Origin of the sequence: Pseudomonas donghuensis (assembly GCF_000696345.2) — a bacterium.
GTDB lineage: Bacteria > Pseudomonadota > Gammaproteobacteria > Pseudomonadales > Pseudomonadaceae > Aquipseudomonas > Aquipseudomonas donghuensis.
Genome location: NZ_CP071706.1, coordinates 1 through 54,280, shown reverse-complemented (window position 1 = coordinate 54,280; position 54,280 = coordinate 1). Strand labels below are relative to the sequence as shown.

Here is a 54,280-nt window from a genome sequence, read left to right as displayed (position 1 = left end):
GCTGGCCGGATGACGGTATCGCTCCAGGGACCAAGTGGGAAGACGTACCCGAAGACTGGCTGTGCCCGGACTGCGGCGTCGGCAAAATGGACTTCGAAATGATCGCCATCGGCTGATCCCCTCCAAACAGATTCAAGGAAAGCAGCGCATGACGGCTCCAGTGGTGATTGTCGGTACAGGTCTGGCGGGTTACAACCTGGCCCGCGAATTTCGCAAGCTCGACGGCGAAACGCCGTTGCTGCTGATCACCGCCGACGACGGCCGCTCCTATTCCAAGCCGATGCTCTCCACCGGTTTTGCCAAGAACAAGGATGCCGACGGCCTGAGCATGGCCGAGCCCGGCGCCATGGCCGAGCAACTCAAGGCCGAAGTGCGCACCCACACCCGCATCAGCGGCATCGACCCCGGCCACAAGCGCCTGTGGATCGGCGAGGAGCAGGTGCCCTATCGGGACCTGATCCTGGCCTGGGGCGCCGAAACCGTGCGGGTGCCGGTCGAAGGCGACGCTGCCGACCTGATTTTCCCGATCAACGACCTCGAAGACTACGCCCGTTTCCGTGTCGCGGCAGCCGGCAAGCAACGGGTGCTGATCCTCGGTGCCGGCTTGATTGGTTGTGAATTTGCCAATGACATGAGCCTGGGCGGCTATCAGGTCGCGCTGGTGGCGCCGTGCGAGCAGGTCATGCCGACCTTGCTGCACCCGGCGGCCGCTGCCGCCGTACAGCTTGGCCTGGAGGGGCTGGGCGTGCGTTTCCACCTGGGGCCGGTGCTGACCCGCCTGCAGCGGCTGGAGCAGGGCCTGGAGGCGCACTTGTCAGACGGCAGCGTGATCGCTTGCGACCTGGTGGTTTCGGCGGTCGGCCTGCGACCACGCATCGACCTGGCCTCGGCAGCGGGGCTGCAGGTCAACCGCGGCGTGGTGGTCGACCGTCAGCTGCGCACTTCTCACGACAATATCTTCGCCCTGGGCGACTGCGCCGAAGTCGATGGCCTCAACCTGCTGTACGTAATGCCCTTGATGAGCTGCGCCCGGGCATTGGCGCAAACCCTGGCCGGTAACCCGACAGCGGTTGCCTATGGGCCGATGCCGGTCACAGTGAAAACCCCGGCCTGCCCGCTGGTGGTTTCGCCCCCGCCCCATGGCCGCGAAGGCCAGTGGAGCGTTGAAGGGCTGGGTGCGGACCTCAAGGTGCTCTGTCACGATGCGGACGGCCAGTTGCTGGGCTATGCCTTGACCGGCACTGCGGTCATGGAGAAGCTGGCTCTAAATCGGCAACTTCCGGCGCTGATGGCGTAAATAACCGGCGTTCTGTCGGATTTCCCCTGCCTTTGCCCCAACAATGGCCGCCCAGAGACTGGCGCGGCCCCTGAGGGCATGCCATTCTCACTCCCGTCTGCCGCAGTTTAGAGCCTGCGGTGCCTTGGGCGCTGTTCTTGAAGAGCAGCACGGCATAACAACAAAAAAACCGTCAAAGAGGCTTCACTATGCGTAAACCAGAACTCGCCGCCGCCATCGCGGAAAAGGCCGATCTCACCAAAGAGCAAGCTAACCGCGTGCTCAACGCCGTGCTCGAAGAAATCACTGGCGCCCTGCATCGCAAGGACAGCGTGACGCTGGTCGGCTTCGGTACCTTCCTGCAGCGCCACCGCGGTGCCCGCACTGGTAAAAACCCGCAAACCGGCGAACCGGTCAAGATCAAGGCCAGCAACACCGTTGCTTTCAAACCAGGCAAATCCCTGAAGGACAGCGTCAATCCGTGATGCCTCGCACAGATCGATTGCAGTAAAAAACGGGCACCGCACAAGGTGCCCGTTTTTTATTGCCGCCGCCCTGGCATCTGGCTAGCATACGCGGCCCCCGTCGCAACGATGGGAGTGTCCAGGGAGGGCCGTGATGAAGATCGAAGGATTCGCAGTAACCGCTAGCGCAGGGCAACGCCATGTATGACGGTCTGACCTTGCCCAACTACCTGGCGAGTGTCGCCGACAGCAACCTGTTCGGTAGCCTGGCCTTTGTCTGCCTGATATTGATACTCACCGGCCTGCACCGGCGCTGGCGTGACCAGCTCTGGCATCGCCTGCTGACGTTCATTTGCCTGACCACCGTGGTGGTCATGGAACTGGTGGGCTCCTACTACGCGAACCTGCCACCGGCATGAGCAAAGGCAGATGGTTCGCTCTGGCGTTGCTGGTACTCCTGCTGCTGCCAGGCGTTACCACGCAGTTGTACTGGAACGCGCTGCTGCTATGGATGGAACCTGACAACTTCATCCCCGCCGAGTCCTCAATGCTGACCTTCGAGCCCTACCAGATTTCCCAGGGCTCCTCGTCGTACTGGCTGTACGGTCAGGATAAGCACAACTACTACCACTTCACCTACGAAACCGCGCACCCCTATCGCTATATCGCCCGCGACAACAACTGCCCCGGCTTCGACAGGAACGATGTGCGCAGTTGGTGCCAGGCCTTACAAGGAAATGCCCGATGACCCGCCGCTGGCTGATTGCCCTGGTCGCGCACGCGCTGGCCTGTTTGCTGTTCCTGCTGCTCAACGACATCGGGGTCGATTACTACAAGCAGGTCTACGGCGGCTTCACCGCCCGCGGCGTGGCGTCTGGCGCCATTGTCTGGTTGGTGTTCGACGTGATGGTGATCTTCAGCCTGGTGATTGCCCATGTGCCGCAGCTCAAGCACAAACTCATGCTCAATGCCGCGCTGGTGGCGCTGATCATCTACTGGCTGATGCCGGACCACCCGGTGCGCACGATGTTCTTCAGCCCCCTGGCCGGTGGCCTGACCTTGCTGGCGATACTGATCACCCATTGGCTGGGCCCGCTGCCAGCGGCCAAAGAGGTGCAGTCTTGAATCGTCGGCGCTATTTCGTCCTGGCGGCGGTCGGGGCATTGGTCCTGTGGGTGGGGTACAACATTCAGGTGCTGATCGACCGGCCCAGTGCATACGGAGTGGTCAGTGAGTCTGGCCGCTATCGCATGGAGAACATACCGGTGGGTGGCTGGCTGGTGCCTTTCGATGACCTGGCCTACCTGCGCATCACTGACCGCAGCAACGGCCATCAGGTCTATCGCACCCCCCTGTACTCACAGACCCCCCTGGACATGCGCGACTATGAAGACAGCGGCACCGTCGGCATTGTCTGGATCAGATTCTTCAAGGCCGATCAGCACTTCGAGATCGAAATGCCCAACTGGGAGCCCCATTGGCTCAACTATTTCATCAGCAATACGCCCTACGAGGTGGCCGACGAACAGGCCGATTGCCGCAAGCCGGAACATGCCTTGCGCTTTATCTGGGATGTGCTGAGTTACTGGCTGGGGTTCAGTGATTACTGGTGCACTCAAACCCAACAGCTGATCGACAGAGGAAAATCATGAAAGGCTTGGCGATGGCCTGGTGTCAGCGGCTCTGTTCGCTTCTGCTGCTGGCCGGTGCAACAACCTGCGTGGCCGCGCCGGCGGACATGCCGGATTGTTCCGACAATGACTTCGGCGCCTTCTTCGCCGCATTTGCCAAGAGCGAAGCGCTGCAGCAGTCGCTGGTAGCCGACCCGCTGATCGAGCAACGGATCTACCCCGGGCGCAAGCAACCGCGTGTGTCGATTCGCAAGCTGACCCCCGAACAACGCCCGTCCCTGGCGTTGCTGCAGCCGGCCAAGCGTGCCGAACTGGGCCTGGTGGTCGAGCAGGAGGGCATACGGCAAGTGGTGTTGCACGACACCAAGGGCGAACTGCTCAAGGTCTACACCTTTTCCCGTGGCCAGTGCTGGGTGTTGCAGCGGATCGACGACTGGTCCCTGGAAGGCTTCTTCACCGGGCGCAAGGAGAAGGTCGCCGGCGAGCTGGATGTCGAGCGTGCCAGGCTCTATGAGGACCTGGGCAGGGCAGGGCTCTACGACAACCCTGGGCAACTGATGAACGCCGCCCTCAACAGCCTGCTCAGTGCCGCTGCCAAGGGCAACAACGAAGCGGCGGTGCAGGCGGTCATCCTGATTTTTTCGGGAGAGGCCGAACGGCTGCCGGACGCGACCATCGTGCAACTGCTGGAATCGGCCATGAGCACTGAACGCGACGCCGGCGCCATGCTGGCGCACTTTGTTTGCTACGGCGAAGAGTATGCCGAGAACTTGACCTGCCAAAACCCGGGCAAAGCGCTACAAGCCTTGCAGCAATCGGCGAAACTGGAGTCGCCGAGGGGGCTGGTGGACCTTGGTTACGCCTATGAGAATGGCAAGCTTGGCCAGCAGGACAATGCCCGCGCCATGGCTTGCTACCAGCAAGCTGCGCTTGAGGCGAGCGGTTACCGCGATAGCGCCGTGGACGGCATCAAGCGCCTGAGCGACAAAGGCGTGGTCGAGGATGTGGTGCAGAAATGCCTGTAACTCGCCCCTATCGCCTGGCAATCGCCCTGACTGTGCACGTGTTGGCCATTGTCACTTACCTGTTGCTGCACAATACCGGCATGACGATGTACAGGCAGATGGCCGGTGGGTTGATGTCACGCGGGGTCGCGATTGGCATGGGCATGTACCTGATCTTCTACTTCGTGGTGCTGATGAACCTGGTGATCGCGCTGGTGCCTCGGCTCAAGTGGCGGTTGCTGCTGGCGGCCGCCATTCCTGCTGCGATCCTCTTGTACCTGCTGCCGCAGCATCCGCTGCGCGCGCTGTTTTGCAGCGTGCTGGGGTTTTTCACGGCATTGGCGGCAATCGGCGCGAACCAGCTGGTTTTGCACCTGCTGAGCAAGGTCAGGCGCCAGTGAACAACCCGGTTGCAAGGCAATCAGCGGCTATCATCGGGTAAAGCGCAGAGAACTATGGCGTTTTTGTAGCGAGACTATAAACTGCTTCGCCAGTCACTTTTTAGCCGAGGCGTGCACATGAAGTTTCGCTTTCTCCTTTGGGCCATGGGCTTGCTGATGGCCAAGGCCAGCCGCAACAACCCTGCCTTCCAGCAGCAACTGGCCGACAAGGACCTGGTGTTCCAGCTGCAGACCCTCGATGGCAAGGCGGCGCGCCATTTCATCGTCAAGGACCTGCGCATCAGCAGCAAGTCCGGCAGCCACCCTGCGCCGGCCTTTGCCATCGCCTTCAAGGATGCTGCGTTCGGCTTTGCCACCCTGCAGGCCAAGAACAAGCAGTTGGCTTTCATGCAGGGGATTCAGGACAAGAGCATCCAGATCAAGGGCAACCCGGCGCTGGTGATCTGGTTCCAGGGTCTGATGAAGTACCTGAAACCGAAAAAGAAGGCCTGACCGCCAGGGTCAGGCTCATGCCTCAGTGCTGGCTGAACTGCGAGGCCAGCTCACGCAGCATGGCTTCGGCTTCCAGTACCTTGTTGACGACATCCTCGGCCTTCTCACGGGTCAGGTTCAGGCGCTCGAGCAGCTCATCGGGGATGCTTTCCTGCGGCCCCGAGCCGATCCCGCGCGAACGCAGCAGGCGCACCGCCAGGCATACCAGGTTGGGGAAGGCGGCGTAGTCGCCGGCGTAGGTCGGGTCGTGCTGGAAGCGCAGGGCGGTGGACAGCTCCTCCGGCATGTCCCAGTAGCGCATCAGCCAGGCGCCGATCTGCTCGCGGCTGATGCCCAGCAGGTGCTGCTCGACGTAGCTGTGGCACAGGTGCGGATTGACCTCCAGGTGCCGGCAGATCAGCGAGAAATGCGGCGGGAACACATGTGCCAGCAACAGGTAACCGAAGTTGTGCAGCAGCCCGGCCAGGTAGGTCAGGCCTGATTCCGGGCGCTCGGCCCGGGGCATGGCGCGGGTCAGGCCTTCGATCACCGCAGCGGTGTAGATCGATTGCTGCCAGTAAGGCGTGGTCTGTTGCGGGTGGTCCTTGGGCAGGCTCAGGGTCTTGCCCAGCGCCAGGCCGAGGGCCAGGTTGATCACCAGGTCAAAGCCCAGCACGCGAACGATAGCGTCTTCCACCGAGCGGATCTTGCCCGGTGACGCGTAATAGGGCGATGCCGCCCAGCTGACCACTTGCGCGGCCAGTGCCGGGTCGGTTTCGACCACGCCAGTGATGTCGTCGATGGTGGCGTTGGGGTCGACCCGCAGTTTGATGATCTTCTGTGCGGTTTCCGCCAGCGGCGGGATCTCGATGGTGCTTTCCAGGCGCTGCTGGATACGCCTGGCGGTGAACGCCTGGACGGCCTGGGAGATCTCCTCGCGGTCGTCATGGGGGCGGTCAAGGTTGGGGCGGATGCTGCTCAGCAATTCGCCGAAGTTGCCGGCGCTGGCTTTGCTGAGCATCTTCTTGAAGTCGTCGCGCTCGATTTCCAGTAACAGGCCGGCTTCGCCAGAATGAATCAGCAGGCGCTCGGGCCGTAGCAGGTTCTCTTCGTACAGGCACGGTGAGCTGGTCAGCGCCGGAATCCCCGGGAGCAGCTTCAGGCCGTGCTTTTCCAGCATGTGCCGCAGGCGTTCCAGCGGCACGGCGGCCAGCTTGCGCCCGGTCAGCTCGGTCAGGCGGCTGAGGTCCAGCAACTGGTTCTGCGGGAACAGCACCATCAGCGCGCCGATTTCGTCATCCAGCAGTACGGCCTGCACTTTGGCGGCGGCCGGCAGCTGCGGGTGTTCGCTCACTTCGCGGTAGGCGATGCCGAGCTTGTCGAGCAGCAACCGGATAACAGACGGAGCGTGGGGGGTTGCGGTGTCCAGAGCAACTTCAGTCATGGTCTGTATCCAAAATTTTTTCAATCGCATGAGTATAACCAGCTTGAACCTTGGGCTGGCTGCAATCTGGGACGGCCGTCACACTTGGCCATATTGCTGGCCGTGACGCAGCCAGCGCTCCAGCAACGGGCTCACGTGCGACGGCCAACGCGCCAGCAGGGCCTGGGCGGCATCGCGCACGGCGGGCAGCAGATCGGCATCGCGCATCAGGTCGGCGACCTTGAATTGCAGCAGGCCGGTCTGGCGGGTGCCGAGCATTTCGCCGGGGCCGCGCAGCTCCAGGTCCTTTTCGGCGATGATGAAGCCGTCGTTGGTTTCGCGCATGATCCCCAGGCGTTCGCGGCCGATCTGCGACAGCGGCGGGTGATACAGCAGCACGCAGTGGCTCACCGCGCTGCCGCGGCCAACCCGGCCGCGCAGCTGGTGCAACTGTGCCAGGCCCAGGCGCTCGGGGTTCTCGATGATCATCAGGCTGGCGTTGGGCACGTCGACCCCCACCTCGATCACCGTGGTCGCCACCAGCAGTTGCAGGTTGCCCTGCTTGAACTCGGCCATCACCGCGGCTTTTTCCGCAGGCTTCATGCGCCCGTGAATCAGGCCGACGCGCAATTCGCCCAAGGCGCTGCTGAGCTCCTCGAAGGTGGTCTCGGCGGCCTGGCAGGTGAGCTCTTCGGACTCTTCGATCAGGGTGCATACCCAGTAGGTCTGACGCCCTTCGGCACAGGCCGCACGGACCCGCTCGACCACCTCGAAACGCCGGCTGTCAGCCACCAGCACGGTATTGACCGGGGTGCGGCCTGGCGGCAGCTCGTCGAGGATTGACGTATCCAGGTCGGCATAGGCGCTCATTGCCAGGGTGCGCGGGATCGGCGTGGCGGTCATGATCAACTGGTGTGGGCAAAGTTGGCCGCCCACGCCTTTCTGGCGCAGGGCCAGGCGCTGTTGCACGCCGAAGCGGTGCTGTTCGTCGATGATCGCCAGGGCCAGGTTGTTGAACTTCACCTCTTCCTGGAACAAGGCATGGGTGCCGACCACCATCGGTGCGCCGGCGGCGATCTGCTCCAGGGCGCTGGCGCGCGCCTTGCCCTTGAGCTTGCCGGCCAGCCAGGCGACTTCGATGCCCAGCGGCTCGAGCCAGCGCTTGAAGGTGATGAAGTGTTGTTCGGCGAGGATCTCGGTGGGCGCCATCAGCGCCACCTGGTAACCGGCCTCCAGCGCCTGCAGCGCGGCCAGGGCGGCGACCACGGTCTTGCCCGCGCCAACGTCTCCCTGGACCAGGCGCAGCATTGGCTCCGGCTGGCTGAGGTCGTAGGCAATCTCGTTGCCGACCCGCTGCTGTGCGCCTGTCGGCGCAAAACCGAGGTTGGCCAGGTACTGCTGTGGCAAGCGGCTGGCCTTGGGCAGTACCGGCGCACGCTGGGCACGCAGGCTTTCGCGCAGGCGCTGCTGGGACAGCTGGTGGGTCAGCAGTTCTTCGAATGCCAGGCGGTGCTGGGCCCAGTGCTGGCCTTCGGCAAGCTCGTCGACATCGGCATCGGCGGGTGGGTGATGCAGGTAGCGGATCGCGTCGTCCAGCGGTGCCAGTCGATAGTCCCGGGCCAGTTCTTCCGGCAGCCAGTCCGGCAGGCTGCGCGGGCCCAGCAGCGCCAGGCTCTGTTGGCACAGCTGGCGCAGGCGCTGCTGGGTCAGGCCTTCGGTGGTCGGGTAGATCGGTGTCAGGGTCTGTTCCACCGGGGCCGGCTCGTCGCCGGTCAGCGCGCGGTACTCCGGGTGGTAGATTTCCAGGCCCGAGGCACCTGGGCGGGCTTCACCATAGCAGCGCAAGTGGGTGCCACGCTTGAGGCCTTCCTTCTGGGCGTTGCTGAAATGGTAAAAGCGCAGGCTGAGCACGCCGCTGCCGTCGCCCAGGCGCACCAGCAGGCTGCGGCGCTTGCCCATGACCACGTCGGTGCCACTGACCACGCCTTCGATCACTGCATCCTGGCCCGGACGCAGGGCGCCGATGGGCACCACGCGAGTACGGTCCTGATAGCGCAGCGGCAGGTGGAACAGCACGTCCTGAAGGTTTTCCAGGCCGACCTTGGCGAGCTTCTCGGCCATGGCCTCGCCGACACCCTTGAGCGCGGTCACCGAGACCTGGGACAACTCCGGCATGGCGCTTTCCTACTGGCTCGCGGCGGGTTTGGCGACCGAGCACAAGCGGATCGAGTCAGCGAGGATCTCGATCGCCTTGGGTCGCGGGAAGCTGGCGCGCCAGGCGATGGCGACGGTACGAAACGGTGCCGGTGGGCTCAGGGGGCGCACTTCGATCACGCCCGGGGCGTAATGATGGCTGTGCACTGCCGACAGCGGCAGGATCGACACACCGAGGCCTGAAGCGACCATGTGACGAATGGTCTCCAGCGAGCTGGATTCGACCGTGGTGTGCTTGGCGCCGTCGCTGCCCTTGGCCAGGGTCGGGCAGGCCTCGAGCACCTGGTCACGGAAGCAGTGGCCTTCACCGAGCAGCAGCAGGCTCTTGTCGTTGAGCAGGCCGGCGTCGATGGTTTCTTTCTGGGTCCACGGATGCTCGCTGGGCATCAGCACGTAGAAAGGTTCGTCGTACAGCGGCAGGGTCAGCACATCGGCTTCGTTGAACGGCAGGGCGATGATCACTGCATCCAGCTCGCCATTGCGCAGCTTGTCGCGCAGTACGTGGGTGAAGTTCTCTTCGATGTACAACGGCATCTGCGGGGCGACCCGGTGCAGTTGCGGGATCAGGTGCGGGAACAGGTAGGGGCCGACGGTGTAGATCGCGCCGACTTTCAGCGGGGCGGTCAGCTGGTTCTTGCCGGCCTGGGCCAGCTCGCGAATGCCCTGGGCCTGCTCAAGCACCTTTTGCGCCTGGGCAACGATGCCTTCGCCGACCGGGGTCAGGCGCACCGCGCTTTTGCTGCGCTCGAAGATCAGTACACCCAGCTCGTCCTCAAGCTTCTTCACGCCGACCGACAGCGTCGGCTGACTGACGTGGCAGCGCTCGGCGGCATGGCCGAAGTGCTGCTCCTGGGCGAGGGTGACGATGTAGCGCAATTCTGTGAGGGTCATAACGTGCGTCCATGAAGTTGCGGCCCCAGCATAGCGGCTGCAATCGATAGACGCACGTTATCAGACTTGCTCGTTTGTGACAGAAACAAAGCGTTAGCGTTTGTCCAGCGAGTAGACGAAAGGCGCGATCACTTCAATGCTGCCGTTGTTGAGCAATTCCTTTGGTGGCGGTGGTACCGGTTGCGCGCGGCGGATCATCTCCAGGGTCGCCCGATCCAGTGCCGCGCTGCCCGAACCACCGGCCAGGGCGTAGGAAAGGATCTTGCCCTCGCCATCGACCACAAAGCGCAGACGGTTGATGCCTTCCATACGCAGGCGCCGGGCGTTTTCCGGGTAGCGCTTGTACTTCGCCAGGTGACGCAGCAGGTCGCTTTGCCAGGTCGGCAAGGCATTGCTGTTGGTGGCGATGCTCGGTGCCGGGGCCGCCGATTTCTGTGCCGGCGCGGTAGTTGGCGGTGTATCGACCACTTCCTCGTCGGCGGGCTTCTCCTGCGGCGGCTCAGGCTTTTTCTCAGGCTTGGGCGGCTGCGGTTTGGCCTTCGGCTTGACCGGCTTGGCGATGGCGATTTTCGGTTTTGGCGCCTCGGCCAGTTTCGGCAGCGGCGGTTCTTCGACCGGCGCTGGCGGCTGTGGCGGTGTGACCACCTTCGGTGGAGGTGGCGGTGCCGGTTCGGGCATCGGTGCCATTTCGATCATCATTGCCGCAGGCGGCAACTCGATCGCTTGGGGCACCGACCAATTGAGCGTCAGCAACACGGCAACGGCATGGATACCCAGCACAATCGCCAGACTACTGCTGTAACGCGCCAGCTTATGCCGCGTCTTGATCATTTCTTGGCTGCCGTCTCAAGGCCGACCAGACCGACTTTCAGGTAACCGGCCGCGCGCAGCGTGTTCATGACTTCCATCAGATCGCCGTAATCCACGCCTTTGTCAGCCTGGAAGAAGATCGTGGTGTCCTTGTCGCCCTTGGTCTTGGCGTCGAGAATCGCCCCGAGCTGGTCAGGCTGGACCTGATCGTCGCCGACGTAGAGTTTCTGGTCAGCCTTGACGCTGAGGAACACCGGTTTCTCGGGCCTCGGCGCAGGTTTGGCGGTCGAGGCTGGCAGGTCGACCTTGATGTCGACGGTTGCCAGTGGCGCTGCCACCATGAAGATGATCAGCAGGACCAACATCACGTCGATGAACGGCGTAACGTTGATTTCGTGGTTTTCGGCGAGGTCGTCGCCACCTTCGTTCAGATGCAGGCCCATGGCTTAGCCCACTTTGACCATGTGAGGTGCAACTGCGCGTTCGCCTGGCTGGTGATCCAGGTCGCGGCTGACCAGCAGCAGGACCTCGGCCGAGGCATCGGACACCTGGGCCTTGTAGCCGGCGATGGAGCGGGCGAAGACGTTGTAGATGACCACGGCAGGAATTGCTGCAACCAGGCCCAGGGCGGTCGCCAGCAATGCTTCGGCGATACCTGGGGCAACCACGGCAAGGTTGGTGGTCTGGGTTTTGGCGATGCCGATGAAGCTGTTCATGATGCCCCAGACGGTACCGAACAGACCGACGAACGGTGCGGTGGAACCGATGGTGGCCAGCACGCCGGTGCCGCTGCTCATGTTGCGGCCGCTGGCGGCGACCAGGCGCTCGAGGCGGAAACTGACGCGCTCCTTGATGCCTTCTTTCTCGCGGGAATTGGCCGAGAGGCGCATTTCATCCAGGGCATCGTGGACCAGGACATGGGCCAGGGTGCCTTCTTTGCTGGCACTGTCGCTGGCTTCCTTGAGGGTGGTCGCGCGTTTGAGTGCAGCGATCTCGCCCCGCAGGCGGCGCTTGGCGCCCAGCAGCTCGAAGCCTTTGGCGATCCAGATGGTCCAGGTGATGATCGAGGCGATAGCCAGGCCGATCATGACGATCTTGACCACGATGTCGGCGTTTTTGTACATGCCCCACGGCGACAGGTCGTGGGCCATGCCCAGGCTGGTGTCTTCAACCAGTGCTTCAACGCTTTCGTCGGCAGGGTTGGCTACCTGGCCATCGATCGGTGCAGCGGCAGGCGCGGCAGCCGGGTCGGTCGCTGCAGCCTGTTCGGCGCCTGGCGCGGCCGGTGCTACAGCAGCGGCTGGAGTGGCGGGAGCGGTAGTTGGCTCATCGGCCAGAGCGACGGGTGCCATCACCAGGCTGAACATCAGCGCGGCAATGGCGCGCCATGCGCGCGACATGGTTGGCGAAGCGGAAGGTTGGATACGTGTCATGCTGGCCTGACCTGATGAAGAAGAAAGAGGTGGTTGTCCTTCCAGGCCTCGAGACAGGCCGAGAACAAAATTGGGTAGCCATTATTGCAAGTAATTCTTGTTAGCAGAAGTAATAAAGTTACTTTTTTTCCACCATAGCTAGCCGCCTATCGATTTATTTGGATAGGCTGGGCCTTTGATTTACGGAGTTTCGGGATGTCTGCGCCCTCAGTTCTGATCGTCGGTTGTGGCGATGTCGGTGGCCGTCTGGCCAAGCAATTGCTGGCTTCTGGCTGGCCGGTGAGCGGCCTGCGCCGCAGTGTTGGCCAATTGCCAGAAGGGGTGGCGGCCATCGCGGCCGACTTGAACGATCCGCGCTGTCCGGCCGCCTGGCCGGTTGACGCGCCGGATTACCTGGTCTACAGCGTCGCGGCGAGCCAGCATGACGAAGCCGGCTATCAAGCTGCTTATGTTGACGGCCTGCGCAACGTGCTGGGCTGGCTGGCCGAGCGCAAGCAAGCGCCGCGGCGTCTGCTGTTTGTCTCGAGCAGCAGCGTGTATGCGCAGAAGGACGGTGAGTGGATTGATGAAAGCGCTGCCGTGGAGCCTGAAGGCTATTCGGGCAAGGTCATGCTCGAAGCCGAGCGCCTGGCTTTGGCCAGCGGTATTCCCGCTACCATCGTGCGCCTCACCGGCATCTACGGGCCGGGCCGCGAATGGTTGCTGAGCCAGGTCCGCCAGGGCTATCGGGTGACGGAAGAGCCACCGCTGTACGGCAACCGCATTCATGCTGAAGATGCGGCCGGGCTGCTGGCTTTTCTGCTCAAGGCCGATCACCGGGGCGAGGCCCTGGACGATTGTTACATCGGCGTCGACGACGCGCCGGCGCCATTGTTTGACGTGGTCGCCTGGCTGCGTGAGTACATGGGCGTTACCCAGTGGTCGGAACAGGAGCGGGTGCGGCGCACCGGCAGCAAGCGTTGCAGCAACGCCCGGGCCCGGGCACTGGGCTGGGCGCCACAGTACCCAAGCTACAAGGAAGGCTATGCCGCCATCCTTGCCGGCAGCCTTTAACCCTTACTGACGCTCAAGCAGCCAGCGACGGGTGCCAGGATGCAGATCCGGCATCTCGTCGGCCTTGGCCTGGTTGACGGCCTGGAAGATTTCCAGTTGTTTGCCGTCACGCTTGAAGATCCACGGATTGCCCTGCTGGTTGCGTTCCAGCCACAGGCTGTCGTACTCGCCGCTCATGGCCGCGCAATCGCCGGCCAGGCACAGGGCGTAGCGATCCAGGCCGGGCAGGCCATCGAGGCTGCCGTTGGCGCGAAAATGTGCCACCGCTCCCTGTCCCGGGCCCTCGACAATCTTCCAGTCGCCACCCAGGTAGGCGCTATAAAGCGCAGTTTCAAAGGTGGTGCCGACGGGGGCGTCGATGGGGGCCGGTGTTTCAGCGCGCTGGAAACTCTGCTGGCCATTGGCGTCGCTGGCGGCTTGCACCAGTTCATCGCCATCCAGGTTCAGGGTTTCGGCGTAGTTGCCGTAGAAATCAACTTCCCACTGGCCGTCCTTGAGCGCCTTGAGCTTGCCATCGCCGGCTTCGAAGCCATTGCTGTAGGCGGCCTGGCCAGCAGCGATATTGACCTTCCACTCAAGGTTCGGGCCATTGGCGAGCAGGGCCTGGCGCAGGTTGGAGCCTTTGGCGGCGGCGTCGATGGCGTTTTGATTGATCCAGGTACCGTTGAGGTCTTCCGGGCTGTGGCTGGCGCAGCCGCTCAACAGGGTGGCGAGCAGCGACAGGGCGAGCGCGTAGCGCATGGCGGGGGTCCTTGTAGGGGCGGGGGATGAAGGCGCGCCGGGCGACGCGCCTTCGCAGGTGTTACTCGATGACCAGGATGGCATCCATTTCAACCTGCGAACCCTTCGGCAGGGCAGCAACGCCGATGGCGGCGCGGGCCGGGTACGGCTGGTCGAAGTACTTGCCCATGATCTCGTTGACCTTGGCGAAGTGGCTCAGGTCGGTGAGGAAGATATTCAGCTTGACGATGTCCTTGAACGAACCGCCAGCAGCTTCAGCAACGGCCTTGAGGTTTTCGAAGACCTGAACGGTCTGGGCTTCGAAGCCTTCGACCAGCTCCATGGTTTTCGGGTCCAGCGGGATCTGCCCGGACATGTACACCGTGTTGCCGGCCTTGATCGCCTGGGAGTAGGTGCCGATGGCGGCCGGGGCCTTGTCACTGGTGATGACGGTCTTGGTCATGATGACTCCTTGCTGTTATTGGGCTACGCACGCATGCGGGTGATTCGGATCACACCGGCCAGGGCGCGCAGTTTCTTGATCACGCGTGCCAGGTGCACGCGGTCGTGCACGCTGACCACCAGTTGGACCACGCTGATGCGACCATCGCGTTCATCCATGCTGATTTTCTCGATATTGCCGTCGGCGGCGTTGACGCTGCTGGCCAGCAGGGCGATCAGGCCGCGCTGGTGCTCAAGCTCCACGCGCAGCTCGACGTTGAATTCGCCAGTGACATCCTTGGCCCAGGACAGCTGGATGCATTTTTCCGGGTTGTGGCGGATTTCGCTGATGTTGCGGCAGTTTTCCAGGTGCACCACCATGCCTTTGCCGGCCGACAGGTGGCCGACAATCGGGTCGCCCGGGATCGGCGTGCAGCATTTGGCGTAGCTCAGCACCAGGCCTTCGGTGCCGCGGATCGCCAGCGGGCCTTCCGGGCTTGGCAATTGCTCGCCCTCGGTGGACAGCAGGCGGCGGGCCACCACGTAGGCCATGCGGTTGCCCAGGCCGATGTCTTCGAGCAGGTCTTCGATCAGCTCCAGGCGGTATTCGCCGAGCATGGCCTGGATGCGTTCCTGGGGGATCTTGTCCAGGGCGCTGTCGAAACCGTTGAGGACCTTGTTCAGCAGGCGTTCGCCCAGGCTGATGGATTCCGAGCGGCGCTGCAGCTTGAGCGCATGGCGGATGTGCGTGCGTGCCTTGCCGGTCACCACGAAATTGAGCCAGGCCGGGTTCGGTCGCGCGCCCGGGGCGCTGACGATCTCGACCGTCGAGCCGCTTTGCAGTGGCTCGGACAGCGGTGCCAGGCGGCGGTTGATGCGGCAGGCGATGCAGCTGTTGCCGACGTCGGTGTGCACCGCGTAGGCGAAGTCGACCGCCGTGGAGCCTTTGGGCAGCTCCATGATCCGGCCCTTGGGCGTGAACACGTAGACCTCGTCCGGGAACAGGTCGATCTTCACGCTCTCGATGAATTCCAGGGAGTTGCCTGCGCGTTGCTGCATTTCCAGCACGCCTTTGACCCACTGGCGCGCCCGGGCGTGGGTGCCCTTGGGCTGTTCGTCGTCACTGGACTTGTACAGCCAGTGAGCGGCGATGCCGTTGTTGGCCATCTCTTCCATTTCGCGGGTGCGGATCTGGATCTCGATGGGCACGCCGTGCATGCCGAACAGCGTGGTATGCAGCGACTGGTAACCGTTGGCCTTGGGGATCGCGATGTAATCCTTGAAGCGCCCCGGTAGCGGCTTGTACAGGTTGTGCACGGCGCCGAGCACGCGGTAGCAGGTGTCGACCTTGTCGACGATGATGCGAAACGCGTAGACGTCCATGATCTCGTTGAAGGCCCGGCGTTTGCCGCGCATCTTCTTGTAGATGCCATAGAGGTGCTTCTGCCGGCCGCTGACTTCGCCCTCGATGCCGTCGACCGCCAGGCAGTGAGCCAGCGATTCTTCGATCTTGTTGACGATTTCCTTGCGGTTGCCGCGGGCGCGCTTGACCGCCTGGTAGATGCGCGCCGAGCGCATCGGGTGCATGGCCTTGAAACCGAGGTCTTCGAACTCTACGCGCACACTGTGCATGCCCAGGCGGTTGGCGATGGGCGCGTAGATTTCCAGGGTCTCTTTGGCGATGCGCCGGCGTTTTTCGCCGGACAGTACCTCGAGGGTACGCATGTTGTGCAGGCGGTCGGCCAGCTTGACCAGGATCACGCGGATATCCCGGGCCATGGCCATGGCCATTTTCTGGAAGTTCTCCGCCTGGGCTTCGGCCTTGGTTTCGAAGTTCATCTGGGTCAGCTTGCTGACGCCGTCGACCAGTTCGGCCACGGTTTCGCCAAATTGCGAGCTGAGCGCTTCCTTGGCGATGCCGGTGTCTTCGATCACGTCATGCAGCATGGCCGCCATCAGGCTCTGATGGTCCATGTGCATGTCGGCAAGGATGCTTGCCACCGCCAGCGGATGCGTGACGTAGGCTTCGCCGCTGCGACGGCGCTGGCCGTCGTGGGCTTGTTCGGCGTAGAAATACGCCCGGCGCACCAGGTTGACCTGGTCGGCGCCGAGGTAGGTCGACAAGCGATCGGCGAGGGCGTCTATGCTCGGCATGGGGTTACCTCCTGCCGAGGGACGGGGACCGGCGCCGTACTACGTCGACCAGGCATGGGCTTAGACCGCCTCGTTGGCCTCTTCCTCACCGAATGCGGCGAAGACCGGCTCTTCGTGACGGATCTCTTCTGCGGCCATGAACTCTGGAGTGCAGATGCCTTCAGCGATTTCGCGCAGGGCGACGACGGTAGGCTTGTCGTTTTCCCATGCCACTTTCGGCTCTTTGCCGCCGGTGGCCAGTTGACGAGCACGACGAGTCGAGAGCATGACCAGCTCAAAACGGTTATCCACGTGTTCTAGGCAGTCTTCAACGGTTACGCGGGCCATGGTCTTCCTCAAGTAGCAAATGCGGTGTTCAGCCCGAATGGGCGAGCGGACTCGATAGTTTAAAAAATCACCAGCCTTTAGGGAAGCGTTGATTTCATTTCCAGTCCTTGATACCTCGACGATACCTAGTTAAAGGCCTCTAACACAACTGTCTTGAATTTTACTGTCGGCCCAGGGCATCCCGCAGGCGTGGGGTCAATTCGTCGAACAGCGTCTGCACCGAACGCAAAGCCCGACAATCCGGACGGGTCAGCAGCCACAGTTCGGTGTCGCAGCCAGGCAGCGGATCGCTCAGTCGCTCCACCCCCGGCAGGGTATGGGCCATGTAGTCGGGCAGGGCGGCAACGCCCAGGCCGGCGCTGACCAGTTGGGCTATCGCCGAGATGCCACTGCAGCGGTACTTGGGCATCACGCCGGGCATGTGCTCGCTGCGCCAGACCACCGTTGGGTGATCCTGCATGGCATCGTCCGGGGCGATCCACGCAACGCTGGTGGGGTTTTCGGCCAGGCGTTGACGAAACTCCTCGCGACCGCAGATCACATAAGACGCCGCGCCCAGGCAGCGTCCTACCAGGTGTTCCGGCGGCGTATTGGTCAGGCGCAGGGCCAGGTCGGCATCACGCCGGCTGAGGTTGGCAAAGGTGTTGGAGGTCGCCAGCTCCAGCGATAGCGCCGGGTAGGCCGGCATGAACTCGGCCAGCGCCGGCAGCAGCAGGCTGTGCAGCACGGCGTCGGTGCAGGTCAGGCGCACCGTGCCGCTGACCACTTGCTCACCGTGCTCCAGCGCCACCCGCGCGGCATCCAGCGCCTGCTCGGCGCGCTCGGCCTGTTCGGCCAGGGCCTGGGCGGTGCCGGTGGGGATGTAACCCTTGCGGCTTTTGACGAACAACGCGGTACCCAGGGCGGCTTCCATGCGCCGAATCGAACGAAAAACAGTCGATACATCGACCTTCAGCAGCTCGGCTGCCTTGGCCAGGGAGCGGCCGCGAACCAGTGCGAGCACCAGAGAAAGGTCGGCATGGCTGATCTGATATTGCATGGATGCACTCTTTACTTGCCTAAATGCCAATGTCTGTTGCGTGGGGGCCATTCTATAGTGAGGCGGCAGTCGCGAATCAAGTCACGATGTTTACAGAAGAATCTGGAACGTCCGTGCGAAGCCGCGGCGCCCAGCTGTTCCCCACGATGGGACCACTTAAAAGAACAAATGAAACCATCGCCGCTCCCGATAGCGCAGTAGTACCTCCTCCATGTCGTTCGATAAAAAATCAAAGGATGCCTAGCCATGACGTCGGTCTCCCCGTGCGCCATCCCTCTCGATGAGATGGGTGAATTTCTCCAGGCCCACCCTGAGGTGCAATTTGTCGATCTGCTGATTGCAGACATGAACGGCGTGGTGCGTGGCAAGCGCATCGAGCGTGCAAGCCTGGTCAAGGTCTACGAAAAAGGCATCAATCTGCCGGCTTCACTGTTTGCCCTGGACATCAACGGCTCGACTGTCGAAAGCACCGGCCTGGGCCTGGACATCGGCGATGCCGACCGCATCTGCTATCCGATCCCCGGCACCCTTGCTTATGAGCCCTGGCAGAAACGCCCGACCGCGCAATTGCTGATGACCATGCACGAGCTGGACGGCACGCCATTCTTTGCCGACCCGCGGGAAGTGCTGCGCAGCGTGGTGGAGAAGTTCGACGCGCTGGGCCTGGACATCTGCGCGGCGTTCGAGCTTGAGTTCTACCTGATCGACCAGGACAACCTCAATGGCCGTCCGCAACCACCGCGCTCGCCGATCTCCGGCAAGCGCCCGCAGTCGACCCAGGTGTACCTGATCGACGATCTTGATGAATACGTCGATTGCCTGCAGGACATGCTCGAAGCCGCCAAGGAGCAGGGCATTCCGGCGGATGCGATCGTCAAGGAAAGCGCCCCGGCACAGTTCGAGGTCAACCTGCACCACGTCGCCGACCCGATGAAGGCCTGCGACTACGCGGTGTTGCTCAAGCGCCTGATCAAGAACATCGCCTACGACCATGAAATGGACTCCACCTTCATGGCCAAGCCCTACCCGGGCCAGGCCGGCAACGGTCTGCATGTGCACATTTCGTTGCTGGACAAGAAAACCGGCAAGAACATTTTCACCAGCGAAGACCCCGAGCAAAGCGAAACCCTGCGCCACGCCATCGGTGGCGTGCTGGAGACCATGCCGGCGTCGATGGCCTTTCTGTGCCCGAATATCAACTCCTACCGGCGTTTCGGTGCCCAGTTCTATGTGCCCAATGCGCCAAGCTGGGGCCTGGACAACCGTACCGTCGCCGTCCGCGTGCCGACCGGCAGCAGCGATGCCGTGCGCATCGAGCACCGTGTCGCCGGCGCTGACGCCAACCCGTACCTGATGATGGCGGCGATTCTCGCCGGTATCCATCACGGCCTGACCAACCAGATCGAGCCGGGAGCGCCTATCGAAGGCAACTCCTACGAGCAGTTGGAGCAGAGCCTGCCGAACAACCTGCGCGATGCGCTGCGTGAGCTCGATGACAGTGAAGTGCTGAACAAATACATCAGCCCGGACTACATCGATATTTTTGTCGCCTGCAAGGAAAGCGAGATGGCTGAGTTCGAAGTGTCGATTTCCGACCTCGAATACAACTGGTACCTGCACACGGTGTGACGCCGGAGAGAACAACAATGACAACAGCACCACGCCAACACTGGGAACAGCTTTTCCAGAGCCTGACCATCGAAGGCCGCGCCTTTATCGACGGCCAGTACTGCGCCAGTGTGTCCGGCGAGACCTTCGAGTGCGCAAGCCCGGTCGACGGCCGCCAACTGGCACAGATCGCCAGCTGTGACAGCGCCGACGCCGAACGTGCGGTGGCCGCTGCCCGGCGCAGTTTCGACAGCGGCATCTGGGCTGAGCAGGCCCCGGCCCAGCGCAAGCGGGTGCTGATCGCCTTTGCTGATTTACTTCTGGCAAATGCCGAAGAACTGGCATTGCTGGAAACCCTGGACATGGGCAAGCCGATTGCCGATTCCCTGAGCATCGACATTCCGGCCGCGGCCAACGCCATCCGCTGGAATGCCGAAGCCATCGACAAGATTTACGACGAAGTTGCTGCGACCCCGTCCGACCAGCTGGGTTTGGTCACCCGCTCGCCGGTCGGCGTGGTCGCGGCCATTGTTCCGTGGAACTTTCCACTGATGATGGCCTGCTGGAAACTCGGCCCGGCCCTGGCCACCGGTAACTCGGTGATCCTCAAGCCGTCCGAAAAGTCGCCGCTGACCGCCATTCGCATCGCCCAATTGGCGATCGAAGCGGGTCTGCCGGCCGGTGTACTCAACGTGCTGCCAGGCTACGGCCATACCGTCGGCAAGGCCCTGGCCCTGCATATGGATGTCGACACCCTGGTGTTCACCGGCTCCACCCGTATCGCCAAGCAACTGATGGTCTACGCCGGTGAGTCGAACATGAAGCGGGTCTGGCTCGAAGCCGGCGGCAAGAGCCCGAACATCGTCTTCGCCGACGCGCCGGACCTGCAGGCGGCCGCCGAAGCCGCGGCCAGCGCTATCGCCTTCAACCAGGGCGAGGTGTGCATTGCCGGTTCGCGCCTGCTGGTCGAGCGCAGCATCAAGGCGCGCTTCCTGCCAATGGTGGTCGAGGCTCTCAAGGCCTGGAAGCCTGGCCATGCGCTGGACCCGGACACCCGTGTCGGTGCCCTGGTGGACACCACCCAGCTGGATACCGTGCTCGGTTACATCGAAGCCGGCAAGGCTGACGGTGCCACCCTGGTCACCGGCGGTGAGCGAGTACTGGAAGACACCTGCGGCGTGTATGTGCAGCCGGCGATCTTCGACGGCGTCACCAATGCCATGCGTATCGCCCGCGAAGAAATCTTCGGCCCGGTGCTGTCGGTGATCACCTTCGACAGCCCTGAAGAAGCCATCGCCATCGCCAACGACTCGCCTTTCGGCCTGGCTGCGGCGGTATGGACCAGCAACATTTCCCGTGCCCACAACACCGCTCGCGCCCTGCGTGCTGGCAGCGTCTGGGTCAACCAGTACGATGGCGGCGACATGACCGCCCCGTTCGGCGGCTTCAAGCAGTCGGGCAATGGCCGGGACAAATCGCTGCACGCTCTCGACAAATACACCGAACTCAAGGCGACCTGGATCAAGCTGTAAGGGAGGGTGAACCCATGCAAACTACCGCCGCAATGTCGCCTTTGATTGGCGTTTCCGCTTGCCGCCAGCAACTGGGCAAGAACTCGTCGCACACCGTTGGCGACAAATATGTCGAGGCCGCAGGCTTTGCCGGGATCCCCCTGATCCTCCCGGCAAGGGCAGAGCCCAGCGACCCGCGCCGTGTGCTAGAGCGGCTCGATGGCATTCTTTTTACCGGTTCGCCTTCAAATGTCGAGCCGCATCATTACAATGGCGCCCCCAGCGTGGAAGGGACCAAGCACGACGTGTTTCGCGATCGGCTGACCCTGCCGCTGCTGCAGGCCGCGATTGCCGACGGCGTGCCGGTGTTCTGCATCTGCCGTGGTTTCCAGGAACTCAACGTGGCCCTCGGCGGTACCTTGCACCAGCGCGTGCAGGAGCTGCCGGGCTACCTGGATCATCGCGAGCCGCAGGATGCCCCGCTGGAAGAACAGTACGGCCCCCGTCACCTGGTCATTGTCCAGCCCGGCGGGCTGTTCGAGCGCCTGGGGATGGAGCACAGCTTCATGGTCAATTCGCTGCACGGCCAGGGTATCGATCGCCTGGCCGACGGCTTGCGAGCCGAAGCATTGGCCCCCGATGGACTGGTCGAAGCGGTGTCCATGGATGACGCCCCAGGCTTTGTGGTCGGTGTGCAATGGCACCCCGAGTACCGCTTTGCCGACAACCCGGTCTCGCTGCGCCTGTTCCAGGCGTTCCGTGAGGCATGCCTGGCCCGTGCCACGGGTGAGCAGATCCGGGAGAAGACCCTATGAGGTCAGCCGGTTGATCCGGGCTTGAAGTACCACGCAACAGGTTTCAGTGAGTGAAAGCGGACATCCCGCGGGGTGTCCTGAAAAACAATACCAATATTGGCGGCAACTACTCATGAGTGAACACAAAGCAGGCCTGTCTCCAGGTGAGGGCGGGCGATCCAAGGGGCTGGCCAAGGGCCGGCTCGGACTGCTGGCCAGCATCGTGCTGGGCATTTCCACCATTGCCCCGGTCTATACCCTGACTGGCGCGCTGGGCCCGACCGTGCGTGAAGTCGGGGCTCATCTGCCGGCGGTATTCATCGTTGGCTTCCTGCCGATGCTGCTGGTGGCCCTGGGTTATCGTGAGCTGAATGCGGCCGAGCCGGACAGCGGTACTTCCTTTACCTGGTCGGCGCGGGCATTCGGCCCGATGATCGGCTGGATCGGCGGCTGGGGGCTGGTCACCGCGACCACCATCGTGCTGTCAAACCTGGCCGGGGTGGCCGTCGACTTCTTCTATTTATTCCTTGGGCAGATCTCCGGCAGCCACGAGGTGGCTGCGCTGAGCGACAACCTGCTGGTCAATGTGGTCACCTGCTGCGTGTTCATCGCCATGGCGGTGTGGATCTGCTGTCGCGGCATCGCCACGACCATGACCGTGCAGTACGGTCTGGTGGCGTTGCAACTGGTGGTGTTGGTGGGCTTTGCCATGGCCGCGTTTGGCGAGTCTTCGGCGACGCCGCCGCTGGCGTTCGATCTAGACTGGTTCAACCCCTTCGGTGTTGAGTCGTTCTCGGCTTTTACCGCCGGCCTGTCGCTGTCGATCTTCATCTTCTGGGGCTGGGACGTGTGCCTGAGCATCAGTGAAGAATCGGTGGGCAGCGGTGATACCCCCGGCCGCGCGGCGACCCTGACCGTGCTGCTGATCCTGGGGTTGTACCTGGTCACGGCGATTGCCACGCTGCAGTTTGCCGGTATCGGTGATATCGGCCTGGGCCTGAACAACCCGCGCATCCAGGAAAACGTCTTCGCCCACCTGGCCGGTCCGGTGATGGGGCCGCTGGCGATCCTGATGTCGATCGCCGTGCTGGCCAGTACTGCCGCCTCACTGCAGTCCACCTTCGTGTCGCCGGCGCGTACATTGCTGGCCATGGGGTATTACGGCGCTGTGCCAGAGCGCTTCGCCAGCGTCTGCCCGCGCTCGAAAACCCCGCGGTACGCCACCATCTGCGCTGGCATGGCAGCAGGGGTGTTCTATGTGACCATGCGGACCCTGAGCGAAAACGTTCTGGCCGACACCATCACCGCCCTGGGCATGATGATCTGCTTCTACTATTCGCTGACCGCCTACGCCTGCGTCTGGTACTTCCGCCACAGCCTGTTCGACAGCCTGCGGCACTTCCTGATGCGTGGCCTGTGCCCATTGCTCGGTGGCGGCATTCTCTCGGTGATCTTTCTGCAGACAGCCATCGACAGCGCCTCGCCGTCGTTCGGCAGCGGTTCACATGTGGGTGGGTTGGGCCTGGTGTTCGTGATCGCGATGATCATCACCGTGCTCGGCCTGGTGCTGATGCTGCTGTCACGCCTGCGTGCGCCGGCGTTTTTCCTGGGCATGACCCTGCATCGTCACGCCACGGTCTCCAGCCGCCGCTAAGCGGCTGGAGTGGCCGGTTGCTCAGGCAAGCAGTTGCTTGAGCAGCTGGCCATGACGCTGCTGCTGGTTGGCCTGCAGCAAGCGATTGGCGCGGAACACCGCCTTGAGGTCTTCCAGTGCTGTGGCGAAGTCATCATTGATGATGACGAAGTCATACTCGTCGTAGTGACTCATCTCGCTCACCGCTTCACGCATCCGTCCTTCGATGATCTCGTCGCTGTCCTGGCCGCGGTTGGTCAGGCGTTGGCGCAGGGCCTCCTGGGTCGGTGGCAGGATGAAGATCGAGCGCGCCCCGGGCATCAGCTTGCGCACCTGCTGGGCGCCTTGCCAGTCGATCTCGAGGATCAGGTCCTGGCCCTGGTCGAGCGCCTGTTGCAGCGCGCTGCGCGAGGTGCCGTAGAAGTTACCGAAGACCTCGGCCTGTTCGAGGAAGTCGCCTTGCTCGATCATCAGCTTGAACGCGGTGTGCTCGACGAAGTGATAGTTCACGCCGTGCACTTCGCCTGGGCGCATGGCCCGGGTGGTGTGCGAGACCGAGACCTGGATGCTGCTGTCAGCGTCGATCAGGGCTTTGACCAGGCTGGTCTTGCCGGCGCCGGAGGGGGCCGAAACGATGTAGAGGGTGCCGCTGCTGTGATTCATGGTCGGGGTGGCCTTACTCAATGTTCTGTACTTGTTCACGCATCTGCTCGATCAGTACCTTGAGGTTGACCGCGGACTGGGTGCTGCGTGGGTCGAAGGCTTTGGAGCCCAGGGTGTTGGCTTCTCGGTTGAGCTCCTGCATCAGGAAGTCCAGGCGCCGGCCGGCGGCGCCGCCGGACTTGAGCACCCGGCGCACTTCGGTGACGTGGGTGCTCAAACGGTCGAGCTCTTCGGCAACGTCGCTCTTTTGCGCGAGCAGGACCATTTCCTGTTCCAGTCGCTGCGGGTCGAGCTCGGCCTGCATGTCGGTGAAGCGGTCGAGGATCTTCTGCCGTTGCGCGGCGAGCATCTGCGGTACCAGCGCGCGCAAGGTGGTGACCTCGCTGGCCATGCTGTCCAGGCGCTCGTTGATCAACCGGGCGAGCTCGCTGCCTTCGCGGTTGCGGCCGTTCTTCAGCTCGTTCAGGGCTTCTTCGAACAGGGTCATGGCCTCGTTGTTGAGCGCCTGCGGGTCGCTGGCATCGGCCACCAGTACACCAGGCCAGGCCAGTACTTCGAGTGGGTTGAGCGGCGCCGGCTGCTTGATCAGGCTGGCCACCGTCTCGGCGGCGGCAACCAGTTGCGCGGCCCGCTCGCGGTCGACCTGCAAGGCCTTGCCGTTGTTCTCTTCGTTGAAGCGCAGGGTACACTCGACCTTGCCGCGCGACAGGCCCTGGCGCAGGCTTTCGCGTACGGCGCCTTCGAGGTCGCGGAAGGCTTCCGGGAGGCGCAGGTGCGGCTCCAGGTAGCGATGATTGACCGAGCGCAGTTCCCAGATCAGGGTGCCCTGGCTACCGGCGCGCTCGACACGAGCAAAAGCGGTCATGCTGTGCACCATGGGAAGTACCTCGCGCAATAGATGAAAGAAAGCCAACGGCTGAAGGCGCAGGATTGTAGCGCAGTGCGGCGCTGGCTCCCAATCCACTGATGTTACAAACAGTCAGGGCGCCTCTGGAAAAACCCGACCTGCGGCCCTGGGCCCCCTGTTTCGGGCCCTGCGACAATAGGCGTGTCCTCAGCGCCCGGCGCGCTCTATAATGCTGGGCAGATTCAAGTCCAGTACAGGTATCCCAAATGAAACGTCCAAGTGGTCGCGCTGCCGATCAGCTCCGCTCGATCCGCATCACCCGCAACTACACCAAACACGCCGAGGGGTCAGTACTGGTCGAGTTCGGTGACACCAAAGTCATCTGCACCGTCAGTGTCGAGAACGGTGTCCCGCGCTTCCTCAAGGGCCAGGGCCAGGGCTGGCTGACTGCCGAGTACGGCATGCTGCCGCGCTCTACCGGTGAGCGTAACCAGCGCGAAGCCAGCCGCGGCAAGCAAGGCGGCCGCACCCTCGAAATCCAGCGCCTGATCGGCCGCTCCCTGCGCGCTGCGCTGGACATGAGCAAGCTGGGCGACATCACCCTGTACGTCGACTGCGACGTGATTCAGGCCGATGGCGGCACCCGTACCGCTTCGATCACCGGCGCCATGGTCGCCCTGGTCGACGCCCTGCGCGTGGTCAAAAAGCGTGGTGGCCTGAAGGGCGGTGACCCGCTCAAGCACATGATCGCTGCCGTTTCGGTGGGCATGTACCAAGGTGAGCCGGTGCTCGACCTGGACTACCTCGAAGACTCGGCCGCCGAGACCGACCTGAACGTGGTGATGACCAGCCAGGGTGGCTTCATCGAAGTACAGGGCACCGCCGAAGGCGCGCCATTCCAGCCTGAAGAGCTCAATGCCATGCTGGCGCTGGCGCAAAAGGGCATGATCGACCTGTTCGAACTGCAGAAGGCCTCGCTGGCCGACTGATCCACACATGGCAAGGAGCAGAGCATGACCGAGCAACCGTTGCAGTTGCCCACCCCCAACACCGAGATCCGGCAATGGGCAATGTTCTGCCACCTCGCTGCCTTGCTCGGCCTGGTCTTTCCGCTGGGCAACCTGCTGGGACCGTTGGTGATGTGGATCTGGAAGAAAGACCTGGATCCGTTCATCGATGCCCAGGGCAAGGAAGCGCTGAACTTTCAGATCACCGTGTTCCTGGCCTCGATCATCTGCTTTGCGCTGATGTTCGTGCTGGTGGGTATCGTACTGTTCGGCATGCTGATGATTGCCGTGCTGATCCTCACTATTGTTGCCGGGGTCAAGGCCAACGAAGGTCAGCCGTATCGCTACCCGCTGACCTGGCGGCCGATCAAATAATGATCAGCTAAAAGTTCCAGCCACAAAAAAGCCGACGCGAAGTCGGCTTTTTTGTGGCTGGAACCATCAGATGGTCAGCGTCCAGTCGTAGTCCACGATCAGCGGCGCATGCTGGGAGAAGCGCGGCTGGCGTGGCAGGCGTGCGCTGCGCACGAAGCGGCGCAGGCCTGGCGTCAGCAACTGGTAGTCGAAACGCCAGCCCAGGTTGAGCATCTCGGCCTGTTCGTTGTCTGGCCACCAGCTGTACTGGTCGCCTTCACGGCTGACTTCGCGCAGGGCATCGACATAACCCATGTTGCCGACAATCTCGTCCATCCAGGCGCGTTCCGGCGCCAGGAAGCCTGGAGACTGCTGGCCATCGCGCCAGTTCTTGACGTCGAGCTTCTGCTGCGCCACGTACAACGAGCCGCAATAGATGTATTCACGACGTTTGCGCCGTTGCTTGTCCAGGTACTTGGCGAAGTCGTCCATCAACTTGAACTTCTGGTTCAAGTCTTCATCGCCGTTCATTCCCGAAGGTAGCAACAGGGTTGCGATACTTACCTTGTCGAAATCGGCCTGCAGGTAACGTCCGTAGCGGTCGGCTGTCTCGAAGCCCAGGCCGCTGATGACTGCCTTGGGCTGCAACCGCGAATAAAGTGCCACGCCGCCTTGGGCGGGAACTTCTGCGTCGCAGGCATAAAGGAAGTAGCCATCGAGCTGGAAAGCTGGGTCGTCGAGTTCAAAGGCCGAGGCGCGGGTATCCTGAAGGCAGATGACGTCAGCATTCTGGGCTTGTAGCCAGCTGAGCAAACCACGCTCAACGGCAGCCTGAATGCCATTAACGTTCACACTGATGATCCGCATAAATGGCCCCAAAAATCTCGTGCGTGTATGATACCCGAGCTGTACTCAATTAGCTAAATCCGTGGTATCCGGGACTCTTCATGCAGCCGTATCAGCGCGACTTCATTCGTTTTGCCATCGACCGCGGGGTTCTGCGCTTCGGTGAGTTCACCCTCAAGTCCGGGCGCACCAGCCCGTACTTCTTCAATGCCGGCCTGTTCAACAGTGGTTCGGCCCTGGCTCAGCTCGGGCGTTTCTATGCTGCGGCGATCGTCGACAGCAAGATTCCCTTCGACGTGCTGTTCGGCCCGGCCTACAAGGGTATCCCCCTGGCGGCGGCTACTGCCGTGGCCCTGGCCGAGCACCATGACCTCGACCTGCCATGGTGCTTCAATCGCAAAGAGGCCAAGGCCCATGGTGAAGGCGGCAGCCTGGTGGGCGCACCGCTGACCGGTGATGTGCTGATCATCGACGATGTGATCACTGCCGGCACTGCCATCCGCGAAGTCATGCAGATCATCCAGGGCCAGCAAGCCAAGGCTGCTGGCGTACTGATCGCATTGAACCGCCAGGAGCGCGGCAATGGCGAGCTGTCAGCCATCCAGGAAGTGGAGCGTGACTTCGGCATTCCGGTGGTGAGCATCGTCTCGCTGACCCAGGTGCTGGAGTTCCTCGCCGACGACCCGGCGCTCAAGCAGCACTTGCCGGCCGTCGAGGCCTACCGGGCGCAGTACGGTATCTGAAGCCAATAAAAAAAGGCGACCATAGGGTCGCCTTTTTTTGTGCCTCATCGCGGGTCAAGCCCGCTCCCACAGGCTCTGTAGGGGCGGGTTTGAGCCGCGAAAGGGTTTAACGCGGCTTGTGATTGGTAATCAAAGTACCCACACCGCTGTCGGTGAAGATCTCCAGCAGTACCGCGTTCGGCACCCGGCCATCGATGATGTGCGAGCTGTTGACGCCGCCTTGCACCGCTTCCAGGGCACAGCGGATCTTCGGCAGCATGCCGCCGTAGATAGTGCCATCAGCGATCAGTTCGTTGACCTGTTCGGTGGTCAGGCCGGTGAGCACGGTGCCTTGCTTGTCCATCAGGCCGGCGATGTTGGTCAGCAGCATCAGCTTTTCAGCCTTCAGTGCTTCAGCCACCTTGCCTGCCACCAGGTCAGCGTTGATGTTGTACGACTCGCCGTTGGCGCCCACGCCGATTGGCGCGATTACCGGGATGAAGTCACCTTTGACCAGCATGTTGAGCAGGTCGGTGTTAACCCCGACCACTTCGCCGACATGGCCGATGTCGATGATTTCCGGGGTGGTCATTTCTGGTGTCTGGCGGGTGACGGTGAGCTTTTTCGCGCGAATCAGCTCGGCGTCCTTGCCGGTCAGGCCGATGGCGCTGCCGCCGTGACGGTTGATCAGGTTGACGATGTCTTTGTTGACCTGGCCGCCGAGGACCATTTCTACCACGTCCATGGTTTGCGCGTCGGTAACGCGCATACCATCGACGAAGCGGCTTTCGATCGACAGACGCTTGAGCAGGTCACCGATCTGCGGGCCGCCACCGTGCACCACCACCGGGTTGATACCCACGGCTTTCATCAGCACCACATCGCGGGCAAAACCGGTTTTGAGCTCTTCGCTCTCCATCGCGTTGCCGCCGTATTTGATCACCAGGGTCTTGCCGACAAAGCGGCGAATGTAAGGCAGCGCTTCGGACAAAACCTGGGCGACATGGGTGGCGGCATCGCGATCGAGGGTCATGCAGGGCTCCAATTGGAACAGATAGTCGGTCAGAACTTGGGTTGCAGGTCAGGGGCAACGCGCTTCAGCTGGGCGCGGAATACCTCTTGGATACGCTGCAGTTCGGCGTCATTGTCGGCCTCGAAGCGCAATACCAGCACCGGCGTGGTGTTGGAGGCGCGAACCAGGCCCCAGCCGTGGGGGTAGTCGACCCGTACACCATCGATGGTGGTCAGGTTGGCGTTGTCGCCCCAGTCGGCGTCGCGTTGCAGTGCATCAATGATGCTGAATTTACCCTCGTCGGTCACATCAATATTGATTTCCGGCGTGGAAATATCGTTTGGGAACGCAGCAAACAGCTGTTCAGCATCGGTTTTGGCCTTGCTGAGGATCTCCAGCAGGCGCGCAGCGCTGTAGATGCCGTCGTCAAAACCATACCAGCGTTCCTTGATGAAGATGTGGCCGCTCATCTCTCCGGCGAGCAGGGCGCCGGTCTGCTTCATCTTCTTCTTGATCAACGAGTGACCGGTCTTCCACATTAGCGCGCGGCCGCCGTATTGCTCGATCAGCGGGGTCAGGCGGCGGGTGCATTTGACGTCGAAGATGATCTCGGCACCCGGATTGCGCTCCAGCACGTCCTGGGCGAACAGCATCAGCAGGCGGTCGGGGTAAACGATGTTGCCGGTGTTGGTGACCACGCCGACGCGGTCACCATCGCCATCGAAGGCCAGGCCCAGGTCGGCGCCGGTTGCCTTGACCTTGGCGATCAGGTCGACCAGGTTCTCAGGCTTGCCCGGGTCCGGGTGGTGGTTGGGGAAGTTGCCATCGACCTCGCAGAACAGCGGGATCATTTCGCAGCCCAGGGCTTCGATCAGCTGCGGGGCAATCACACCAGCCGCGCCGTTGCCGCAGTCCACCACCACCTTGAGCTTCTTCGCCAGCTTGATATCGCCGGTGATCTGCTTGAAATAGCGCTCGAGGATTTCGACTTTCTCGACGCTGCCTTCGCCGCGGCTCAGGTCGTTGGTTTGCAGGCGGGTCAACAGTGCCTGGATCTGCTCGTTGGCCAGGGTGTCGCCGGCGATGACGATCTTGAAGCCGTTGTAGTTCGGCGGGTTGTGGCTGCCGGTGAGCATCACCCCGGACTTGCCGGCCAGTACGTTGGCGGCGTAGTACAGGGCGGGGGTCGGTACCAGGCCAACGTCACTGACCTTGCAGCCGGCTTCGACCAGGCCCTTGATCAGTTGCTCGACCAGCATTGGCCCTGACAGGCGCCCGTCGCGGCCGACCGAGATGTTCGGCTCACCCTGGGCCAGAGTCTGGGCGCCGATGGCGCGGCCGATCCAGTAGGCGGTCTCGGCGGTCAGGGTGTCACCGACCACGCCACGGATATCGTAGGCGCGAAAGATACTGGCGGGAAGGTTCGGGGTCACTCGTTCCATGCTGGTCACCTGGGAAACTCCAATCTGAAAGGGTTGCTGAATGCGTCAGCGGCAGCCACTGCGCGAGTCAATATGTCCGCCTTTGACGGCATTTTCGCGACAGAGTTCGCGGATACAGTTTGTTCTGTCTGCATTCAGCTGTTGTTTACCGCTCCATTCTTGGACCGTCTGGCGGTTAACCATAAGCCGCCGACCAGGCCGGTTAACGCCAGAAAGGCGGCGAGCAGCAACCAGGGGTTGAGCCTGAATGCCGAGGCGTTCTCGATCAAGGGGCCGGGCTGAAACCCCAAGGACCAGGTGGCGTTGGCAGTACCCAGCTGGTGCAGTGCCGGCGCCTGGCTGTGGCCGTGGCTGAAAAGCTCGACGGGTGGGTCGTTGAACACCAATTGTGTCAGTCGCATCTGACCAAGCGTACCCGCATCGCGCTGCAGTGGGTCAGTGAAGCGTGAGAGCGCGAATGTGAGCACCAGAATGGCTTGTACGGGGGCGTCAGCGGACTCACGCAGTGCGGTGACGCTGTAAACCCGTTGCTGTCCAGCCTCAGGATAGGCTTCAAGGGCAGGCGCTACGCCGCGCTCGGCGCGCCGGACCATGTCGAGCACGGGCTCGCTCATGGGTGGGCTCGAAGCGGCCTGTCCAGGTTTGAGCAACTGTGCCGCCACCAGGCCGTCGAGGTGGGCGAATGCGCCGAGCAGCTTTTGTGGGTCAGGTGACTGTACCAATGCCAGTACCACCGGGCTTCTGATCAGGGCGTCCACCTCGCGGGTGACGCCAATGATCGAGGCGTCCAGGTGCGATACGAGTGCACCGGCCTGGGCGTAAGCCAGGTTGTTACGGTGGTCACGCTGGCCAGGCAGCACTGCGGTGAACCAAGTCAGTAGTACGCCCGCAAGCAGGCCAGCCAGGGCAATCAGTAGCCCCGGTAGCACCTGCTGGAAGTGCCTCAATGGCTACCGGAATGACCGAAGCCGCCAGCGCCACGCTGGCTTTCGTCGAAGGTTTCGACGATATCGAAGTGCGCCTGTACCACTGGTACCAGCACCAGCTGCGCGATGCGCTCGCCGATGGCGATGGTGAATGGGGTCTGGCCGCGGTTCCAGCACGAGACCATCAGCTCGCCTTGGTAGTCGGAGTCGATCAGGCCGACCAGGTTGCCGAGGACGATGCCATGTTTATGGCCAAGGCCCGAGCGCGGCAGGATCAGTGCCGCCAGGCCCGGATCGCCGATGTACACCGACAGGCCGGTAGGGATCAGCAGGGTCTGGCCTGGCTCGAGGACGGTGTCTTGCTTGAGCATGGCGCGCAGGTCGAGACCGGCAGAGCCTGGGGTGGCGTACTGCGGCAGCGGGAACTCGCTGCCGATGCGTGGATCGAGAATCTTGGCTTGTAGAGCGTGCATGCGAAGTTAAACCTGGTTAAGACGTTCGGCAATGAAGGCTACCAGCTGGCGGGCAATCTTGCCCTTGCTGGTCTGCGCGAAAACTGTTGCGTGAAGTTGACGGTCGATGACGCTGCAGGCGTTCTCCTCGCTGTTGAAGCCGATGCTGGGGTTGGCCACATCGTTGGCGACAATCAGGTCGAGGTTCTTGTCCTTGAGCTTGCGCGCGGCGTAATCGAGCAAGTGTTCGGTCTCGGCGGCAAAGCCGACGCTGAACGGGCGGTCAGGACGGGTGGAGATGCTGGCGAGAATGTCCGGGTTGCGGACCATCTGCAGCAGCAGGCCGTCACCTGTCGTAGGGTCTTTCTTGAGTTTTTGCGGGGCCACCACTTCTGGGCGGTAGTCTGCGACTGCTGCCGAGGCGATGAACACATCGCAGGGGATGGCGGCTTCACAGGCGGCGAGCATGTCGCGGGCGCTGACCACGTCGATGCGGGTGACGCGATCGGGTGTCGGCAGGTTCACCGGGCCGGTCACCAGCGTCACCTTGGCGCCAGCTTCCACGGCGGCTTCAGCCAGGGCAAAGCCCATTTTCCCCGAGCTGTGGTTGGTGATGTAGCGCACCGGGTCGATGTTTTCCTGGGTCGGGCCGGCAGTGATCAGCACGTGTTTGCCGGTCAGCGACTCGCGCTTGAAGGTCTCGGCGGCGCACCAGGCCAGGTCAGTGGCTTCGAGCATGCGGCCCAGGCCCACATCGCCACAGGCCTGGCTGCCGGAGGCCGGGCCGAACACCTGGATATCACGACTTTGCAGCAGCTCAAGGTTGGCCTGGGTGGCCGGGTCGCGCCACATCGCCTGGTTCATCGCCGGGGCCACGGCCACGGTGGCATCGGTAGCCAGCACCAGGGTGGTCAGCAGATCGTCGGCGACACCCTGGGCCAGGCGCGCGAGCAGGTCGGCGGTGGCTGGGGCAATCAGCACCAGGTCGGCCCACTTGGCCAGCTCGATATGGCCCATCGCCGCTTCGGCAGCAGGGTCCAATAGGTCCATGTGCACCGGGTGGCCGGACAGGGCCTGCATGGTCAGCGGGGTGATGAATTCGGCCCCGCCACGGGTCATGACGACGCGCACTTGGGCGCCGTGTTCCAGGAGTCGGCGAACCAGCTCGGCACTCTTGTAGGCGGCGATGCCGCCGCCGACGCCGAGAACGATGCGCTTCCGATACAGCCGCTGCATAGGCTTGCCTTTTGCTCAGTGATTACACGCGGCGACGACGCCTCCCCAGGCCGGTTCGTCGCGTAAAAATGAGCGGCTAATGTAGCACAGGGCTCAAACCGGGAGCAGTAACCGAAAGACAGAGGGAATTGTCATGAGTATCAGGGATTGGCCTGCGGCGGAGCGGCCGCGGGAAAAACTGCTGGAGTCGGGGGCGGGCAACCTGTCGGATGCCGAGCTGCTGGCGATTTTTTTGCGCACCGGAGTGCGTGGGCGTAGCGCGGTCGACCTTGCCAGGCATCTGCTCGGGCGCTTCGGCAGCCTGCGCGGGCTGCTGGAGGCAGACAGCCGCAGCTTCAATGGCGAGCTCGGCCTGGGCCCGGCAAAGTTCGCCCAATTGCAGGCCGTGCTGGAAATGTCCCGGCGCCACCTGGCCGAGGGCCTGCGGCGCGATTCAGCCCTGCAGAGCCCCCAGGCGGTCAAGGACTACCTCAAGGCGCGCCTGCGCCACGAGCCGCATGAGGTTTTCGGTTGCCTGTTTCTCGACAGCAAGCACCGGGTGCTGGCCTTCGAGGCGTTGTTTCAGGGCTCGATCAACAGCGCCAGCGTCTATCCCCGGCAGGTGATCAAGCGCGCCCTGGCACATAACGCCGCGGCGTTGATCCTCTGCCACAACCATCCTTCAGGCGTGAGCGAGCCTAGCGATGCCGACCTGGTCCTGACCCGGCGCCTGACCAAGGCGCTGGACATGATCGAAGTGCGCGTGCTCGACCACTTCGTCATCGGCGACGGCGAGCCGCTGTCGATGGCCGAGCACGGCTGGCTCTAGCGCGAGGTGCTGACCCCGGCGAAGTCCTGGCGACCGAACGGGCTGACCTGGTAACCCTGGACATCCTTGCGCGCCAGCACGGCCGCCGTCGGGTGGGCCAGGGGCAGCCACAAGGCCTGTTGCTGAATCAGCGTCTGCGCCTGTTGGTACAGGCGGCTGCGCACGCTCTGGTCGTTGGTGGTCTTGCCGGCGCTGATCAACTGATCGAGGCGCTGGTCGCAAAAGCGTGCGAAGTTGGTGCCGGACTTGACCGCCGCGCAGGAAAACTGCGGGCTGAGGAAGTTGTCCGGGTCGCCGTTATCCCCGGCCCAGCCCATGAACAGCAAGTCATGCTCACCCGCCTTGGCCCGGCGAATAAGCTCACCCCATTCAATCACGCGGATCTCGGCCTTGATGCCGATCTTGCCCAGGTCCGCCTGCAGCAATTGTGCGCCCAGGCTCGGGTTGGGATTGAGCAGGCTGCCTTGCGGGCGGGTCCAGATGGTGGTGCTGAAGCCGTCCTTGAGGCCGGCCTTGGCCAACAGTGCCCGGGCTTTGTCGAGGTTGGCCGGATAGCCGGGCAGGTCCTTGGCGTAGCTCCAGGTATTGGGCGGGTAGGGGCCATTGGCAGCCACCGCGGTGTCTTCGAACACCGCCTTGAGGTAGCTGGTCTTGTCGAACGCGAGGTTGATGGCCTGGCGTACCTCCGGCTTGTCCAGTGGTGCATGCTGGCTATTGATGGCGACGAACGCGGTCATGAAGGCTTCGGTCTTTTCTACCTTCAGGGTCGGATCCTCGCTGGCCGCGGCGATATCCAGCGGTTTTGGCGACAGGGCGATCTGGCACTCGTTGCGCTTGAGTTTTTGCAGGCGCACGTTGGCGTCGGGGGTGATGGCGAAGATCAACGGGTCGACACCCGGTTTGCCGGCAAAGTAATCAGCGTTTGCCCGGTAGCGGATCACGGCATCCTTCTGAAAGCGATTGAAGACGAACGGCCCGGTGCCGATTGGCTGGCTGTTGAGCTTCTCCGGAGTGCCGGCCTTGAGCAGTTGGTCGGCGTACTCGGCGGAGTAGATCGAAGCAAAGCCCATGCTCAGCGTGGCCAGGAAAGTGGCGTCGGGGTGGTCGAGGGTAAAGCGCACGGTCAGCGGGTCTGGGGCCTCGATCTGCTTGATCAGGCTTGGCAGTTGCAACGATTGGGCGTGCGGGTAACCGTTCTGGGCGATCTTGTGCCAGGAATGGGCGGGGTAGAGCATGCGCTGGAAGCTGAACAGCACGTCGTCGGCGTCCAGCGTGCGATTGGGCTTGAAGTAGCCGGTACTGTGGAATTTCACCCCCGGACGCAGCTTGAACTCGTAGATAAGGCCGTCCGGCGATACCGTCCAGCTTTCGGCCAGGCTCGGCACTACCTGGCCCTGGCGCGCGTCGAACTCGACCAGGCGGTTCATCAGCACGTCGGCCGAGGCATTGGTGGTACTCAGCGAGTTGTACTGGACCACGTCAAAGCCTTCGGGGCTGGCTTCGGTGCACACGCTCAGCGCAGCCGCCTGGGCGAAAGCCGGGCCGAGCAGGGTGGCGAACAACAGGGGTAGAACGGCAGCGCGCATGGGGATTCCTTGGCTGATCGGTGGCCCATCTGCCAGTGCAGTCTGGAAAAGTCCTACCCTAGTGCGCTGGGGCGCAAATGACCATATCCTTTTTTGCCGATCGAGCGACGAGCGGTCGACAGCTTGCCGGGCCAGTGGTTATGCTGCTCCGGCGTGTCGAACAGCAAGTCAAAGCACATCTTCTGTTGTTGTGCTCTGGTCTTTCTGGTATAAAGCAGCGCTCTTTTCTAGGGGCTCGGCTTGTCGCATCTGCTGACCGAGTCGATAAGACCCTGAAGAAACACGGCGCCTGGCGCCAAAGACTGAGAGATTAAGCGGCCAACCCATGCCGGGTTGGGCATGTGGTTTTAGAGGGCTGAGGCATGTCGAGAGTCTGTCAAGTTACCGGTAAGGGTCCGGTAACCGGGAATAACATTTCCCACGCAAACAACAAAACCCGTCGTCGTTTCCTGCCGAACCTGCAGCATCATCGCTTCTGGGTCGAGTCCGAGAAGCGTTTCGTGCGTCTGCGCGTATCTGCCAAAGGCATGCGCATCATCGACAAGCGCGGCATTGATGCCGTTCTGGTCGACATTCGCCGTAACGGCGCTAAGGTCTAAGGGAGAGAATCATGCGTGAATTGATCCGTCTGGTGTCGACCGCTAATACCGGCCACTTCTACACCACCGACAAGAACAAGCGCACCACTCCGGACAAAATCGAAATCAAAAAATTCGATCCGGTTGTTCGCAAGCACGTGATCTACAAGGAAGCCAAGATCAAGTAATTGATCCGGCTGACGAAAAAAGGGCCCGTATCTCTGGATACGGGCCCTTTTTTTATGCTGCTTTTTCTGCACCCGGGCCTAAACCCGGCCGTCGATCAGTTGAAGGCGAACGCTTTAATCCTGCCGTCCGCATCCCCCTCGATCTGAATCCGCTCTGGATCATACTCGCGAGTCGAGCGTTCATCGATGCCGACGACGCGGTCACGACCGGTCAGCTCGCTGACGTAGGCCTTGACGCTGGTCACATAGCGGCTACCGATAAGGTGATCGATCTGTTGCAGGGCTTCTTCATTGGTCATGACGTTGCTTCCTTCGTGATTGAATGCCCGGTTGGGCAACGCCATGCTCGGTTGGGCAAGCCCTGCTCGAGTGGTAGTTATCTATTTTTGCTCGAACATCACATAGATCTTGCGGCACGGCTCCAGCACTTCCCAGGTACCCTTGAAGCCCGCCGGAATCACGAAGCGGTCGCCAGCGCGCAGGGTTTTCGCCTCGCCCGCCTCATCACGCAGCACCGATACCCCTTGTACGATTTCGCAATACTCGTGTTCGGTGTAATTGACGGTCCACTGCCCGACCGCCCCTTCCCAGACGCCTGCATGAAACTGTGCACAGGGGCTGGAGTAATGGTTGAAGACCGCCTGCTCGGGGTCGCCCTTGAGTACCTTTTCCGCCGCGGGGCGGTAGCGTTCCGCCTCGGTCAGCACCTGGGCAAAGTCGATGATTTGGTTAATGCTCATGGTCGGGCCCCTTTTGTTGTTTAATAAAATGAACATCAGTAGGTGTTTGATGTGATTATGTCAAATATATTGAAAATTAGGGTGCCGGTGGTTTAGGGTGACAGGTGCCTGTGCGCCTGTGTCGCCCAGCCAGAATTTTCGCCAGTGCCCCCAAGCCCTCGTGCGGCACTGCACCTTAACAAGAGGAGGAGTTTCGTATGACCACCCTGACTCGTGCGGACTGGGAACAGCGTGCCCAGCAATTGAAGATCGAAGGCCGTGCCTTCATCAATGGTGAATACACCGCGGCCGTTTCCGGCGCCACGTTCGAGTGCCTCAGCCCGGTCGACGGACGCCTCCTGGCGCAGATCGCCAGCTGCGACGAGGCCGATGCCAAGCGCGCGGTAGAAAATGCCCGCGCCACGTTTGCCTCTGGCGTCTGGTCGCGCCTGGCTCCGGCCAAACGCAAGGCCACCATGATTCGTTTCGCCGGCCTGCTCAAGAAGAACGTCGAAGAGCTGGCCCTGCTGGAAACCCTGGACATGGGTAAGCCGATCAGCGACTCGCTGAACATCGACGTACCGGGTGCCGCCCAGGCCTTGAGCTGGAACGGTGAAGCGATCGACAAGATCTACGACGAAGTCGCCGCCACCCCGCACAATCAACTGGGTCTGGTGACGCGCGAGCCGGTGGGTGTAGTTGCCGCCATCGTGCCGTGGAACTTCCCGCTGCTGATGGCCTGCTGGAAACTCGGCCCGGCCCTGGCCACCGGTAACTCGGTGGTGCTCAAGCCTTCGGAAAAATCGCCACTGACCGCCATCCGCATCGCCCAGCTGGCGATCGAGGCCGGTATCCCGGCCGGTGTGCTCAACGTGCTGCCAGGTTATGGCCACACCGTCGGCAAGGCCCTGGCCCTGCACATGGATGTCGATACCCTGGTGTTCACCGGTTCGACCAAGATCGCCAAGCAGCTGATGATCTATGCCGGTGAGTCGAACATGAAGCGGGTCTGGCTTGAAGCCGGTGGCAAGAGCCCGAACATCGTCTTCGCCGACGCTCCGGACCTCAACTCCGCCGCCGAAGCTGCCGCCAGCGCCATCGCCTTCAACCAGGGCGAAGTCTGCACCGCAGGTTCGCGTCTGCTGGTCGAGCGCTCGATCAAGGACAAGTTCCTGCCGTTGGTGCTTGAAGCGCTCAAAGCCTGGAAGCCGGGCAACCCACTGGACCCAGCCACCACCGTGGGTGCCCTGGTCGATACCCAGCAGATGAACACTGTGCTGTCCTACATCGAAGCCGGCCACAGCGATGGCGCCAAGCTGCTGGTGGGCGGCAAGCGGATCCTCGAGGAAACCGGTGGCACCTACGTCGAGCCGACGATTTTCGACGGCGTCAGCAACGCCATGAAAATCGCCCAGGAAGAGATCTTCGGCCCGGTACTGTCGGTCATTACCTTCGACAGCGTCGAGGAGGCGATCAACATCGCCAACGACACCCCGTACGGCCTGGCTGCCGGTGTGTGGACCGCTGACATCTCCAAGGCGCACCTGACCGCCAAGGCCCTGCGCGCCGGCAGCGTGTGGGTCAACCAGTACGATGGCGGCGACATGACCGCACCGTTCGGCGGCTTCAAGCAGTCGGGCAACGGCCGCGACAAGTCGCTGCATGCGCTGGACAAGTACACCGAGCTGAAAGCCACCTGGATCAAACTGTAAGTCCTGGGTGCCCTTATCGCGGGACAAGCCCGCTCCCACAGTGTGGGAGCGGGCTTGTCCCGCGATTGTTTCTGGAGGAAGACAGCGTGCGCTGGGGAACCTATTTCGCCGTGCTGGCGGCCGTGCTCAGTGTCGGCCTGGCCTTGGGCGTCAGCATGCCGCTGGTGTCGTTGCGCTTGGAAGGCTGGGGCTACGGCAGTTTTGCCATTGGCGTGATGGCGGCGATGCCGGCCATCGGCGTGCTGGTCGGTGCTAGTCTGTCCAGCCGTCTGGCCGCACGCTTCGGTACGCCGGGGTTGATGCGCTTGTGCCTGTGGGCCGGGGCGTTTTCCATTGGTTTGCTGGCACTGCTGCCCAGCTATCCGTTGTGGCTGGCCCTGCGTTTGCTGATCGGGGTGATCCTCACCATCGTCTTCATCCTTGGTGAAAGCTGGATCAACCAACTGGTGGTCGAGCAGTGGCGCGGACGTCTGGTGGCGCTATACGGCAGCAGCTATGCCTTGAGTCAGCTGGCCGGGCCGTTGTTGCTCGGCGTGGTGGGCTCGGAAGATGACCTGGGTTTCTGGATCGGAGCCGGCCTGCTGATTGCCGCGCCGCTGGTGCTGCTCGGCCGCGATGGTGCACCCAGTGCCGAGTCCTGCAGCGTGACCTTTACTGATCTGTTCGGCTTCTGCCGGCGCCTGCCGGTGATTGCCTGGGCCATCGCGCTGTTTGCTGCCTTCGAGGCCATGATTCTGACCTTGCTGCCGGTCTACTGCCTGCAGCAAGGCTTCACCACGGAAATCGCCCTGTTCATGGTCAGCACCGTCGTGGTCGGTGATGCGCTGCTGCAGCTACCGATTGGCGCGCTGGCCGACCGTATGTCCAGGCGTACGCTGTTCAGCGGCTGTGCGGTGATGCTACTGGGCTCCAGCCTGGCGATACCGTTGCTGCTGCAAACGCCGTTGATCTGGCCGCTGTGGGTGCTGTTCGGCGCCAGTGCCGGTGGCCTGTTCACCTTGTCGCTGGTGCTGATCGGCGAGCGTTACCGCGATGATGCACTGGTACGCGCCAATGCCCACGTTGCGCAGCTGTGGGGCATCGGCTGCCTGATCGGGCCGCTGGCGGCAGGGGCGGGCAGCCAGTGGATCAGTGGCCATGCGCTGCCGCTGTTCATGGCGGCAGGGGCATTCGGTCTGGTGCTGCTGGCAAGGCGCCCCGATGCCTTCGAGCCGGCGCCGGTCTAGAGCATCTTCTCCAGGCCCACAGCCTTGCTGATCCAGGCGTTGAAGCGCCGCCACAGCCCGCCGGGCTCGGTGGTCAGGGTGTGCAGGCGATGATTGTCTTCGGTAACCCAGACCAATTGGCCGTCGATCAGTTGCAGCTGATAGCTGAGGGCCGGGGCCATGCCCTGGGCCGCCAGCTCGCGGGTGTACTCGGCCAGCTCCGGGCTGTCGACCAGCACCCCGACTTCGGTGTTCCACAGCAGCGAGCGGGGATCGAAGTTGAATGAACCGATGAAGGTCTTTTTGCGATCGAAGACGATAGCCTTGCTGTGCAGGCTGGAGTCGGAGCTGCTATGAAAGCGCATGGCCCGACGTGAGCTCGGCTCGCCAGGCTGGCGGCGCAATTCGTACAGATGGACACCGTGCTCGAGCAGCGCCTTGCGATACGGTGCGTAGCCACCATGCACGGCGGGCACATCGGTCGCTTCCAGGGAGTTGGTCAGCAGCTTGACCGAGACGCCGTTGTCGGCGCGGCTGGTCAGGTACAGCAGGCCTGACTCGCGGGGCACGAAGTAGGCCGAGACCAGGATCAACTCATGCTGCACATTGTTCAGGTCAGGCGCCAACTGTTGAGTCATCAGCAGCTGCGGGTCGGGCTCATCGCGGGCCAGGACCTTGCTTGGCGCGTCCCAGAGCGCCTGGTTGTAGGCCCAGATCAGCTCGTTGCGCCAGACATCCAGGCGCGGTCGAGTCTGATAGGCCATCAGCCGCTCGTACTGGGCCTTGCGTTTGATCCGCGCCTCGGCCAGTGAAGCCTCCAGGCGCTGGCGGCTGTCACGTAGGTCGCCAGCGTCGGGATGGCTGAGCAGGAAGTCGCCGATCGGCTTGCTCAGGGCACTGTTCCAGTACTGATCGAAGCTATGCCCCAGCTGTTCGGCCACTGGGCCGACGCCGAGCAGGTCGATGTCGGTGAAGTTCAGGTTGGGTTCGGCATCGAAATACTCATCGCCCAGGTTGCGCCCGCCGACGATGGCCATGCTGTTGTCCACCAGCCACAGCTTGTTGTGCATGCGCCGATGCTGCAACGACAGGTTGAACAGGCGGCCCATGGCCCGGGTCGCGCCAGTGCTGCGGCCCAGGTGCAAGGGGTTGAATACACGTATCTGGATGTTCGGATGTGCAGCCAGGGTGCCCATCAATTCGTCGAGGCCGTCACTGGTGGTGTCATCGAGCAGGATGCGCACCCGTACACCGCGGTCGGCCGCTTGTAGCAACTCATGCACCAGGGCACGCGTGCTGAGGCCGTCATGGACGATGTAGTACTGCAGGTCGATGCTCGATTGGGCGTTGCGGATCAGTTCGGCGCGGGCGCGGAAGGCTTCATTGCTGTTGGGCAGCAGGCGAAACCCGGAGCGCCCGTCGTAGGCCGAGGCCTGGCGCTGTACTGAGCGGCCGAATGCCGAGTCGCTGGCCGGTAGGGCCTGGCTGACTTCCCGTGGCTGGCTGACACTGGCGCAGCCATTCAGGCCGAGCAATAGCGACAGCAGTAGTGGCAGCACTCGCTGGCTTCTCAAGAAAATTCGTCCTGTTACAACTGGGCGTATGGATATGGACCGCGAGCGGCGGTGAAAAGTTACCCGTCACTGTGTTCCTGGGCCAGTAGACGAATGGCGGTCTCGCCAACCTTGCGCACTGCCGCTTCGATCTCGGTGCAGGGGCGTGCGGCAAAGTTCATGCGCAGGCAATTACGGTACTTGCCCGAGGCCGAGAAGATACTGCCGACGGCAATCTGCACTCCCTGCCCAAGTAAAGCCCGGTTCAGGCGCAGCGTGTCGAAACTTTCCGGCAATTCCACCCAGAGCATGAATCCGCCCTGGGGCCGGCTGGCGCGGGTGCCTGGTGGAAAGTAACGGGCCACCCAGTCGCTCATCTGGTCGCGGCCACGCTGATACTGGCTGCGCATGCGCCGCAGGTGCGGCTGGTAGTGGCCGCCTTCGATGAAGTCGGCGATCGCCAGTTGTGGCTGGGTCGCCGTGCAGCCGGTGCTGATGTACTTCATGTGCAGCACCCGTTCCAGGTAGCGGCCGGGGGCTGCCCAGCCAATGCGCAAGCCCGGAGCGAGTGTCTTGGAGAAGGAGCTGCACAGCAGCACCCGGCCGTCCTCGTCGAAGGACTTGATGGTCCGCGGTCTGGGGTAGGTGTAGGCAAGGTCGCCATACACATCGTCTTCGAGGATCGCTACATCGAAGCGTTGCGCCAGGGTCAGCAACGCCTTCTTGCGCGCCTCGGGCATGATGTAGCCGAGCGGGTTGTTGCAGTTCGGGGTGATCTGGATGAGCTTGATCGGCCATTGTTCCAGGGCCAGTTCCAGGGCTTCGAGGCTGATCCCGGTGAGGGGGTCGGTGGGGATTTCCAGGGCTTTCATGCCCAGGCCCTTGAGGGTTTGCATGGCGCCATGAAAGCTGGGCGAATCCACCGCCACGATATCGCCGGGTTGGCACACTGCGCGGATGCTGGTGGATAGCGCCTCATGGCAGCCGGTGGTGACCACGAGGTCGGCCGGGCTGACCGTGCAGCCGGAATCGAGCATCAGCCGGGCGATCTGCTCGCGCAGGGCCAGGGTGCCGCAGATGGTGTCGTAATACAGGCCGGGCATGTCCTGACGACGGCTAAGCTGGGCCAGGCTGCGCAGCAGCGGTTTGAGGGTCGGGCTGGTAATGTCGGGCATGCCACGGCCCAGTTGAACCACGTCCTTGCTCGGTACGCTGCGGATCAGCTCGATGACCTGCTCCCACTGGGAAATGTCCACTGGGCGCTGGGCTGGGCGGCTGACAGCGGGCAGGGCAGGCAGGCTGCGGTTATTGGGGACGAAGTAGCCAGACTTGGGCCGCGGCGCAGCCAGGCCGTTGTCTTCCAGGAGGCGGTAGGCCTGCTGCACGGTGCTCAGGCTGACCCCATGCTCGATGCTCAGGGCGCGCACCGACGGCAAGCGATCGCCGGGGCGGTACAGGCCTTGTTCGATGCGAGCGCCAAGCAGCTCGGCGAGGTTGATGTACAGCGTCATGGCATACTCCGGAAGACGGCTACAGCAAATGACCAATACAGATGAGGAAAAAATACAGCATTCAGTAGGAAATGTGCCAATTCTGTATGGAAGTAATAGTCAGTCTTTGGATCTGTAATGGTCTTGCACTGACGCGCATGCTTGTTCCACGGTTCACACACCCTGGAGGTAACAAGCAATGAGCGGCATGAGCGATGTGCGCCTGAAACTGTATGCCGAAGAACTGAGCCGTGAGCAGCGCGCCCAGCTGTTCAGTGCGCCCACCGGCCTCAGTCGCTGGGGTCTGATGATCCATCGCTGGCATACCCGCAGGGCGCTGCTGGAACTGGACGCAGCGCAACTGCGCGACGTCGGCCTGACCCCGGAGCAGGCGCGCGAAGAAGGTTTGAAACCTTTCTGGCGTGCCTAGACCAGCTCTTTCATGCGGTGCCAGAGCATGCCCAGGGCCAGCAGCGGCGAGCGCAGGTGCTTGCCGCCCGGGAAGGTGATGTGCGGTACCCGGGCGAACAGGTCGAAGCGCCCGCCATGCTGGCCGCTGATGGCTTCACCGAGCAGCCTGCCGGCCAGGTGAGTGGCATTCAAGCCATGGCCGGAATAGGCCTGGGCGAAGTACACGTTGGGCTGGTCGGGCAGGCGGCCGATCTGTGGCAAGCGGTTGGCGCCGATGCCGATCATTCCGCCCCATTGATAGTCGATGCGCACATCAGCGAGCTGTGGGAATACCTTGAGCATTTTCGGCCGCATGTAGGCGGCGATATCTTTCGGGTCGCGCCCGGAATAATGGCAGGCGCCACCGAACAACAGCCGCCGATCGGCGGACAAGCGGTAGTAGTCCAGGGCCACGCGCTGGTCGCACACGGCCATGTTTTGCGGCAGCAACTGGCTGGCCCGGGCCTCGCTCAGGGGTTCGGTGGCGATGATGTAGCTACCGGCGGGCAGCACCTTGCCGCCAAGCTCGGCATTCAGGTCGTTCAGGTAGGCATTGCAGCCGAGCATCAGGGTGCTGGCGAGCACCGAGCCTTGTGCAGTATGTACGCGTACCTGCGGGCCATAATCGATGCGGGTCACTGCGGATTGCTCGAACAGGCGCACGCCCAGCTTGCTGGCGACGACCGCTTCGCCCAGTGCCAGGTTGAGCGGGTGCAGATGCCCGGAGCCCATATCGATCAGGCCGCCGACGTAGCGGTCCGAGCCGACCACGCTGTGCATCTGCTCAGGCTGCACCAGGCGCAACTCGTGGCGATAGCCGAGACTGCGCAGCGCTTCGGCATCCTCGGCGAACCCCTCCAGGTCGCGGGGTTTGTTGGCCAAGTCGCAGTAACCCCAGGTCAGGTCGCAGTCGATGCTGTGGCGTTCGATTCGCTCGCGGACGATGTCCACGGCTTCCAGGCCCATCAGCTTGAGCTCGCGCACGCCATCACAACCGATGATTGGGGTGAACTGCTCAAGGCCGTGGCCGACGCCACGAATCAGTTGCCCGCCATTGCGCCCGCTGGCGCCCCAGCCGATCTTGCGAGCTTCCAGCAGGATCACGTTGAGGCCGCGCTCGGCCAGTTCGATCGCCGTGTTCAGCCCGGAAAAACCACCGCCCACCACGCAGATGTCACAGCTCAGTTCGCCCTGCAGCTGTGGATAATTCGCCTGTGGGGCGCTGCTGGCAGCGTAGTAGGAAGCGGTGTGCGAGGCGGGCTGCTGAACGCCGGCGTTCATGGCGATGTCCTGGTTCTGAGTGTTTGGAAAATTTTACGCAGGATAAGCTGCACTTTCAGGGGTGGGCAACCGTAGGGCAAAATAGTGCGCCACCCTTCTTTGCCGCAGGCCGCCATGAGTTGCAACAGCCACAAGATCCGCTTCCTGCGCGAGCAGATCCCATCCTTTGAATGCGTGCCGGGCTGTCACGACTGCTGCGGGCCGGTAACCACTTCGTCGGAAGAAATGGCCCGCCTGCCGCGCAAGAGCGCCGCCGAGCAGGAGGCCGCACTGGCGGAACTGAACTGCGTGCACCTGGGCCCCAACGGCTGCACCGTGTACGAAGAGCGGCCGCTGATCTGCCGCTTGTTCGGTACCACTCCCAAGCTGCCATGCCCCAATGGCCGGGCCCCGGCCGAGATGATCGACCCACACGCCGAAAAGCTGGTGCACCAGTACATCGCCAGCACCCGGCAGGTGCTGGTCTGAGCCTCAGTCCGGAATCGGCAGGTTGAGGCTTTCCTTCACCTCTTCCATGACGATGTAGCTCTTCGACTCGCGCACGTGCGGCAGCTTGAGCAGGATGTCGCCGAGCAGCTTGCGGTAGGAAGCCATCTCGGAAATCCGCGCCTTGACCAGGTAATCGAAGTCGCCGGAGACCAGGTGGCACTCGAGCACGTGCGGCAACTTCAGCACGGCACGTCGGAATTCCTCGAAGGTGTCGCCTGACTTGTAGTCGAGGCTGATTTCGACGAACACCAGCAGGCTGCCCTTCAGGTGCTGCGGGTTGAGCCGGGCGTTGTAGCCCATGATGATCCCTTCGCGCTCCAGGCGCCGGACCCGCTCGGTGCAGGGGGTGGTCGACAGGCCGACCTTTTCGCCCAGTTCAGTAAACGAGATGCGCCCATCTGCCTGCAGGATGCGCAGGATATTGCGGTCGATCTTGTCCAGTTCACGTTTGCTTTGGTGCTGGGTTCTCATAGTGGATGCCCCTCCGTAAAAGCCAACCTTGCCGAGAATTCTCGCCAAATATAGGCTTTTATATAGTGAAAAGCACTGGTCATACCTTCCTATACTGCGCGCATCTATGCCATTAACAACAAATGTCAGCGGTACGCTGCGTCGAGGGTATTAAACATGCGAGTTCTGGTGCTTGGTAGCGGTGTGATCGGAACCGCCAGTGCCTACTATCTGGCACGGCAAGGGTTTGAAGTCGTCGTGGTCGACCGCCAACCGGCAGTCGCCATGGAAACCAGCTTTGCCAATGCCGGCCAGGTCTCGCCTGGTTACGCTTCGCCCTGGGCGGCCCCGGGTGTGCCGCTCAAAGCCATCAAGTGGCTGCTGGAGCGTCACGCGCCCCTGGCCATCAAGGCCACCGCCGACATCGACCAGTACCTGTGGATGGCGCAAATGCTGCGCAACTGCACCGCCAGCCGTTATGCGGTGAACAAGGAGCGCATGGTGCGCCTGTCCGAGTACAGCCGTGACTGCCTCGACGAGTTGCGTGCCGAAACCGGCATTGCCTACGAAGGCCGTACCCTCGGTACCACGCAACTGTTCCGCACCCAGGCGCAACTGGACAACGCCGCCAAGGACATTGCCGTCCTCGAGCAGTCCGGCGTGCCGTACGAAGTGCTCGACCGCGAAGGCATCGCCCGCGTCGAACCGGCCCTGGCCAACGTCACCGACATTCTTGCCGGTGCCCTGCGCCTGCCCAACGACCAGACCGGCGACTGCCAGCTGTTCACCACCCGCCTGGCGGAAATGGCGATCAAGCTCGGTGTCGAATTCCGCTTTGGCCAGGACATTCAGCGCCTGGACTACGCCGGAGACCGCATCAACGGCGTGTGGATCGATGGCAAGCTGGAAACCGCCGACCGCTACGTGCTGGCCCTGGGCAGCTACTCGCCGCAGCTGCTCAAACCGCTGGGCATCAAGGCCCCGGTCTACCCGCTCAAGGGCTATTCGCTGACGGTACCGATCACCGACCCGGCGATGGCGCCGACTTCGACCATTCTCGACGAAACCTACAAGGTCGCGATCACCCGTTTCGACAACCGCATCCGCGTTGGCGGCATGGCCGAAATCGCCGGTTTTGACCTGTCGCTGAACCCGCGTCGACGCGAAACCCTGGAGATGATCGTCAACGACCTTTATCCTCATGGCGGCGACCTGAGCCAAGCCAGTTTCTGGACCGGCCTGCGCCCGACCACCCCGGACGGTACGCCGATTGTCGGAGCCACGCCGTTCCGCAACCTGTTCCTCAACACCGGTCACGGTACGTTGGGCTGGACCATGGCCTGCGGTTCCGGTCGGCTGTTGGCCGACCTGATTGCGCGCAAGAAGCCGCAAATCAGTGCCGAAGGCCTCGATATCTCTCGCTACGGAAAACACCAGGAGCCTGCCAAGCATGTCAGTCCAGCGCCAGCTCACCAATGAGCGCATGAGCCAGATCGTTACCCACAACGGCACCGTGTACCTCGCGGGCCAGGTGGGTGACGACATGAACGCCGGGATCGAGCAGCAAACCCGCGAGACCCTGGCCAACATCGAGCGCCTGCTGGACCTGGCCGGCACCGACAAGAGCCGCCTGCTCTCGGTGACCATCTACCTCAAGGACATCGACGCGCACTTTCAGGGTATGAACGCGGTGTGGGACAAGTGGCTGCCAAAAGGCGTCGCCCCGGCCCGTGCCACCGTTGAAGCCAAGCTGTGCGAACCGGAAATCCTCATCGAGCTGTCGGTGGTCGCCGCCCTGCCGTAACACCCGATCCCTCGCCCGGTGCCGCAGGCGGCCGACCAGTTGCCTTTTGAGCACCGGGTTTTTTACTTCTAACCAGACTGCCCAGAAGGCTGCCGTCATGCGTCCTGCCCGTGCCCTGATCGATCTTCAAGCCCTGCGTCACAACTATCAACTTGCCCGCGAACTGACCGGAGCCAAAGCCCTGGCCGTGATCAAGGCCGATGCCTATGGTCACGGTGCCGTGCGTTGCGCCCTGGCCCTTGAGCAGCAGGCCGATGGTTTTGCCGTGGCCTGTATCGAAGAGGCGCTGGAGTTGCGCGCAGCCGGGATCAAACCGCCGATCTTGCTGCTTGAAGGCTTTTTCGAAGCCAGCGAACTGCAACTGATCGTCCAGCACGACCTGTGGTGCGTGGTGCATTCGCTGTGGCAGCTGGAAGCCATCGAGCAGGCGCACCTGAGCAAGCCGATCACTGTCTGGCTCAAGCTCGACTCGGGCATGCACCGCGTTGGCCTGCATGCCAAGGACTATCAGGCCGCGTACCAGCGCCTGCTGGCCAGCGGCAAGGTTGCGCGCATCGTGCTGATGAGCCACTTCGCCCGTGCCGACGAACTCGACAGCGATGCCAGCAACGAACAGCTGGCGGTGTTCCAGGCTGCGCGCCAGGGCCTGAGCGCCGAGATCAGCCTGCGCAACTCGCCGGCCGTGCTCGGTTGGCCGAATGTGCCCAGCGATTGGGTGCGCCCGGGCCTGATGCTGTACGGTGCCACGCCGTTCGACGTACCCCAGGCAGAAGCTGCGCGCCTGCAGCCGGTGATGACCGTGCAATCGCGAGTGATCAGCGTCCGTGAGCTACCGGCCGGTGAGCCTGTAGGTTATGGCGCCAAGTTTGTCAGCCCGCGGCCGACCCGGGTTGGTGTGGTAGCCATGGGTTACGCCGACGGCTATCCGCGCCAGGCGCCAAACGGCACACCAGTGCTGGTGGCCGGCAAGCGCACCCAACTGATCGGTCGGGTGTCGATGGACATGCTCTGCATTGACCTGACCGACGTGCCGGAAGCGGGCCTCGGCAGTCCGGTGGAGCTGTGGGGCAAAAACGTGCTGGCCAGCGAAGTGGCCATGCATGCCGGCAACATTCCCTACCAGATTTTCTGCAACCTCAAGCGCGTACCGCTGGACTACAGCGGCGATTAAAGCGCCAAAGCGGACAGGCTGCGGGTCGAAGTGTTGTAAATACTGAACGCTGTTGCGATGATAACGTTCAATTTCGACCCCACTCGTTCGTTTAGGAGGGCTCCAGCATTGGACGTCGGTGAACGACTGCAAGCCATTCGCAAGCTCAAGGGCCTGTCACAGCGTGAACTCGCCAAACGTGCGGGCGTCACCAACAGCACCATCTCGATGATCGAGAAGAACAGCGTCAGCCCCTCCATCAGCTCGCTGCGCAAGGTGCTGAGCGGTATTCCGATGTCGATGGTCGAGTTCTTTTCCGAAGAGCTGCAACCGGAAAACCCTACCCAGATCGTCTATAAAGCCCACGAGCTGATCGACATTTCGGACGGTGCGGTGACCATGAAACTGGTCGGCAAGGCGCACCCGAGTCGGGCCATTGCCTTTCTCAACGAGGTCTACCCGCCGGGTGCCGATACCGGCGAAGAAATGCTCACCCATGATGGCGAAGAGACCGGCATTCTCCTTGAAGGCCGCCTTGAACTGGTGGTGGGCCTGGAAACTTTCATCCTCGAAGCGGGCGACAGCTACTATTTTGAAAGTACCAAGCCGCACCGTTTCCGCAATCCTTACGATGAGCCGGCCCGGCTTATCAGCGCGGCGACTCCGGCCAACTTCTAGCGGGTACTGCGCGGCGGATTGTCGCGGCTAAGACCCTTTGGACACTAGGGTTGTTTCGGTGAGGCAGGGTTCCCGTTATACTTGCGCCGCCTGCGAAACCGTGGCCGCAGGCGTGACTAGCCACCATGAGGGTGTACGCGTGAATCTAATCAAGAAAATGCTGGCCGTACCAGCTGCCGTATTGGCCCTTTGGGCAGTCAGCGCACAAGCTGCGACCAACGACGACATCGCCAAGCGACTGGAACCGGTCGGCCAGGTGTGTGTACAGGGTCAGGAATGCAAGGGTATGGAAGTCGCAGCGGCTGCTGGCGGCGGCGGTGCCAAGACCCCGGATGAAATCATCGCCAAGCACTGCAACGCTTGCCACGGCAGTGGCCTGCTTGGCGCGCCGAAAATCGGCGACACCGCTGCCTGGAAAGCGCGCTCCGACCACCAGGGCGGTCTGGACGGCATCCTTGCCAAGGCCATTACCGGTATCAACGCCATGCCGCCGAAAGGCACCTGCGCCGATTGCTCGGATGACGACCTCAAGGGCGCCATCAAGAAGATGTCCGGCCTGTAAGCCCAGCGCTTGCCCAACAAAGCCCGCCACGTGCGGGCTTTGTGCTTTTTAGCGCTGGTCAGCGCAGCAATCTGGCGGCATGCTCGCTCCAACGTGGTCAAGGAATGCCGCAGGAGGCCGAGATGGCGCACCGCTGTTCGATCGACGATGCCGTAGACCAGGTGCTGGCGCGCCTGCCCGCGCACATTCACATGGGCCTGCCGCTGGGGCTGGGCAAGCCCAACCGCTTCGTCAATGCCCTGTATGCGCGGGTTCGCCAGTTGCCCGAGCGGCAACTGACTATCTACACCGCCTTGAGCCTGGGCCGCCCGGACCTGGGCGACGGCTTGCAGCGGCGCTTCCTTGAACCCTTCATCGAGCGGGTGTTCGCCGACTACCTCGAACTGGACTACCTGCACGACCTGCGCCGCGACCAGTTGCCGGCAAACATCCGTGTCGAGCAGTTCTTCCTGCAACCGGGCAGCCTGCTGCACAGCGCCATGGCCCAGCAGGACTACGTCAGCAGCAACTACAGCCATGCCGCCCGCGATATCAACGCCAAGGGCTTGAACCTGGTGGCGCAACTGGTTGCCGAAGACCCGGCGCATCCCGGGCATTTGAGCCTGAGCTGCAACCCGGACATCACCCTTGACCTGCTGCCGATGATCGCCCGCCGCCGGGCAGCCGGTGAAACCATCCTGTTGCTCGGCCAGGTGCATGCGCAACTGCCTTACATGCCGGGCGCTTCGGAGCTGCCCAGGGACGATTTCGACCTGCTGATCGACAGCCCGGAATGCACCCGGTTGTTTTCCACACCGAACATGCCGGTCACCACTCAAGACCATTTCATCGGCCTGCATGCCAGCACGTTGGTGCGCGATGGCGGCACCCTGCAGATCGGCATCGGTGCCATGGGCGATGCGCTGACCGCCGGGCTGCTGGCGCGTCAGGCGGACAGTGAGGCTTACCAGGCGTTGCTGGCTGAGCTTGACCTGACGCCTTGGCAAACCCTGGTCGAGCGTGAAGGTGGCATCCAGCCCTTCGCCCGCGGCCTGTATGGCTGTAGCGAAATGTTCGTCAACGGCTTGCTGGCACTGGTCGAAGCCGGGATCATCCGCCGTCCGGTCTACCCTGACGAGGCGCGCCAGCAGGCGGCCAACAACGGCGAGCTGGATGACCAGGGGGTACTGGTGCATGGCGGCTTCTTTCTTGGCCCTCAGGCGTTTTACCAGCGCTTGCGGGAAATGCCGCTAAGCCTGCGCAAACGCTTTGCCATGAGCGCCATCAGCTACATCAACGAGCTGTATGGCCAGGAGTCGCTCAAGCGTCTGCAGCGCCGGGATGCACGCTTTATCAACACGGTGTTCACCATGACCTTGATGGGCGCCGGGGTGGCCGATCAGCTGGAAGATGGCCGGGTACTCAGCGGGGTGGGCGGGCAGTACAACTTTGTCGCCCAGGGCCATGCACTCGAAGGCGCGCGCTCGATCCTGCTGCTGCGCAGCTGGCGCGAGGCGGGCGGCGAGGTTAGCTCCAACCTGGTCTGGGAGTACGGTCACTGCACCATCCCCCGGCACCTGCGCGATATCGTCGTTACCGAGTACGGTATTGCCGATCTGCGTGGGCAGACTGATGCCGAGGTGATTGCCCGGTTGCTGGCGATCACGGACTCACGCTTCCAGCCCGAGCTGATCGAGCGAGCCCAGCAGGCCGGCAAGTTGCCGAAGGATTTCCACCTTGATCAGCGCTTCACCGAGAACACCCCGCAGCGTTTGCAGGCGCTGCGCGAAAGGCACCCACGGTTGTTCCCCGAGTATCCGCTGGGCAGTGACTTCACCGCTGAAGAGCGTGATTTATTGCGTGCGCTGAACTGGCTCAAGAGCAAGTTCAAGCTGAGCGAGGTGCTGGAGCTGGGCAAGGCGGCGCTGGATGCACCGGCACCCGAGGCGTTTCCTGCGCAGTTGGCACGGATGGGGTTGGCGCAGCCGCAGGGGCTGAAGGAGGACTTGTATCAGCGCTTGTTGCTGGCGGGGTTGCAGGCAACAGCGTTCCGTTGAGGACGCTATCGCTGGCAAGCCAGCTCCCACAAGGTCCGCGGTATGCAGTATCTGTGAGAGCTGGTTTGCCAGCGATGAGGCCAGCGCAAATTACTCGATGAAAGTAACCACGCCACCTTCCAGCGACTTCACCCGAGCCAGCGATTCAACGCGGTAGCCCTGGCTGTCCAGTTCGGCGCGGCCGCCCTGGAACGACTTCTCGATGACGATACCCAAGCCGGCAACGGTGGCACCGGCTTGCTTGATGATCGAGATCAGCGCCTGGGAGGCTTTGCCGTTGGCCAGGAAGTCGTCGATCACCAGCACGCGGTCGCTGCTGTTGAGGTGGCGCGGGGAGATCGCCACGGTGTTTTCAGTCTGCTTGGTGAAGGAATACACCGAAGCCACCAGCAGGTTTTCGGTCAGGGTCAGCGACTGGTGCTTGCGCGCGAAAATCACCGGAACGCCCAGCTTCAGGCCGGTCATCACCGCCGGGGCAATGCCCGAGGCTTCGATGGTGACGATCTTGGTGATACCCGAATCGGCGAACAGACGGGCGAACTCGTCGCCAATCAGTTGCATCAGCGCAGGGTCGATCTGATGGTTGAGAAACGCATCGACTTTGAGAACCTGATCGGAAAGCACGATGCCTTCTTCGCGAATCTTCTGGTGCAGTGCTTCCACTGTGGTATTTCCTCGATGTAGCAAGAGTGGCCACGGCAATACGCCGCAGCAAAGGTTGATTATCTAACGTTTGAGCATGGCACGGATATCGGCCAGTGCATTGTTGCCGCGAGCGGCCTTCACTTCGGTCGGCGCGTCGTCCAGGCCCTCCCAGGCCAGGTCGTCGTCGGGCAGCTCGTCCAGGAAGCGGCTCGGCGAACAATCGATGATCTCGCCGTATTGCTTGCGCTTGGCGGCAAAGGTGAAGGCCAGGGTCTGACGGGCGCGGGTAATCCCGACGTAGGCCAGGCGCCGTTCTTCTTCAATGGTGTCGGCTTCGATACTGGAACGGTGGGGGAGGATTTCCTCCTCCATGCCCATGATGAACACGTAGGGGAATTCCAGGCCCTTGGAGGCGTGCAGGGTCATCATCTGCACACCTTCGGCGCCGTCTTCCTCTTCCTGCTGGCGCTCGAGCATGTCGCGCAGTACCAGCTTGCCGATGGCTTCTTCGATGGTCATGCCACCGTCTTCGTCTTTCTCGAGGGTGTTTTTCAACGCCTCGATCAGGAACCAGACGTTGCTCATGCGAAAATCCGCAGCCTTGTCGCTGGAGCTGTTGGTGCGAATCCAGTTCTCGTAGTCGATGTCCATGATCATGCTGCGCAGGGCAGCGATCGGGTCTTCCAGCGCGACCTGCTCGCGGACCTTGTCCATCCAGCGCTTGAAGCGCTGCAAGCGGTCGGTGTAGCGGCTGTCCAGGTGCTCACCGAGGCCCAGCTCCTCGCTGGCGGCGTACATCGAAACCTTGCGCTCGGTGGCGTAGTTGCCGAGCTTTTCCAGGGTGGTCGAGCCGATTTCCCGGCGCGGCACGTTGATCACCCGCAGGTAGGCGTTATCGTCGTCCGGGTTTACCAGCAAGCGGAAGTAGGCCATCAGGTCTTTGACTTCCTGGCGTCCGAAGAAGCTATTGCCGCCTGACAGACGATACGGCACCTGGTGGTGCTGCAGCTTCAGCTCGATCAGCTTGGCCTGGTAGTTGCCCCGGTAAAGAATGGCGAAGTCGCTGTAGGGCCGGTCGGTGCGCAGGTGCAGGCTGAGGATCTCCATGGCCACCCGTTCGGCCTCGGCTTCCTCGTTTTTGCAGCGAATCACGCGGATTTCGTCGCCATGGCCCATCTCGCTCCACAGCTGCTTTTCGAAGGCGTGCGGATTGTTCGAGATCAATACGTTGGCGCAGCGCAGGATACGGCTGGTGGAGCGGTAGTTCTGCTCGAGCATCACCACCTTCAGCGAAGGGTAGTCGTCCTTGAGCAACATCAGGTTCTCGGGCCGCGCGCCGCGCCAGGCGTAGATCGACTGGTCGTCGTCGCCGACCACGGTGAACTGGTTGCGCGTACCGATCAGCATTTTCACCAGCAGGTACTGGCTGGCGTTGGTGTCCTGGTATTCGTCGACCAGCAGGTAACGCACCTTGTTCTGCCACTTCTCCAGGACGTCGGGGTTGTCCTGGAACAGCTTGACCGGCAGCAGGATCAGGTCGTCGAAGTCCACCGCGTTGAACGCCCGCAAGGTGCGCTGGTAATGCGCATAGACCACTGCGGCGGTCTGCTCCTTGGGGTTGCGGGCCTTTTCCAGGGCCTCGGGTGGCAGGATCAGGTCGTTTTTCCAGGCGCCGATCATGTTCTTGATCTCGTCGACGCCGTCGTCGCCCGAGTATTCCTTCTGCATGATGTCGGTCATCAGGGCTTTGACGTCGGTCTCGTCGAAGATCGAGAAGCCCGGTTTGAAGCCCAGCCGTTCATGCTCCTTGCGGATGATGTTCAGGCCCAGGTTGTGGAAGGTCGACACGGTCAGGCCGCGGCCTTCGCCCTTGCGCAGCAGGGTGCCGACCCGCTCTTTCATCTCCCGCGCGGCCTTGTTGGTGAAGGTCATGGCCACGATGTACTGGGCGCGGATGCCGCAGTTCTGGATCAGGTGCGCGATCTTGCGGGTGATCACGCTGGTTTTGCCGGAGCCAGCACCGGCGAGCACCAAAAGAGGGCCGCCGACGTAGTTCACGGCTTCTTGTTGCCGAGGGTTGAGTCGGGACAT

At 62.5% G+C, this 54,280-nt stretch carries 58 protein-coding genes and 1 pseudogene (1 of these 59 cut by a window edge); 31 read left to right on the top strand and 28 right to left on the bottom strand.

Going from position 1 to position 54,280, the window contains the following annotated elements:
- The 10 genes from rubA to BV82_RS00250 all read left to right on the top strand — a co-directional run.
- A protein-coding gene (gene rubA / locus BV82_RS00295) for a rubredoxin RubA (protein WP_036995249.1) crosses the window boundary here: on the top strand, window positions 1-116 show its 3' portion. The gene continues 52 nt to the left of window position 1, outside the view; only the last 116 of its 168 coding nucleotides appear in the window; the start codon falls outside the window, past its left edge; the stop codon is at window positions 114-116.
- 32 nt (window positions 117-148) lie between these two features.
- Window positions 149-1,297, top strand: coding sequence for an NAD(P)/FAD-dependent oxidoreductase (locus BV82_RS00290; RefSeq protein WP_036995248.1), 1,149 nt, complete (start codon window positions 149-151; stop codon window positions 1,295-1,297).
- Window positions 1,298-1,485: 188 nt separating this feature from the next.
- The gene (locus BV82_RS00285) at window positions 1,486-1,761 is read left to right on the top strand and encodes an HU family DNA-binding protein (protein ID WP_003213368.1); all 276 of its coding nucleotides are present in this window, start codon (window positions 1,486-1,488) and stop codon (window positions 1,759-1,761) included.
- Between the two features lie 179 nt (window positions 1,762-1,940).
- The gene (locus tag BV82_RS00280; RefSeq protein ID WP_010225925.1) at window positions 1,941-2,159 is read left to right on the top strand and encodes a hypothetical protein; all 219 of its coding nucleotides are present in this window, start codon (window positions 1,941-1,943) and stop codon (window positions 2,157-2,159) included.
- Entirely contained in the window at window positions 2,156-2,488 is a 333-nt protein-coding gene (locus BV82_RS00275; RefSeq protein WP_010225924.1) for a hypothetical protein, read from the top strand. The genes BV82_RS00280 and BV82_RS00275 overlap by 4 nt, the downstream gene beginning before the upstream one ends.
- Window positions 2,485-2,865, top strand: a complete 381-nt coding sequence (locus BV82_RS00270; protein WP_010225923.1) for a hypothetical protein — start codon at window positions 2,485-2,487, stop codon at window positions 2,863-2,865. The genes BV82_RS00275 and BV82_RS00270 overlap by 4 nt, the downstream gene beginning before the upstream one ends.
- Entirely contained in the window at window positions 2,862-3,392 is a 531-nt protein-coding gene (locus tag BV82_RS00265) for a hypothetical protein (RefSeq protein ID WP_010225922.1), read from the top strand. The genes BV82_RS00270 and BV82_RS00265 overlap by 4 nt, the downstream gene beginning before the upstream one ends.
- Window positions 3,389-4,396, top strand: a complete 1,008-nt coding sequence (locus BV82_RS00260; protein WP_036995246.1) for an SEL1-like repeat protein — start codon at window positions 3,389-3,391, stop codon at window positions 4,394-4,396. The genes BV82_RS00265 and BV82_RS00260 overlap by 4 nt, the downstream gene beginning before the upstream one ends.
- Complete coding sequence (locus BV82_RS00255) at window positions 4,387-4,776, top strand: hypothetical protein (protein WP_010225920.1); 390 nt, start codon at window positions 4,387-4,389, stop codon at window positions 4,774-4,776. Before BV82_RS00260 ends, BV82_RS00255 begins: the two co-directional genes overlap by 10 nt.
- Before the next feature lie 117 nt (window positions 4,777-4,893).
- Window positions 4,894-5,268, top strand: a complete 375-nt coding sequence (locus BV82_RS00250) for a helicase (RefSeq protein ID WP_010225918.1) — start codon at window positions 4,894-4,896, stop codon at window positions 5,266-5,268.
- Between the two features lie 22 nt (window positions 5,269-5,290).
- Here BV82_RS00250 and BV82_RS00245 read toward each other — a convergent pair whose 3' ends face one another.
- The 6 genes from BV82_RS00245 to exbB form a co-directional block, all read right to left on the bottom strand.
- The gene (locus tag BV82_RS00245) at window positions 5,291-6,691 is read right to left on the bottom strand and encodes an aminoacyl-tRNA deacylase and HDOD domain-containing protein (RefSeq protein ID WP_010225916.1); all 1,401 of its coding nucleotides are present in this window, start codon (window positions 6,689-6,691) and stop codon (window positions 5,291-5,293) included.
- Window positions 6,692-6,769: 78 nt separating this feature from the next.
- Window positions 6,770-8,845 carry an ATP-dependent DNA helicase RecG gene (recG, locus tag BV82_RS00240; RefSeq protein ID WP_010225915.1) on the bottom strand — a complete coding sequence of 692 codons (2,076 nt, stop codon included), beginning with the start codon at window positions 8,843-8,845 and terminating at the stop codon, window positions 6,770-6,772.
- A 9-nt stretch (window positions 8,846-8,854) separates the two neighbouring features.
- Window positions 8,855-9,775, bottom strand: coding sequence for a hydrogen peroxide-inducible genes activator (locus tag BV82_RS00235; RefSeq protein WP_010225913.1), 921 nt, complete (start codon window positions 9,773-9,775; stop codon window positions 8,855-8,857).
- Between the two features lie 93 nt (window positions 9,776-9,868).
- Window positions 9,869-10,606, bottom strand: coding sequence for an energy transducer TonB (locus BV82_RS00230; RefSeq protein ID WP_036995244.1), 738 nt, complete (start codon window positions 10,604-10,606; stop codon window positions 9,869-9,871).
- Window positions 10,603-11,028, bottom strand: coding sequence for a TonB system transport protein ExbD (gene exbD / locus BV82_RS00225; protein WP_010225911.1), 426 nt, complete (start codon window positions 11,026-11,028; stop codon window positions 10,603-10,605). The genes BV82_RS00230 and exbD overlap by 4 nt, the downstream gene beginning before the upstream one ends.
- A 3-nt stretch (window positions 11,029-11,031) precedes the next feature.
- Complete coding sequence (gene exbB / locus BV82_RS00220) at window positions 11,032-12,018, bottom strand: tonB-system energizer ExbB (RefSeq protein WP_036995243.1); 987 nt, start codon at window positions 12,016-12,018, stop codon at window positions 11,032-11,034.
- A gap of 195 nt (window positions 12,019-12,213) precedes the next feature.
- Between exbB and BV82_RS00215 the strand changes: the two genes are divergently transcribed.
- Window positions 12,214-13,071 (top strand): SDR family oxidoreductase, encoded by an 858-nt coding sequence (locus BV82_RS00215; protein ID WP_036995240.1) that lies wholly within the window; start codon window positions 12,214-12,216, stop codon window positions 13,069-13,071.
- Between the two features lie 3 nt (window positions 13,072-13,074).
- Here BV82_RS00215 and BV82_RS00210 read toward each other — a convergent pair whose 3' ends face one another.
- The 5 genes from BV82_RS00210 to BV82_RS00190 form a co-directional block, all read right to left on the bottom strand.
- Window positions 13,075-13,812 carry a hypothetical protein gene (locus BV82_RS00210; protein ID WP_010225908.1) on the bottom strand — a complete coding sequence of 246 codons (738 nt, stop codon included), beginning with the start codon at window positions 13,810-13,812 and terminating at the stop codon, window positions 13,075-13,077.
- Window positions 13,813-13,873: 61 nt separating this feature from the next.
- Entirely contained in the window at window positions 13,874-14,254 is a 381-nt protein-coding gene (locus tag BV82_RS00205; protein ID WP_003229509.1) for a RidA family protein, read from the bottom strand.
- A gap of 23 nt (window positions 14,255-14,277) precedes the next feature.
- Window positions 14,278-16,386, bottom strand: a complete 2,109-nt coding sequence (gene spoT, locus BV82_RS00200; RefSeq protein WP_010225903.1) for a bifunctional GTP diphosphokinase/guanosine-3',5'-bis pyrophosphate 3'-pyrophosphohydrolase — start codon at window positions 16,384-16,386, stop codon at window positions 14,278-14,280.
- 60 nt (window positions 16,387-16,446) lie between these two features.
- Entirely contained in the window at window positions 16,447-16,713 is a 267-nt protein-coding gene (gene rpoZ, locus BV82_RS00195) for a DNA-directed RNA polymerase subunit omega (protein ID WP_010225901.1), read from the bottom strand.
- Between the two features lie 160 nt (window positions 16,714-16,873).
- Window positions 16,874-17,752: a LysR family transcriptional regulator gene (locus BV82_RS00190; protein WP_010225899.1), complete on the bottom strand. Its 879-nt coding sequence runs from the start codon at window positions 17,750-17,752 to the stop codon at window positions 16,874-16,876.
- A 246-nt stretch (window positions 17,753-17,998) separates the two neighbouring features.
- Between BV82_RS00190 and BV82_RS00185 the strand changes: the two genes are divergently transcribed.
- From BV82_RS00185 to BV82_RS00170, 4 genes are all read left to right on the top strand, one after another.
- Window positions 17,999-19,381, top strand: a complete 1,383-nt coding sequence (locus BV82_RS00185; protein ID WP_010225896.1) for a glutamine synthetase family protein — start codon at window positions 17,999-18,001, stop codon at window positions 19,379-19,381.
- Window positions 19,382-19,398: 17 nt separating this feature from the next.
- Complete coding sequence (locus BV82_RS00180; protein WP_036995239.1) at window positions 19,399-20,892, top strand: aldehyde dehydrogenase; 1,494 nt, start codon at window positions 19,399-19,401, stop codon at window positions 20,890-20,892.
- Between the two features lie 14 nt (window positions 20,893-20,906).
- Window positions 20,907-21,686 carry a gamma-glutamyl-gamma-aminobutyrate hydrolase family protein gene (locus tag BV82_RS00175; protein WP_036995238.1) on the top strand — a complete coding sequence of 260 codons (780 nt, stop codon included), beginning with the start codon at window positions 20,907-20,909 and terminating at the stop codon, window positions 21,684-21,686.
- 112 nt (window positions 21,687-21,798) lie between these two features.
- On the top strand, window positions 21,799-23,319 hold the full coding sequence (locus BV82_RS00170) for an APC family permease (RefSeq protein WP_010225890.1): 1,521 nt from the start codon (window positions 21,799-21,801) through the stop codon (window positions 23,317-23,319).
- 21 nt (window positions 23,320-23,340) lie between these two features.
- On the opposite strand, the gene gmk is transcribed toward BV82_RS00170, so the two are convergent.
- Entirely contained in the window at window positions 23,341-23,961 is a 621-nt protein-coding gene (gene gmk, locus BV82_RS00165; RefSeq protein ID WP_036995236.1) for a guanylate kinase, read from the bottom strand.
- A 13-nt stretch (window positions 23,962-23,974) separates the two neighbouring features.
- Window positions 23,975-24,838, bottom strand: a complete 864-nt coding sequence (locus tag BV82_RS00160; RefSeq protein WP_010225886.1) for a YicC/YloC family endoribonuclease — start codon at window positions 24,836-24,838, stop codon at window positions 23,975-23,977.
- Window positions 24,839-25,074: 236 nt separating this feature from the next.
- On the opposite strand from BV82_RS00160, the gene rph reads away from it, so the two are divergent.
- Together rph and BV82_RS00150 are read left to right on the top strand one after the other, a co-directional pair.
- A complete protein-coding gene (gene rph / locus BV82_RS00155) occupies window positions 25,075-25,797 on the top strand; it encodes a ribonuclease PH (protein WP_010225884.1) in 723 nt (240 codons plus the stop codon).
- A gap of 24 nt (window positions 25,798-25,821) precedes the next feature.
- Window positions 25,822-26,190 carry a DUF4870 domain-containing protein gene (locus BV82_RS00150; RefSeq protein WP_036995235.1) on the top strand — a complete coding sequence of 123 codons (369 nt, stop codon included), beginning with the start codon at window positions 25,822-25,824 and terminating at the stop codon, window positions 26,188-26,190.
- Window positions 26,191-26,256: 66 nt separating this feature from the next.
- On the opposite strand, the gene BV82_RS00145 is transcribed toward BV82_RS00150, so the two are convergent.
- The gene (locus tag BV82_RS00145; protein ID WP_010225880.1) at window positions 26,257-27,036 is read right to left on the bottom strand and encodes an exodeoxyribonuclease III; all 780 of its coding nucleotides are present in this window, start codon (window positions 27,034-27,036) and stop codon (window positions 26,257-26,259) included.
- An 80-nt stretch (window positions 27,037-27,116) separates the two neighbouring features.
- Between BV82_RS00145 and pyrE the strand changes: the two genes are divergently transcribed.
- Window positions 27,117-27,758 carry an orotate phosphoribosyltransferase gene (pyrE, locus tag BV82_RS00140; protein ID WP_010225878.1) on the top strand — a complete coding sequence of 214 codons (642 nt, stop codon included), beginning with the start codon at window positions 27,117-27,119 and terminating at the stop codon, window positions 27,756-27,758.
- Between the two features lie 106 nt (window positions 27,759-27,864).
- On the opposite strand, the gene argB is transcribed toward pyrE, so the two are convergent.
- The 5 genes and pseudogenes from argB to coaBC all read right to left on the bottom strand — a co-directional run bounded on the left by argB (window position 27,865) and on the right by coaBC (window position 32,805).
- Window positions 27,865-28,770, bottom strand: a complete 906-nt coding sequence (gene argB, locus BV82_RS00135) for an acetylglutamate kinase (RefSeq protein WP_010225876.1) — start codon at window positions 28,768-28,770, stop codon at window positions 27,865-27,867.
- A 29-nt stretch (window positions 28,771-28,799) separates the two neighbouring features.
- Window positions 28,800-30,176 (bottom strand): annotated as a pseudogene (locus BV82_RS00130) (phosphomannomutase/phosphoglucomutase); the annotation flags it as partial.
- 149 nt (window positions 30,177-30,325) lie between these two features.
- Window positions 30,326-31,051: a hypothetical protein gene (locus BV82_RS00125; protein WP_215444972.1), complete on the bottom strand. Its 726-nt coding sequence runs from the start codon at window positions 31,049-31,051 to the stop codon at window positions 30,326-30,328.
- A gap of 83 nt (window positions 31,052-31,134) precedes the next feature.
- Complete coding sequence (gene dut, locus BV82_RS00120; RefSeq protein WP_010225872.1) at window positions 31,135-31,590, bottom strand: dUTP diphosphatase; 456 nt, start codon at window positions 31,588-31,590, stop codon at window positions 31,135-31,137.
- A 6-nt stretch (window positions 31,591-31,596) separates the two neighbouring features.
- Window positions 31,597-32,805, bottom strand: a complete 1,209-nt coding sequence (gene coaBC / locus BV82_RS00115; protein WP_010225871.1) for a bifunctional phosphopantothenoylcysteine decarboxylase/phosphopantothenate--cysteine ligase CoaBC — start codon at window positions 32,803-32,805, stop codon at window positions 31,597-31,599.
- Between the two features lie 133 nt (window positions 32,806-32,938).
- Here coaBC and radC point away from each other — a divergent pair, with 133 nt between their 5' ends.
- On the top strand, window positions 32,939-33,613 hold the full coding sequence (gene radC, locus BV82_RS00110; RefSeq protein ID WP_010225870.1) for a RadC family protein: 675 nt from the start codon (window positions 32,939-32,941) through the stop codon (window positions 33,611-33,613).
- Here radC and BV82_RS00105 read toward each other — a convergent pair.
- Window positions 33,610-35,199 carry an ABC transporter substrate-binding protein gene (locus BV82_RS00105; RefSeq protein WP_036995232.1) on the bottom strand — a complete coding sequence of 530 codons (1,590 nt, stop codon included), beginning with the start codon at window positions 35,197-35,199 and terminating at the stop codon, window positions 33,610-33,612. The genes radC and BV82_RS00105 overlap by 4 nt on opposite strands.
- A 362-nt stretch (window positions 35,200-35,561) precedes the next feature.
- On the opposite strand from BV82_RS00105, the gene rpmB reads away from it, so the two are divergent.
- Window positions 35,562-35,798 (top strand): 50S ribosomal protein L28, encoded by a 237-nt coding sequence (rpmB, locus tag BV82_RS00100; protein ID WP_010225868.1) that lies wholly within the window; start codon window positions 35,562-35,564, stop codon window positions 35,796-35,798.
- Window positions 35,799-35,809: 11 nt separating this feature from the next.
- Window positions 35,810-35,965 (top strand): 50S ribosomal protein L33, encoded by a 156-nt coding sequence (gene rpmG, locus BV82_RS00095; RefSeq protein ID WP_010225867.1) that lies wholly within the window; start codon window positions 35,810-35,812, stop codon window positions 35,963-35,965.
- A 95-nt stretch (window positions 35,966-36,060) separates the two neighbouring features.
- Here the strand turns inward: rpmG and BV82_RS00090 are convergent, their stop codons facing one another.
- Together BV82_RS00090 and BV82_RS00085 are read right to left on the bottom strand one after the other, a co-directional pair.
- On the bottom strand, window positions 36,061-36,264 hold the full coding sequence (locus BV82_RS00090) for a hypothetical protein (RefSeq protein WP_036995231.1): 204 nt from the start codon (window positions 36,262-36,264) through the stop codon (window positions 36,061-36,063).
- Between the two features lie 81 nt (window positions 36,265-36,345).
- Entirely contained in the window at window positions 36,346-36,705 is a 360-nt protein-coding gene (locus tag BV82_RS00085) for a cupin domain-containing protein (RefSeq protein ID WP_010225865.1), read from the bottom strand.
- A gap of 197 nt (window positions 36,706-36,902) precedes the next feature.
- On the opposite strand from BV82_RS00085, the gene BV82_RS00080 reads away from it, so the two are divergent.
- Entirely contained in the window at window positions 36,903-38,396 is a 1,494-nt protein-coding gene (locus tag BV82_RS00080; protein ID WP_036995229.1) for an aldehyde dehydrogenase, read from the top strand.
- 86 nt (window positions 38,397-38,482) lie between these two features.
- A complete protein-coding gene (locus tag BV82_RS00075; RefSeq protein ID WP_036995228.1) occupies window positions 38,483-39,622 on the top strand; it encodes an MFS transporter in 1,140 nt (379 codons plus the stop codon).
- Here the strand turns inward: BV82_RS00075 and BV82_RS00070 are convergent.
- Together BV82_RS00070 and BV82_RS00065 are read right to left on the bottom strand one after the other, a co-directional pair.
- On the bottom strand, window positions 39,619-41,175 hold the full coding sequence (locus tag BV82_RS00070) for a phospholipase D family protein (RefSeq protein WP_036995227.1): 1,557 nt from the start codon (window positions 41,173-41,175) through the stop codon (window positions 39,619-39,621). The two genes, BV82_RS00075 and BV82_RS00070, sit on opposite strands and share 4 nt — an antisense overlap.
- A 59-nt stretch (window positions 41,176-41,234) precedes the next feature.
- Window positions 41,235-42,665: an aminotransferase-like domain-containing protein gene (locus BV82_RS00065; RefSeq protein WP_036995226.1), complete on the bottom strand. Its 1,431-nt coding sequence runs from the start codon at window positions 42,663-42,665 to the stop codon at window positions 41,235-41,237.
- Window positions 42,666-42,843: 178 nt separating this feature from the next.
- On the opposite strand from BV82_RS00065, the gene BV82_RS00060 reads away from it, so the two are divergent.
- Entirely contained in the window at window positions 42,844-43,074 is a 231-nt protein-coding gene (locus BV82_RS00060; protein WP_010225855.1) for a DUF1127 domain-containing protein, read from the top strand.
- On the opposite strand, the gene BV82_RS00055 is transcribed toward BV82_RS00060, so the two are convergent.
- On the bottom strand, window positions 43,071-44,375 hold the full coding sequence (locus BV82_RS00055) for an NAD(P)/FAD-dependent oxidoreductase (RefSeq protein WP_215444971.1): 1,305 nt from the start codon (window positions 44,373-44,375) through the stop codon (window positions 43,071-43,073). The genes BV82_RS00060 and BV82_RS00055 overlap by 4 nt on opposite strands.
- 114 nt (window positions 44,376-44,489) lie before the next feature.
- Between BV82_RS00055 and BV82_RS00050 the strand changes: the two genes are divergently transcribed.
- On the top strand, window positions 44,490-44,843 hold the full coding sequence (locus BV82_RS00050; RefSeq protein WP_010225850.1) for a YkgJ family cysteine cluster protein: 354 nt from the start codon (window positions 44,490-44,492) through the stop codon (window positions 44,841-44,843).
- Window positions 44,844-44,846: 3 nt separating this feature from the next.
- Here BV82_RS00050 and dadR read toward each other — a convergent pair whose 3' ends face one another.
- A complete protein-coding gene (dadR, locus tag BV82_RS00045; RefSeq protein WP_008366790.1) occupies window positions 44,847-45,335 on the bottom strand; it encodes a transcriptional regulator DadR in 489 nt (162 codons plus the stop codon).
- 156 nt (window positions 45,336-45,491) lie between these two features.
- Here dadR and dadA point away from each other — a divergent pair, with 156 nt between their 5' ends.
- The 6 genes from dadA (at window position 45,492) to BV82_RS00015 (ending at window position 51,544) form a co-directional block, all read left to right on the top strand.
- Window positions 45,492-46,793 (top strand): D-amino acid dehydrogenase, encoded by a 1,302-nt coding sequence (gene dadA / locus BV82_RS00040; RefSeq protein WP_010225845.1) that lies wholly within the window; start codon window positions 45,492-45,494, stop codon window positions 46,791-46,793.
- Window positions 46,765-47,118: a RidA family protein gene (locus tag BV82_RS00035; RefSeq protein ID WP_010225843.1), complete on the top strand. Its 354-nt coding sequence runs from the start codon at window positions 46,765-46,767 to the stop codon at window positions 47,116-47,118. Before dadA ends, BV82_RS00035 begins: the two co-directional genes overlap by 29 nt.
- Window positions 47,119-47,215: 97 nt before the next feature.
- Window positions 47,216-48,289 (top strand): alanine racemase, encoded by a 1,074-nt coding sequence (gene alr / locus BV82_RS00030; protein ID WP_010225841.1) that lies wholly within the window; start codon window positions 47,216-47,218, stop codon window positions 48,287-48,289.
- A gap of 108 nt (window positions 48,290-48,397) precedes the next feature.
- On the top strand, window positions 48,398-48,946 hold the full coding sequence (locus BV82_RS00025; RefSeq protein ID WP_010225839.1) for a cupin domain-containing protein: 549 nt from the start codon (window positions 48,398-48,400) through the stop codon (window positions 48,944-48,946).
- Window positions 48,947-49,085: 139 nt separating this feature from the next.
- Window positions 49,086-49,508 (top strand): c-type cytochrome, encoded by a 423-nt coding sequence (locus BV82_RS00020; protein ID WP_010225838.1) that lies wholly within the window; start codon window positions 49,086-49,088, stop codon window positions 49,506-49,508.
- Between the two features lie 122 nt (window positions 49,509-49,630).
- Window positions 49,631-51,544 (top strand): acetyl-CoA hydrolase/transferase C-terminal domain-containing protein, encoded by a 1,914-nt coding sequence (locus tag BV82_RS00015; RefSeq protein ID WP_036995223.1) that lies wholly within the window; start codon window positions 49,631-49,633, stop codon window positions 51,542-51,544.
- Window positions 51,545-51,634: 90 nt separating this feature from the next.
- Here BV82_RS00015 and BV82_RS00010 read toward each other — a convergent pair whose 3' ends face one another.
- Both BV82_RS00010 and rep read right to left on the bottom strand, forming a co-directional pair.
- A complete protein-coding gene (locus BV82_RS00010) occupies window positions 51,635-52,207 on the bottom strand; it encodes a xanthine phosphoribosyltransferase (protein WP_010225834.1) in 573 nt (190 codons plus the stop codon).
- Between the two features lie 63 nt (window positions 52,208-52,270).
- Window positions 52,271-54,280: a DNA helicase Rep gene (rep, locus tag BV82_RS00005; protein WP_010225832.1), complete on the bottom strand. Its 2,010-nt coding sequence runs from the start codon at window positions 54,278-54,280 to the stop codon at window positions 52,271-52,273.

What these genes read in the sequence shown, in the direction of transcription:
- BV82_RS00180 (WP_036995239.1), top strand. Translation starts at nt 19,399, where the DNA reads ATGACAACAGCACCACGCCAACACTGGGAACAGCTTTTCCAGAGCCTG.
- BV82_RS00015 (WP_036995223.1), top strand. Translation starts at nt 49,631, where the DNA reads ATGGCGCACCGCTGTTCGATCGACGATGCCGTAGACCAGGTGCTGGCG.
- BV82_RS00255 (WP_010225920.1), top strand. Translation starts at nt 4,387, where the DNA reads ATGCCTGTAACTCGCCCCTATCGCCTGGCAATCGCCCTGACTGTGCAC.
- alr (WP_010225841.1), top strand. Translation starts at nt 47,216, where the DNA reads ATGCGTCCTGCCCGTGCCCTGATCGATCTTCAAGCCCTGCGTCACAAC.
- BV82_RS00090 (WP_036995231.1), bottom strand. Translation starts at nt 36,264, where the DNA reads ATGACCAATGAAGAAGCCCTGCAACAGATCGATCACCTTATCGGTAGC.
- BV82_RS00205 (WP_003229509.1), bottom strand. Translation starts at nt 14,254, where the DNA reads ATGACCAAGACCGTCATCACCAGTGACAAGGCCCCGGCCGCCATCGGC.
- BV82_RS00210 (WP_010225908.1), bottom strand. Translation starts at nt 13,812, where the DNA reads ATGCGCTACGCGCTCGCCCTGTCGCTGCTCGCCACCCTGTTGAGCGGC.
- BV82_RS00235 (WP_010225913.1), bottom strand. Translation starts at nt 9,775, where the DNA reads ATGACCCTCACAGAATTGCGCTACATCGTCACCCTCGCCCAGGAGCAG.
- BV82_RS00065 (WP_036995226.1), bottom strand. Translation starts at nt 42,665, where the DNA reads ATGACGCTGTACATCAACCTCGCCGAGCTGCTTGGCGCTCGCATCGAA.
- BV82_RS00035 (WP_010225843.1), top strand. Translation starts at nt 46,765, where the DNA reads ATGTCAGTCCAGCGCCAGCTCACCAATGAGCGCATGAGCCAGATCGTT.
- BV82_RS00260 (WP_036995246.1), top strand. Translation starts at nt 3,389, where the DNA reads ATGAAAGGCTTGGCGATGGCCTGGTGTCAGCGGCTCTGTTCGCTTCTG.
- gmk (WP_036995236.1), bottom strand. Translation starts at nt 23,961, where the DNA reads ATGAATCACAGCAGCGGCACCCTCTACATCGTTTCGGCCCCCTCCGGC.
- BV82_RS00105 (WP_036995232.1), bottom strand. Translation starts at nt 35,199, where the DNA reads ATGCGCGCTGCCGTTCTACCCCTGTTGTTCGCCACCCTGCTCGGCCCG.
- BV82_RS00050 (WP_010225850.1), top strand. Translation starts at nt 44,490, where the DNA reads ATGAGTTGCAACAGCCACAAGATCCGCTTCCTGCGCGAGCAGATCCCA.
- dadA (WP_010225845.1), top strand. Translation starts at nt 45,492, where the DNA reads ATGCGAGTTCTGGTGCTTGGTAGCGGTGTGATCGGAACCGCCAGTGCC.
- BV82_RS00230 (WP_036995244.1), bottom strand. Translation starts at nt 10,606, where the DNA reads ATGATCAAGACGCGGCATAAGCTGGCGCGTTACAGCAGTAGTCTGGCG.
- pyrE (WP_010225878.1), top strand. Translation starts at nt 27,117, where the DNA reads ATGCAGCCGTATCAGCGCGACTTCATTCGTTTTGCCATCGACCGCGGG.
- BV82_RS00275 (WP_010225924.1), top strand. Translation starts at nt 2,156, where the DNA reads ATGAGCAAAGGCAGATGGTTCGCTCTGGCGTTGCTGGTACTCCTGCTG.
- BV82_RS00245 (WP_010225916.1), bottom strand. Translation starts at nt 6,691, where the DNA reads ATGACTGAAGTTGCTCTGGACACCGCAACCCCCCACGCTCCGTCTGTT.
- BV82_RS00215 (WP_036995240.1), top strand. Translation starts at nt 12,214, where the DNA reads ATGTCTGCGCCCTCAGTTCTGATCGTCGGTTGTGGCGATGTCGGTGGC.
- radC (WP_010225870.1), top strand. Translation starts at nt 32,939, where the DNA reads ATGAGTATCAGGGATTGGCCTGCGGCGGAGCGGCCGCGGGAAAAACTG.
- BV82_RS00175 (WP_036995238.1), top strand. Translation starts at nt 20,907, where the DNA reads ATGCAAACTACCGCCGCAATGTCGCCTTTGATTGGCGTTTCCGCTTGC.
- argB (WP_010225876.1), bottom strand. Translation starts at nt 28,770, where the DNA reads ATGACCCTCGATCGCGATGCCGCCACCCATGTCGCCCAGGTTTTGTCC.
- BV82_RS00185 (WP_010225896.1), top strand. Translation starts at nt 17,999, where the DNA reads ATGACGTCGGTCTCCCCGTGCGCCATCCCTCTCGATGAGATGGGTGAA.
- BV82_RS00250 (WP_010225918.1), top strand. Translation starts at nt 4,894, where the DNA reads ATGAAGTTTCGCTTTCTCCTTTGGGCCATGGGCTTGCTGATGGCCAAG.
- BV82_RS00280 (WP_010225925.1), top strand. Translation starts at nt 1,941, where the DNA reads ATGTATGACGGTCTGACCTTGCCCAACTACCTGGCGAGTGTCGCCGAC.
- coaBC (WP_010225871.1), bottom strand. Translation starts at nt 32,805, where the DNA reads ATGCAGCGGCTGTATCGGAAGCGCATCGTTCTCGGCGTCGGCGGCGGC.
- rep (WP_010225832.1), bottom strand. Translation starts at nt 54,280, where the DNA reads ATGTCCCGACTCAACCCTCGGCAACAAGAAGCCGTGAACTACGTCGGC.
- rpoZ (WP_010225901.1), bottom strand. Translation starts at nt 16,713, where the DNA reads ATGGCCCGCGTAACCGTTGAAGACTGCCTAGAACACGTGGATAACCGT.
- BV82_RS00055 (WP_215444971.1), bottom strand. Translation starts at nt 44,375, where the DNA reads ATGAACGCCGGCGTTCAGCAGCCCGCCTCGCACACCGCTTCCTACTAC.
- BV82_RS00085 (WP_010225865.1), bottom strand. Translation starts at nt 36,705, where the DNA reads ATGAGCATTAACCAAATCATCGACTTTGCCCAGGTGCTGACCGAGGCG.
- BV82_RS00080 (WP_036995229.1), top strand. Translation starts at nt 36,903, where the DNA reads ATGACCACCCTGACTCGTGCGGACTGGGAACAGCGTGCCCAGCAATTG.
- BV82_RS00060 (WP_010225855.1), top strand. Translation starts at nt 42,844, where the DNA reads ATGAGCGGCATGAGCGATGTGCGCCTGAAACTGTATGCCGAAGAACTG.
- BV82_RS00270 (WP_010225923.1), top strand. Translation starts at nt 2,485, where the DNA reads ATGACCCGCCGCTGGCTGATTGCCCTGGTCGCGCACGCGCTGGCCTGT.
- rpmG (WP_010225867.1), top strand. Translation starts at nt 35,810, where the DNA reads ATGCGTGAATTGATCCGTCTGGTGTCGACCGCTAATACCGGCCACTTC.
- recG (WP_010225915.1), bottom strand. Translation starts at nt 8,845, where the DNA reads ATGCCGGAGTTGTCCCAGGTCTCGGTGACCGCGCTCAAGGGTGTCGGC.
- spoT (WP_010225903.1), bottom strand. Translation starts at nt 16,386, where the DNA reads ATGCCGAGCATAGACGCCCTCGCCGATCGCTTGTCGACCTACCTCGGC.
- exbD (WP_010225911.1), bottom strand. Translation starts at nt 11,028, where the DNA reads ATGGGCCTGCATCTGAACGAAGGTGGCGACGACCTCGCCGAAAACCAC.
- rph (WP_010225884.1), top strand. Translation starts at nt 25,075, where the DNA reads ATGAAACGTCCAAGTGGTCGCGCTGCCGATCAGCTCCGCTCGATCCGC.
- dut (WP_010225872.1), bottom strand. Translation starts at nt 31,590, where the DNA reads ATGCACGCTCTACAAGCCAAGATTCTCGATCCACGCATCGGCAGCGAG.
- BV82_RS00145 (WP_010225880.1), bottom strand. Translation starts at nt 27,036, where the DNA reads ATGCGGATCATCAGTGTGAACGTTAATGGCATTCAGGCTGCCGTTGAG.
- BV82_RS00190 (WP_010225899.1), bottom strand. Translation starts at nt 17,752, where the DNA reads ATGCAATATCAGATCAGCCATGCCGACCTTTCTCTGGTGCTCGCACTG.
- BV82_RS00160 (WP_010225886.1), bottom strand. Translation starts at nt 24,838, where the DNA reads ATGGTGCACAGCATGACCGCTTTTGCTCGTGTCGAGCGCGCCGGTAGC.
- BV82_RS00150 (WP_036995235.1), top strand. Translation starts at nt 25,822, where the DNA reads ATGACCGAGCAACCGTTGCAGTTGCCCACCCCCAACACCGAGATCCGG.
- dadR (WP_008366790.1), bottom strand. Translation starts at nt 45,335, where the DNA reads ATGAGAACCCAGCACCAAAGCAAACGTGAACTGGACAAGATCGACCGC.
- BV82_RS00285 (WP_003213368.1), top strand. Translation starts at nt 1,486, where the DNA reads ATGCGTAAACCAGAACTCGCCGCCGCCATCGCGGAAAAGGCCGATCTC.
- BV82_RS00170 (WP_010225890.1), top strand. Translation starts at nt 21,799, where the DNA reads ATGAGTGAACACAAAGCAGGCCTGTCTCCAGGTGAGGGCGGGCGATCC.
- BV82_RS00290 (WP_036995248.1), top strand. Translation starts at nt 149, where the DNA reads ATGACGGCTCCAGTGGTGATTGTCGGTACAGGTCTGGCGGGTTACAAC.
- exbB (WP_036995243.1), bottom strand. Translation starts at nt 12,018, where the DNA reads ATGACACGTATCCAACCTTCCGCTTCGCCAACCATGTCGCGCGCATGG.
- rpmB (WP_010225868.1), top strand. Translation starts at nt 35,562, where the DNA reads ATGTCGAGAGTCTGTCAAGTTACCGGTAAGGGTCCGGTAACCGGGAAT.